The sequence below is a fragment of the Virgibacillus sp. Bac330 genome, from assembly GCF_003667845.1.
Lineage (GTDB): Bacteria > Bacillota > Bacilli > Bacillales > Amphibacillaceae > Virgibacillus > Virgibacillus chiguensis.
Genome location: NZ_CP033048.1, coordinates 4036994 through 4094664, shown reverse-complemented (window position 1 = coordinate 4094664; position 57671 = coordinate 4036994). Strand labels below are relative to the sequence as shown.

The 57671-nt window shown below is 40.4% G+C and carries 43 protein-coding genes, 10 tRNA genes, 6 rRNA genes and 1 other annotated feature (2 of these 60 running past the window's edge); of the genes, 1 reads left to right on the top strand and 58 read right to left on the bottom strand.

Annotation, left to right across the window (positions count from 1 at the left end):
• From rplK to spoIIE, 49 genes are all read right to left on the bottom strand, one after another.
• A protein-coding gene (gene rplK / locus D9780_RS19070) for a 50S ribosomal protein L11 (protein WP_019375547.1) crosses the window boundary here: on the bottom strand, positions 1 to 51 show its 5' portion. 375 nt of this gene lie to the left of the window's left edge; the window shows 51 of its 426 coding nt (coding positions 1–51); the start codon lies at positions 49 to 51; the stop codon falls past the left edge of the window.
• Positions 52 to 371: 320 nt separating this feature from the next.
• Complete coding sequence (gene nusG / locus D9780_RS19065; RefSeq protein ID WP_077706782.1) at positions 372 to 908, bottom strand: transcription termination/antitermination protein NusG; 537 nt, start codon at positions 906 to 908, stop codon at positions 372 to 374.
• A gap of 242 nt (positions 909 to 1150) precedes the next feature.
• Complete coding sequence (secE, locus tag D9780_RS19060; RefSeq protein ID WP_073012528.1) at positions 1151 to 1318, bottom strand: preprotein translocase subunit SecE; 168 nt, start codon at positions 1316 to 1318, stop codon at positions 1151 to 1153.
• A gap of 75 nt (positions 1319 to 1393) precedes the next feature.
• Positions 1394 to 1543 (bottom strand): 50S ribosomal protein L33, encoded by a 150-nt coding sequence (gene rpmG, locus D9780_RS19055; protein WP_121641185.1) that lies wholly within the window; start codon positions 1541 to 1543, stop codon positions 1394 to 1396.
• 72 nt (positions 1544 to 1615) lie between these two features.
• The gene (gene sigH, locus D9780_RS19050; protein WP_121641551.1) at positions 1616 to 2245 is read right to left on the bottom strand and encodes an RNA polymerase sporulation sigma factor SigH; all 630 of its coding nucleotides are present in this window, start codon (positions 2243 to 2245) and stop codon (positions 1616 to 1618) included.
• Between the two features lie 119 nt (positions 2246 to 2364).
• Complete coding sequence (locus D9780_RS19045; RefSeq protein WP_073012522.1) at positions 2365 to 2874, bottom strand: NYN domain-containing protein; 510 nt, start codon at positions 2872 to 2874, stop codon at positions 2365 to 2367.
• 3 nt (positions 2875 to 2877) lie between these two features.
• Positions 2878 to 3624: a 23S rRNA (guanosine(2251)-2'-O)-methyltransferase RlmB gene (gene rlmB, locus D9780_RS19040; protein WP_116279125.1), complete on the bottom strand. Its 747-nt coding sequence runs from the start codon at positions 3622 to 3624 to the stop codon at positions 2878 to 2880.
• On the bottom strand, positions 3599 to 4024 hold the full coding sequence (locus tag D9780_RS19035; protein ID WP_116279124.1) for a Mini-ribonuclease 3: 426 nt from the start codon (positions 4022 to 4024) through the stop codon (positions 3599 to 3601). The genes rlmB and D9780_RS19035 overlap by 26 nt, the downstream gene beginning before the upstream one ends.
• A 2-nt stretch (positions 4025 to 4026) precedes the next feature.
• Complete coding sequence (gene cysS, locus D9780_RS19030) at positions 4027 to 5427, bottom strand: cysteine--tRNA ligase (protein ID WP_121641184.1); 1401 nt, start codon at positions 5425 to 5427, stop codon at positions 4027 to 4029.
• Positions 5417 to 6079 (bottom strand): serine O-acetyltransferase, encoded by a 663-nt coding sequence (gene cysE / locus D9780_RS19025; RefSeq protein WP_073012511.1) that lies wholly within the window; start codon positions 6077 to 6079, stop codon positions 5417 to 5419. The genes cysS and cysE overlap by 11 nt, the downstream gene beginning before the upstream one ends.
• A 515-nt stretch (positions 6080 to 6594) precedes the next feature.
• Positions 6595 to 6812, bottom strand: a binding site (T-box leader).
• A gap of 45 nt (positions 6813 to 6857) precedes the next feature.
• Positions 6858 to 8327: a glutamate--tRNA ligase gene (gltX, locus tag D9780_RS19020; RefSeq protein ID WP_116279121.1), complete on the bottom strand. Its 1470-nt coding sequence runs from the start codon at positions 8325 to 8327 to the stop codon at positions 6858 to 6860.
• A 306-nt stretch (positions 8328 to 8633) separates the two neighbouring features.
• Positions 8634 to 9731, bottom strand: coding sequence for a PIN/TRAM domain-containing protein (locus D9780_RS19015; RefSeq protein WP_073012680.1), 1098 nt, complete (start codon positions 9729 to 9731; stop codon positions 8634 to 8636).
• A 209-nt stretch (positions 9732 to 9940) separates the two neighbouring features.
• Positions 9941 to 11314 carry a DNA repair protein RadA gene (gene radA, locus D9780_RS19010; protein WP_073012506.1) on the bottom strand — a complete coding sequence of 458 codons (1374 nt, stop codon included), beginning with the start codon at positions 11312 to 11314 and terminating at the stop codon, positions 9941 to 9943.
• Between the two features lie 700 nt (positions 11315 to 12014).
• A complete protein-coding gene (gene clpC / locus D9780_RS19005; RefSeq protein WP_073012503.1) occupies positions 12015 to 14441 on the bottom strand; it encodes an ATP-dependent protease ATP-binding subunit ClpC in 2427 nt (808 codons plus the stop codon).
• Positions 14442 to 14459: 18 nt separating this feature from the next.
• Positions 14460 to 15524 carry a protein-arginine kinase McsB gene (locus D9780_RS19000; protein ID WP_121641183.1) on the bottom strand — a complete coding sequence of 355 codons (1065 nt, stop codon included), beginning with the start codon at positions 15522 to 15524 and terminating at the stop codon, positions 14460 to 14462.
• Entirely contained in the window at positions 15521 to 16069 is a 549-nt protein-coding gene (locus D9780_RS18995; RefSeq protein WP_116279118.1) for a protein-arginine kinase activator protein McsA, read from the bottom strand. The genes D9780_RS19000 and D9780_RS18995 overlap by 4 nt, the downstream gene beginning before the upstream one ends.
• 14 nt (positions 16070 to 16083) lie before the next feature.
• Positions 16084 to 16551: a CtsR family transcriptional regulator gene (locus D9780_RS18990; RefSeq protein ID WP_073012498.1), complete on the bottom strand. Its 468-nt coding sequence runs from the start codon at positions 16549 to 16551 to the stop codon at positions 16084 to 16086.
• A 789-nt stretch (positions 16552 to 17340) separates the two neighbouring features.
• The gene (locus tag D9780_RS18985; protein WP_121641182.1) at positions 17341 to 18039 is read right to left on the bottom strand and encodes an MgtC/SapB family protein; all 699 of its coding nucleotides are present in this window, start codon (positions 18037 to 18039) and stop codon (positions 17341 to 17343) included.
• A 232-nt stretch (positions 18040 to 18271) separates the two neighbouring features.
• Positions 18272 to 18387 (bottom strand): 5S ribosomal RNA (gene rrf, locus D9780_RS18980).
• Between the two features lie 157 nt (positions 18388 to 18544).
• Positions 18545 to 21464 (bottom strand): 23S ribosomal RNA (locus tag D9780_RS18975).
• Positions 21465 to 21663: 199 nt separating this feature from the next.
• Positions 21664 to 23228, bottom strand: a 16S ribosomal RNA gene (locus D9780_RS18970).
• A 140-nt stretch (positions 23229 to 23368) separates the two neighbouring features.
• Positions 23369 to 23444 (bottom strand) — tRNA-Ala (locus D9780_RS18965).
• Between the two features lie 7 nt (positions 23445 to 23451).
• Positions 23452 to 23528: transfer RNA gene (locus tag D9780_RS18960), tRNA-Pro, on the bottom strand.
• Positions 23529 to 23533: 5 nt separating this feature from the next.
• Positions 23534 to 23610: transfer RNA gene (locus D9780_RS18955), tRNA-Arg, on the bottom strand.
• A 3-nt stretch (positions 23611 to 23613) separates the two neighbouring features.
• Positions 23614 to 23702 (bottom strand) — tRNA-Leu (locus D9780_RS18950).
• Positions 23703 to 23709: 7 nt separating this feature from the next.
• Positions 23710 to 23784, bottom strand: a tRNA-Gly gene (locus D9780_RS18945).
• Positions 23785 to 23810: 26 nt separating this feature from the next.
• Positions 23811 to 23895: transfer RNA gene (locus D9780_RS18940), tRNA-Leu, on the bottom strand.
• A gap of 17 nt (positions 23896 to 23912) precedes the next feature.
• Positions 23913 to 23988: transfer RNA gene (locus tag D9780_RS18935), tRNA-Lys, on the bottom strand.
• 39 nt (positions 23989 to 24027) lie between these two features.
• Positions 24028 to 24103: transfer RNA gene (locus tag D9780_RS18930), tRNA-Thr, on the bottom strand.
• Between the two features lie 2 nt (positions 24104 to 24105).
• Positions 24106 to 24181: transfer RNA gene (locus D9780_RS18925), tRNA-Val, on the bottom strand.
• Between the two features lie 47 nt (positions 24182 to 24228).
• A 5S ribosomal RNA gene (rrf, locus tag D9780_RS18920) occupies positions 24229 to 24344 on the bottom strand.
• A gap of 157 nt (positions 24345 to 24501) precedes the next feature.
• Positions 24502 to 27421: ribosomal RNA gene (locus D9780_RS18915) — 23S ribosomal RNA — on the bottom strand.
• Positions 27422 to 27620: 199 nt separating this feature from the next.
• Positions 27621 to 29185, bottom strand: a 16S ribosomal RNA gene (locus tag D9780_RS18910).
• The 16S, 23S and 5S rRNA genes sit together here with 9 tRNA genes alongside, the layout of an rRNA operon.
• An 856-nt stretch (positions 29186 to 30041) precedes the next feature.
• Positions 30042 to 31526: a lysine--tRNA ligase gene (gene lysS, locus D9780_RS18905; protein WP_116277730.1), complete on the bottom strand. Its 1485-nt coding sequence runs from the start codon at positions 31524 to 31526 to the stop codon at positions 30042 to 30044.
• A 245-nt stretch (positions 31527 to 31771) separates the two neighbouring features.
• Positions 31772 to 31996 carry a helix-turn-helix domain-containing protein gene (locus D9780_RS18900; protein ID WP_073011437.1) on the bottom strand — a complete coding sequence of 75 codons (225 nt, stop codon included), beginning with the start codon at positions 31994 to 31996 and terminating at the stop codon, positions 31772 to 31774.
• Positions 31966 to 32484: a 2-amino-4-hydroxy-6-hydroxymethyldihydropteridine diphosphokinase gene (folK, locus tag D9780_RS18895; RefSeq protein ID WP_073011439.1), complete on the bottom strand. Its 519-nt coding sequence runs from the start codon at positions 32482 to 32484 to the stop codon at positions 31966 to 31968. The genes D9780_RS18900 and folK overlap by 31 nt, the downstream gene beginning before the upstream one ends.
• Positions 32481 to 32846, bottom strand: coding sequence for a dihydroneopterin aldolase (gene folB, locus D9780_RS18890; RefSeq protein ID WP_121641181.1), 366 nt, complete (start codon positions 32844 to 32846; stop codon positions 32481 to 32483). The genes folK and folB overlap by 4 nt, the downstream gene beginning before the upstream one ends.
• 4 nt (positions 32847 to 32850) lie before the next feature.
• Positions 32851 to 33672 carry a dihydropteroate synthase gene (gene folP / locus D9780_RS18885; RefSeq protein WP_121641550.1) on the bottom strand — a complete coding sequence of 274 codons (822 nt, stop codon included), beginning with the start codon at positions 33670 to 33672 and terminating at the stop codon, positions 32851 to 32853.
• 527 nt (positions 33673 to 34199) lie between these two features.
• Positions 34200 to 35129 (bottom strand): cysteine synthase A, encoded by a 930-nt coding sequence (gene cysK / locus D9780_RS18880; protein WP_116277732.1) that lies wholly within the window; start codon positions 35127 to 35129, stop codon positions 34200 to 34202.
• A gap of 114 nt (positions 35130 to 35243) precedes the next feature.
• Positions 35244 to 36143: a peptidylprolyl isomerase gene (locus tag D9780_RS18875; RefSeq protein WP_116277733.1), complete on the bottom strand. Its 900-nt coding sequence runs from the start codon at positions 36141 to 36143 to the stop codon at positions 35244 to 35246.
• 143 nt (positions 36144 to 36286) lie between these two features.
• Positions 36287 to 36439 carry a hypothetical protein gene (locus D9780_RS21255; RefSeq protein ID WP_162985937.1) on the bottom strand — a complete coding sequence of 51 codons (153 nt, stop codon included), beginning with the start codon at positions 36437 to 36439 and terminating at the stop codon, positions 36287 to 36289.
• Between the two features lie 308 nt (positions 36440 to 36747).
• Positions 36748 to 37632, bottom strand: a complete 885-nt coding sequence (gene hslO / locus D9780_RS18870; RefSeq protein ID WP_073011453.1) for an Hsp33 family molecular chaperone HslO — start codon at positions 37630 to 37632, stop codon at positions 36748 to 36750.
• A gap of 217 nt (positions 37633 to 37849) precedes the next feature.
• On the bottom strand, positions 37850 to 38635 hold the full coding sequence (locus D9780_RS18865) for a type III pantothenate kinase (RefSeq protein WP_073011456.1): 786 nt from the start codon (positions 38633 to 38635) through the stop codon (positions 37850 to 37852).
• A gap of 374 nt (positions 38636 to 39009) precedes the next feature.
• A complete protein-coding gene (gene ftsH / locus D9780_RS18860; RefSeq protein ID WP_116277735.1) occupies positions 39010 to 41073 on the bottom strand; it encodes an ATP-dependent zinc metalloprotease FtsH in 2064 nt (687 codons plus the stop codon).
• Positions 41074 to 41495: 422 nt separating this feature from the next.
• Positions 41496 to 42038, bottom strand: coding sequence for a hypoxanthine phosphoribosyltransferase (gene hpt, locus D9780_RS18855; protein ID WP_073011461.1), 543 nt, complete (start codon positions 42036 to 42038; stop codon positions 41496 to 41498).
• A 14-nt stretch (positions 42039 to 42052) separates the two neighbouring features.
• Complete coding sequence (gene tilS / locus D9780_RS18850; RefSeq protein WP_121641180.1) at positions 42053 to 43447, bottom strand: tRNA lysidine(34) synthetase TilS; 1395 nt, start codon at positions 43445 to 43447, stop codon at positions 42053 to 42055.
• 65 nt (positions 43448 to 43512) lie between these two features.
• A complete protein-coding gene (locus D9780_RS18845) occupies positions 43513 to 44457 on the bottom strand; it encodes a protein kinase domain-containing protein (RefSeq protein ID WP_121641179.1) in 945 nt (314 codons plus the stop codon).
• A complete protein-coding gene (locus tag D9780_RS18840; RefSeq protein ID WP_073011467.1) occupies positions 44423 to 45160 on the bottom strand; it encodes a VWA domain-containing protein in 738 nt (245 codons plus the stop codon). Before D9780_RS18840 ends, D9780_RS18845 begins: the two co-directional genes overlap by 35 nt.
• Before the next feature lie 161 nt (positions 45161 to 45321).
• Positions 45322 to 47772, bottom strand: coding sequence for a stage II sporulation protein E (gene spoIIE, locus D9780_RS18835; protein WP_121641178.1), 2451 nt, complete (start codon positions 47770 to 47772; stop codon positions 45322 to 45324).
• A gap of 360 nt (positions 47773 to 48132) precedes the next feature.
• Between spoIIE and D9780_RS18830 the strand changes: the two genes are divergently transcribed.
• Positions 48133 to 48206, top strand: a tRNA-Met gene (locus tag D9780_RS18830).
• Positions 48207 to 48629: 423 nt separating this feature from the next.
• Here D9780_RS18830 and D9780_RS18825 read toward each other — a convergent pair.
• From D9780_RS18825 to mfd, 9 genes are all read right to left on the bottom strand, one after another.
• Positions 48630 to 49019, bottom strand: coding sequence for a S1 domain-containing RNA-binding protein (locus D9780_RS18825; RefSeq protein WP_073011472.1), 390 nt, complete (start codon positions 49017 to 49019; stop codon positions 48630 to 48632).
• A gap of 105 nt (positions 49020 to 49124) precedes the next feature.
• Positions 49125 to 49505 carry an FtsB family cell division protein gene (locus tag D9780_RS18820; RefSeq protein ID WP_121641177.1) on the bottom strand — a complete coding sequence of 127 codons (381 nt, stop codon included), beginning with the start codon at positions 49503 to 49505 and terminating at the stop codon, positions 49125 to 49127.
• A 6-nt stretch (positions 49506 to 49511) separates the two neighbouring features.
• Positions 49512 to 50111, bottom strand: coding sequence for a spore cortex biosynthesis protein YabQ (gene yabQ, locus D9780_RS18815; protein ID WP_121641176.1), 600 nt, complete (start codon positions 50109 to 50111; stop codon positions 49512 to 49514).
• Complete coding sequence (gene yabP, locus D9780_RS18810) at positions 50108 to 50407, bottom strand: sporulation protein YabP (protein WP_073011477.1); 300 nt, start codon at positions 50405 to 50407, stop codon at positions 50108 to 50110. The genes yabQ and yabP overlap by 4 nt, the downstream gene beginning before the upstream one ends.
• 61 nt (positions 50408 to 50468) lie before the next feature.
• Positions 50469 to 50729, bottom strand: coding sequence for an RNA-binding S4 domain-containing protein (locus tag D9780_RS18805; protein ID WP_073011480.1), 261 nt, complete (start codon positions 50727 to 50729; stop codon positions 50469 to 50471).
• A 4-nt stretch (positions 50730 to 50733) separates the two neighbouring features.
• Positions 50734 to 52176 (bottom strand): bifunctional methyltransferase/pyrophosphohydrolase YabN, encoded by a 1443-nt coding sequence (gene mazG / locus D9780_RS18800; protein WP_121641175.1) that lies wholly within the window; start codon positions 52174 to 52176, stop codon positions 50734 to 50736.
• A gap of 278 nt (positions 52177 to 52454) precedes the next feature.
• Positions 52455 to 54041 (bottom strand): putative polysaccharide biosynthesis protein, encoded by a 1587-nt coding sequence (locus tag D9780_RS18795; RefSeq protein ID WP_121641174.1) that lies wholly within the window; start codon positions 54039 to 54041, stop codon positions 52455 to 52457.
• Positions 54042 to 54508: 467 nt separating this feature from the next.
• Entirely contained in the window at positions 54509 to 55045 is a 537-nt protein-coding gene (gene spoVT / locus D9780_RS18790) for a stage V sporulation protein T (protein ID WP_116277743.1), read from the bottom strand.
• A 127-nt stretch (positions 55046 to 55172) separates the two neighbouring features.
• Positions 55173 to 57671, bottom strand: partial view of a transcription-repair coupling factor gene (gene mfd / locus D9780_RS18785; protein WP_121641173.1) — the 3' portion only. Its footprint extends 1026 nt past the window's final position; 2499 of the gene's 3525 nt are visible here — the last part of the coding sequence; its start codon lies beyond the right edge, outside the window; the stop codon is at positions 55173 to 55175.

The following is a 57671-nucleotide window of genomic DNA, read 5'->3' as shown; positions in this document are numbered from 1 at the left end:
TTTACCAGCTGGGATTTGTAATTTTACAAGTTTAATCACTTTTTTAGCCACGAGACACACCTCCTTAAAGTCCGTGATGTGGTAATAGGGGACACTCAATTTTGCCCCTCCCACTCCTATTGTTCTAACCGAATGGCTAGTCACAAGAATAACAAAAGAATTTTAGCATGAATATCAGAAAAATGCAAGGATATTGCAATCATTTTCTAAGGGACTTCGTGATTTTCCTCTGCTAATTTCATGATACCTCTAACGCTATATGCACTGTAGACTCCCACTTCACAGGAATGGTAAATCCCACAACAACCGCGCTATCGCTTGCTGTTCTGCTATTAGAAAAAAGCAGGGTATTATCAAAAAATCTTACGCAGCTAATCGAGCTTCTCTATTTGCGAGAAATCTAATTCTACAGGGGTTTCTCTTCCGAACATATTTACGTGAACTTTAACCTTTTGCTTATCTGTGTCTATGCTTTCAACAGTACCAGTGAAATCAGTAAACGGCCCATCGGTCACACGAACATTCTCTTTAATTTCAAAATTAAATTGTACAGGATTTTCCGCAACACCCATACGTTTTAATACTGTTTCTACTTCTTCTGGCAATAACGGCGTTGGCTTTGTTCCACCACCACTTGAACCAATAAACCCTGTTACTCCAGGAGTATTTCGAACGACATACCATGAATCATCTGTCATAATCATCTCTGTGAGCACGTATCCTGGGAAGAATTTCTTCTTCGTTACCTTTTTCTTGCCGTTTTTGATTTCTGTCTCTTCATCCTCGGGAACAATAACGCGAAATATTTTATCTTCCATCCCCATGGACTCCACACGCTTTTCTAAGTTCGTTTTCACTTTATTTTCATAACCAGAATACGTATGTACGACATACCAATTTTTTTCCATTTATTTGGACAACAGTTCTTGTCCTTCCCTCCCTTTTTTATACAATACAGAATTTCATTCCAATTTATTTCTGCACCAGACATGCAACGTTTTTAAATTCATATCACGAATAAACTATATATGTTAGGCTTTTTTGCTCCAACCTAAAAAACCCGATTGATACCGGGTTCCACAGAAACTCATTATTTATTTCCTTATCATTATAGCATAAAACCAACACAAATATTCAATCATTAGGAAAATCAAAGTAAGTTTAAAATTTGCGTGATTCCAAGGTCAATTAAAAAGAAGAATAATGCTATAAAAGCAACCGTTGTAATAACCGTTATGGTATAGCTTGTTAACTCTTTGCGATTCGGCCAGCTAACTTTCTTCATTTCTCTTGAAACGTTTTTAAAAAAACGAAACATGCTTGTACCCCCTACACCTGAAAATGACGACTTTGTTATAGTCATGCTATTATTTCGCACGTTACATCGCGAAAACTATTTTGTTTCCCGATGCAATGTATGTTTACCACAATGATTACAATACTTATTTACTTCAAGCCGTACAGGTTGTGTGGATACATTTTTATTCGTTGTATAATTTCTACTAGCACAAACTGCACACGCTAAAGTGATTTTCTTATTCATTCCCTCACCTCGAGCGGAGAGTTTCTAATACTATTTTACTCTAGCATGGTTGCAAAAATGTGTCAATCCTCCCTATGAAGTAATTTCCGCCTCTGCAATTAACTGCTCCAATTTACGCTTTACTCGTTGTAGTGCATTATCGATCGACTTAACATGACGATTAAGTGCAACTGATATTTCATGGTACGTCCTTCCATCTAAATAAAGTTGCAATACTTTCTTCTCTAATCCGCTCAACAATTCTGATAATTTCGCTTCGACGTCTCCATATTTTTCCTGGTTTACAAGCAGTTCTTGTGGATCAATATCTTTTGATCCTGCGATGACATCTAATAAAGTGCGATCTGTCTCCTCATCATAAATCGGCTTGTCCAAAGACACATACGAATTTAGCGGAATGTGTTTTTGTCTTGTCGCTGTCTTAATCGCTGTAATGATTTGCCTTGTTACACATAATTCAGCAAAAGCTTTAAATGAGGATAGCTTTTTCCCATCATAATCGCGAATAGCCTTATATAAGCCGATCATTCCTTCTTGAACAATGTCCTCTTTATCCGCGCCAATTAAAAAATACGTCCGTGCTTTTGCACGTACAAAATTACGATACTTCTGTATCAAATAATTTAAAGCGTGACTGTTCCCCTGATGAATAAGCTGCACAATACTCTCATCGTCCAGCTTATTTAAGCGTTGATCGCCCATCTCTATTTGATTGACATTCACCAAGATGCCCCCCCGACTACACACAGTCCATTTAAAGCTTATTATACAGGAAGCGCTTTAAAGTAGTCAATATTAGAGAAGTGAGAGTGTTAGCAGTTCTATATCTTCCCTCTTCTCCATTTTTCAAAAGTCTCTAACGTTTTCGCATCTAATATAATTTTTGAATTTGCTTGTTTCTTATAATGCTTTTCTATCGTTTTTTCAATGTTCTGTTGTATATTATTCGTTTCTATCCAGAGCTCTCGAGCCGATTTCCTTAAAGCTCCACTTCCAAAAATTGTTCGTTGCTCTGCAAAATCAGATGTTGCTACATATACTTGCGTACGAATATCTTTTACCTCTTTGACTAATTTTTCAATACATTCATCGGCTGTTTCTTTTTCTTTTGTATAAATAACTTCTACGTTATATGCAGTTGTTTTTGTTTCTACCCCGTGTACATAATAAGCATCAAATACAACAATAACACGAAAACCTGAATACGCTTGGTATTCAGCCATCCATTCAATTAAACGATCTCGGGCTTGCCCAATATCTTTTTCTTTTAACCGCTGAAGTTCATCCCATGCCCCAATGATGTTATATCCATCTACAATGACAACAATCATCGCTTAATCACCATAAGGATTCCTTTTCCGATACACCTCATATAATAAAAGGCTACAAGCAACGGAAGCGTTAAGAGAGGATACCTTCCCCTTCATGGGTAAGCTTACTGTCCAATCACATTTTTTCTTTACTAGACGGCTCATCCCTTTCCCTTCGTTTCCCACTACAATAGCAAGCGGCAGCGTACCTTCTAATTGCCGATAATCCTCTGATGCATCCGCTTCTGTACCAACTACCCAAATATTGCGTTCCTTTAAGGCTTCAATAGTATTAGCAATATTCGTTACGCGAACAACCGGAACATGCTCCATTGCCCCAGCTGCTGTTTTGGCTACAGTTGCAGTTAAACCTACGGAACGACGCTTTGGAATAATGACACCGTGTGCCCCTACAGCATCTGCCGTCCGTAAAATAGAACCTAAATTATGCGGGTCTTCTAATTCATCTAAAATCAAAAAGAATGCTGCTTCATTTCGTTTTTCAGCTTGGTGAAATAGGTCATCTAACGTTGCATATGTATACGATGCGACATATGCGACCACCCCTTGATGGTTTCCTCCTTTAGCTAACTGATCTAATTTATGTTTGGGAACTTTTTGGACGACAGTATGTGCCGTTTTTCCTAATTGAAAAAACTTTGCTTGTACGGAAGAATTTAACTGTTCGGATATAAACACTTTATTTATCGACCTTCCAGACTTCATCGCTTCTATAACAGGATTCTTACCAATTATCAGCTCCTGATCCATATTCGGTTCCACTCCTTTCTGTTAACTGTATCGCTTCATCAATAAGTTGTTCTAACCGCTCTTTATCATTTCCTAAATAAAGATAACCGATTAATGCTTCAAAGGCTGTACTGTAGCGATACGTTTGAACGCGTATGTTTTTGGGAATAGATCCCGACTTTGCATTTCTTCCTCTCGTCACTACTCGTACTTCTTCTGCGGTTAACTTGTCCACCTTTAGCCAGTGACGAACAACAGTTGCTTGTGCTTTTCCTGACACATAACGGATTGCTCGTTGATGTAATTGCTGTGGTTTTACTTGACCTTGTTGAAGGAGGTGCTCTCTTATATACAATTCATAGACAGCATCTCCCATATAGGCAAGGGCAAGGCTCTTCATTTGTTTTACATCTTGCTCCATGGTTATCCTCTTTTCCATCGTACTCCTTGAGGCGTATCTTCCAAAACAATATTTTTTTCTTTTAGTATATCTCTAATTTCATCAGCGCGAGCGAAATTACGAGCTTTTCTTGCGGTATTACGTTCTTCGATTAATGCCTCAATCTCTACATCTAGTAGCTGCTGGTTCACCTCTAATTCAATTCCAAGCACCTTTAAGAAAGCGTGTATGACTTGTTGGAAAGCTGCAATTACCTCGCTTGATGTCTGTTTTTGTTGCAAGTAGACATTCGCTTCTTTCGCTACTTCAAAAAGAACCGAAATTGCATTGGCAGTATGAAAGTCATCATCCATCTCCGCCTCAAAATGCTGGCTCCATTGCGCTAGCTTTTGCAACCAATCCTCTTTATGATCTACAAGATCCATGCTAGAAGATTTGCGGTGCTCTAAATTAAAATAAGCTGTTTTTATTCGCTCTAAACTGTTTTCTGCGCTTTGTAATAACTCCTCAGAAAAGTTAATCGGGTGACGATAATGAACACTAAGCATAAAGAAACGAATGACTTGTGGATCATACTGTTGGATTAAATCGCGAGCTAATAAAAAGTTGCCTAGTGATTTGGACATTTTTTCATTATCAATATTAATATAACCATTATGCATCCAATAGTTAGCAAATGTTTTTCCCGTCAGAGCTTCCGATTGTGCTATTTCGTTCTCATGGTGTGGAAAAGCAAGATCTTGCCCTCCTGCATGAATATCAATTGTCTCGCCAAGGTATTTTTTTACCATGGCAGAGCACTCAATATGCCATCCGGGACGCCCTTTTCCCCACGGCGAATCCCAAGCAATTTCTCCATCCTTTGCCTTTTTCCATAAAGCAAAGTCGAGTGGATCTGTTTTCTTCTCACCAACTTGAATTCGAGCTCCAGACCTTAGCTCATCGACAGATTGATGAGATAACTTTCCATATCCTTTAAACTCCCGAGGTTTAAAATAGACATCACCTTGTACTTCATAAGCAACACCTGTTTCAATAAGCTTCTCAATAAAGGCGATAATATCAGCCATTGTTTCTGTTACTCGAGGGTTATGCGTAGCTTCTTTTACCCCTAAAGCACCAACATCTTCTAAATAAGCGGAAATAAATCGGTTAGCTACCTCTGGCACTTCCTTACCGAGCTCATTGGCAACTTTAATTAACTTATCGTCCACATCCGTAAAATTGAGCACATAATCTACTTCAAAACCCTTGTACTCTAAATAACGTCTCACTGTATCAAAGACAATTGCAGGTCTTGCATTACCAATATGAATATAGTTATATACAGTCGGTCCGCAAACATACATGCTCACTTTGCCCGGTTCTATTGGTTTAAACACTTCTTTTTTACGTGTTAACGTATTGTATATTTTAATGGACATCGTGTTTTTTCCCTTCCTTTAATTTAACTATTTCTTCCTTTAAAGCATCAATTTCCCGCTGTAAATATTCACATCGATTTGCTACTGGATCAGGAAGTTTGTGATGATTTAAGTCTTTAGTAACCTTTTCCCCGCGGTGCTTTACAATTTTTCCCGGGATACCGACAACGGTAGCATGATCGGGCACATCCTTTAAAACAACAGACCCGCCACCTACTTTTGCGCTTTCCCCAATTGTTATGGATCCAAGCACTTTGGCTCCTGTTGCAATTAGCACATTATCTTTTATCGTCGGATGCCGCTTCCCCTTTTCTTTTCCAGTACCGCCTAACGTTACCCCTTGAAAAATCGTTACATTATCACCAATTTCACATGTTTCACCAATAACGACCCCCATTCCATGGTCAATAAATAAACGTCTACCAATTATCGCACCTGGGTGAATTTCAATTCCAGTAAAAAAACGGTTCATTTGTGAGATGACACGGGCAATAAAAAACATTTTACGCTTATATAACGCGTGGGCAATACGGTGCGACCAAACAGCATGAAGACCTGAATACGTTAAGAAAACTTCAAAATAAGAGCGTGCAGCTGGGTCCTGCTCGAATACAGCATCCATATCATCTTTCATTCGTTTCCAAATGCCCATCCTCCAGCCTCCTTCCCCATAATTAATGTAATACATAATGGATGTAAAACTTATCGATATATTTAGCTTCATTCTTAGCCGTAAAGCTTTTTCTGCAAAATCTCCTTTGTTAGACATCTACTTTCATTAACAATAGTAGCTCCTTTCGTGCTAAATAACACGGTCATTGGTTGCGGCTTACATTCACGGTGTATAGCAAAGGATTTGATAACAATGAACCAGAACAAAGGCTCGGGGCGCCCGGTTAGCAACGTAGCGACTGGAACGAATCAACGAAAGTTTTAGAAATCATGCTCCTGCAACAGGAGTATGCCGGCTCCCTCCGACAAGCCCGTCTTTAGTCGGCCTTCCTATTTAGAACGAACCGATGATGACTTAGCTTAGGACAATGGAGTGAAGTCGCCTAGTTGCTGGCGCTGGAGCCAGACGTTGCTAAATAACTTAGTAAGTTTATCCACAGCTGCTAAGCTTTATAATTTCCTATACAAACTAAAAAGCGCCTCTGGGTATGCATACTCAGAGACGCTTTCATGCGCGGTTCCACTCTGTTTGAAGGATAAATAAATTCCTTCCAACTTAAACTTATAACGGTAAGCGCCGCCGTTATGTACTACTATTCCATAACGGACTTCAGAGGAGCACTTCAAAAGCAATCCTAAAAATCACTTCCAGCCAAGGTGATTCTCTCTGTGTTAGTTTATTGCTTTTTACTTTCCCTCGTCATCGTTCCTTATTTATGTAATATTACTATATTACATTTTACGTAAGTTGTGAATCATTACGCTTTAAGTTTCTTTAATACAGCGTCTAAATGGCTAATGACGGTATCTTTTCCGAGTAGTTCAATTGCCATCGGTAATTCTGGACCATGAGTTTGTCCCGTAGTAGCTACACGGATCGGCATAAATAGTTTCTTACCTCGATGCCCCGTTTCTTTTTGTGTTGCTTTAATCTGAGCTTTAATTGAATCGGCTGTAAAATCATCCAAATGAAGAAGCTTATCTGTGAAGACTTGTAATACCTCTGGAACTTGCTCTCCTTCAAGAACTTCCCAAGCAGCGTCATCAAAGCTGAGCTCTTTAGAGAAAAACATCTCCGTTAATTCTACAATTTCTGCACCATAACGCAATTGCTCTTTGTATAATGCAATGACCTTCTCAACCCAAACTCTTGTCTCTTCGTCCATATCGGTCGGCAGCTTTTCAGCCTTTACTAAATGTGGTAGCGCCAAGTCAATCACTTCTGAAAGATCTGCAGATTTTATATACGCATTATTCATCCATTTCAATTTATGACGGTCAAAGATCGCCGCAGACGTAGATAATCGATTTGGATCAAAGATATCAATTAAAGTTGGCTTATCAAAAATTTCCTCTTCCCCAACCGGAGACCAACCTAGTAACGTAATAAAATTAAACAAAGCTTCTGGCAAATAGCCTAAGTCATGGTACTGTTCAATAAATTGAATAATATGCTGGTCACGCTTGCTTAATTTTTTCCGTTCTTCATTAAGAATCAGTGTCATATGGCCAAATTTTGGCGGCTGCCAACCAAATGCATCATATATCATCAATTGTTTTGGAGTATTGGAAATATGTTCTTCTCCCCGCAATACGTGTGTAATTTCCATTAGATGGTCATCAATAGCTACAGCAAAGTTGTACGTGGGAATACCGTTTTTCTTTACAATAACCCAATCACCAAAATCACTAGATTCAAAAGTAATATCGCCTCTTACAATATCATTAAATGTATATGTTTTATTTTCAGGAACTCGCATACGGATACTTGGTAAACGACCTTCCTGTTCAAAGGCTGCGATTTGTGCTTCCGTTAAATCACGATGGGCTCCGGAATATTTTGGAACTTGGCCGTTAGCGCGCTGTTGCTCTCTTTCCGCTTCAAGCTCCTCCTCTGTCATATAGCACTTGTATGCTAAGCCTCTTTCTAACAGCTCGTCCACATATTTTTGATAAATATCAAGACGTTCCATCTGACGGTAAGGACCGTAATCCCCACCTACATCAGCGCCTTCATCCCATTCAACCCCTAACCAATTTAAAAACTTTAGCTGACTTTCTTCGCCGCCTTCTACGTTTCGTTTATCATCTGTGTCTTCAATGCGAATAATCATCTTTCCATTAAAATGTTTCGCATATAAGTAATTAAATAATGCTGTACGTGCGTTTCCGATATGCAAATGACCTGTTGGACTTGGTGCATAACGTACTCGAACCTGATTCGTCATGGTCCTTCCCCTTTCTACAATTAAACATGAATTAGATAAATTTAGCTTACCGCCAACTCTTTAGGCGGAAAAACGCTGTTGTTTTTCTTATACTATAAACCTTAAGACTTTATACTTTCCTAAGGTAAAAGAAAATGAATCATACTCCTATGTTTTAGAAACTTAAAATGTGATACAGGATATTTCCTGTATGACTAAGGCTTGCTTTTAAAATTCTATATTAAATTATACGGTTCTTGCTCGTATAACAAAAGTGATAACAATGATTGTTATCACTTTTGTTCATCCTTTATATGTTATACCTTTTTATAGAGCTTTTTCAAGTAATTTTGGTTTTGCAAATATCATTCGTCCAGCAGACGTTTGCAAGACACTCGTAATTAACACTTCGATTGTTTTGCCAATATAGTCTCTACCTTCTTCCACAACAATCATGGTTCCATCATCAAGGTAAGCGACCCCTTGATTATGTTCTTTCCCATCTTTTATAACATGTACGGTTAATTCTTCCCCAGGCAAGACAACAGGCTTCACAGCATTCGCCAAATCATTAATGTTTAATACAGACACACTTTGCAAGTCACAAACTTTATTCAAGTTAAAGTCATTGGTTACAACGATCCCGTCAATTACTTTAGCCAATTTGATTAATTTGCTATCCACCTCATGAATATCTTCGAAGTCGCCTTCATAGATTTCCACTTTTACAGGCAAATCTTTCTGAATCCGATTTAACACGTCTAAACCTCTACGTCCACGGTTTCTCTTTAATACATCAGAGGAATCAGCAATATGTTGCAGCTCGCCAAGTACGAATTGCGGAATAACAACCGTTCCTTCCAAGAAGTTCGTCTGACAAATGTCAGCGATCCGTCCATCAATAATGACACTTGTATCCAATATCTTTGCTTTAGGTTGTATGGTTGTATTTGTTACATCACTTTCTGGGATTTTTCGCTTTTCTTTTTCCTTACGATTCATATTAAATAAATTGACAATATCTTCACGACGGCGAAAACCGACTTGAAAACCTAGATACCCTAATATAATCGTTATAAATAATGGAAGAACTTGTGAAACTAATACATTAAGATCTCCCAAAGGTATGGTGATTAAATACGCGATAATTAAACCAGCCATCAAACCTAACGTCCCTGAAAATAAATCACCAGCAGGTAGACGAATAAGTGCTTCCTCTATCCATTTTAAAAACCCTACAATATAATCGACAAGCCAATATGATATGAGAAAGAAAATAATAGCACCGATCGCCATTCCTATATAGGGAGAGAACATCCAATTAGCATCGGCAATATTTAATAAAGCTAAAAACAAAGGAACATAAAGATAACCTATAGTTCCTCCTAAAATAATGAAAAACAAATGCACAATCTTTTTCATCAGCAATGCCACCTCCTAACTTATATTATTGCCTAAGATGAAAAAAAATAATCCTTGAATAATATTTATAATGAAATAATTTCCATATGATAGTTTATAAACTTCCAAGTATTGAACAAACCTTTAAACGTTGGAGTAAATAAGCATTTTCAAACGCCCTTATCCTACAAACCTTTCATTTATACTTCTTACTAATGAAATAAAAACAAAACTTATCTACTTACCCCGATTTGTAATGCTTCTTGTACCGTGTTTACACCGATAATTTCGATGTTATTTGGCGTTGTCCAACCTCCTAAATTATTTTTAGGACAGATAACGCGTTTAAATCCTAGTTTGGCAGCTTCTTGAACACGTTGTTCAATGCGAGATACCCGTCTTATCTCTCCCGTCAGTCCAACTTCCCCAATAAAAATATCTTCCGGCTTTGTTGGTTGATCACGGAAGCTAGAAGCAATACTAACAGCAATTGCTAAGTCAATGGCAGGTTCATCAAGTCTAACACCACCAGCAACTTTAATATATGCATCTTGGTTTTGCAGCATTAAACCGACACGCTTTTCTAACACTGCCATCAGTAGTGGAACACGGTTCTGATCTACTCCTGTCGCCATTCTACGAGGGTTACCAAACGCTGTAGGAGAGATTAATGCCTGTATCTCTACCAATACTGGTCTTGTTCCCTCCATAGAAGCTACGACGGTAGACCCCGAAGCTCCTTGTGAACGTTCTTCCAAAAATATTTCTGAAGGATTTAAAACTTCGCGTAGCCCTGCCTCCTTCATCTCAAAGATGCCCATTTCATTCGTACTACCAAACCGATTTTTCACACCTCTTAAAATGCGGTACGTATGATGACGCTCCCCTTCAAAATATAGCACAGCGTCCACCATATGCTCTAGGAGTCTTGGGCCAGCAATCGTCCCCTCTTTCGTCACGTGTCCCACAATAAAGATGGGTATTCCATTCGTTTTAGCGATTTTCATTAATTCAGATGTACATTCTCTTACTTGAGAAACACTGCCCGGTGCACTCGTAATCTCTTCACGATAGACCGTTTGAATAGAATCAATAACGACAAATGATGGTTTTATTGCTTCAATTTGATTTGCTATATCAAGTAAATTTGTTTCTGCTAACACATATAACTCGTCGGAAGTTACACCTAAACGATCAGCACGCAACTTCGTCTGTCTCGTTGATTCTTCTCCGGAAATATATAAAACAGACAAACTTTTATCTGCCAATTGAGATGATATTTGCAATAATAGGGTAGACTTTCCAATACCTGGATCCCCACCAACTAGAACGAGAGAGCCTGGTACAATGCCGCCGCCGAGCACACGGTTAAACTCTTTCATATCTGTTGTCACTCTCGGTTCTTGTTGTGATTTAATTGCTGTAATTTTTTCAGGCTTTCCTACTGACCTATTACCTGTTTGAAAGGACTGCTTTTGTCTCCCACCAGTAATTTCAATCTCTTCTACAAACGTATTCCAATTGTTACAACCGGGACACTTCCCAAGCCATTTTGCTACTTCATACCCACATTCCTGACAAACAAATTTCGTTTTACGCTTCGCCAACCTACCACTACCCCTTCACTTATCTATTATATACGATTTTAACAATGATAAAGTTACAGGTTCCTATCAATTTGAATAGGAATTCCATAGTCGTGCCACAAATCTTACCTATTACATACTGCTTAAAGCTAAAAATAGTTTCACTTTTTTCGAAAAGCGCTTCTTGTTGCTTCGCTTTACGTAAAAGCTAGTGTTTTGGTTATTCGAAAAACTTGGTTATCGCCAAGTTTTTAAATAAAATGCATTCGTTTTTCTTATACGATAAACCTTAAAATTTTATGCTCTCTATTGCTTATTTTTATCAGTTTAACATATTTTGGCGTTAAAAGAATGATTCTCATCATCTATATTATTGCAACATAGCAGGACGTTTTCCCTAAACCTATCTATTTTTTTATTAATTTACTTATTGGCAAGTCTTTACGCATAAGCCGTCGTTTTTCTTATACGGTAAAACTTTACAATCTTAAACTTTCCTACAGTACAAATTAGGTCATATTTGTTTCTTATACTTCTTTTCTTTTTCATAAATACATTTCTTAAAGCTCCATCAATTTGGTTCTAAATAAACAATCCTTTCGTGAAGTTACCTCCTCACGAAAGGATTGTTTGTCAGAAAAACTTGGCTATAACAAGTCTTCTTTTTGGCCATGACCATGGCTGCCGATTTCCGTTACTACTTATCATCTTATAGATAAGACTAAGGAAGTATAATAAATTCTCCCTTATTGTTTAAACCAATTTTTACTTTTTGGCCTTTTTCAATTGTTCCTTTTAAAAGCTCTTCAGACAATAAATCCTCTACATTCTTTTGAATCGAACGACGAAGGGGTCTTGCTCCATATTCAGGATCGAAACCTTCATTGGCAATCTTTTCAATTGCCTTATCTGTTAGTGAGAACTCGATATCTTGATCTTTTAAACGTTTTTGCAGTTGTTGAATCATTAGCGTTACAATCTGCTTCATATGTTTTTTCTCTAAGGAATGGAAAACGATTGTTTCATCGATTCGGTTTAAAAATTCTGGTCGAAATGCTTTTTTTAGCTCTTCCGTTACTTTTGATTTCATATTTTTATAATCATGATCTTCTTCCCCTAAATTAAAGCCAACATATTTATTTCGCTTTAATTCGCTCGCACCAACATTCGATGTCATAATTAATACCGTATTACGAAAATCTACCACGCGACCTTTGGAGTCGGTTAAACGACCATCTTCAAGAACTTGTAATAAGATATTAAACACTTCCGGGTGAGCCTTTTCTACTTCATCCAAAAGCACAACGGAATACGGCTTTCTGCGGACTTTTTCAGTTAGTTGACCGCCTTCTTCATATCCGACATAGCCAGGAGGTGAGCCGACTAAACGAGAAGTAGCATGCTTTTCCATATACTCCGACATATCAATTCGAATCATGGCATCTTCATCCGCAAACATAGCTTCCGCTAAGGCACGAGCTAATTCCGTTTTCCCGACCCCTGTTGGTCCTAAAAATATAAACGAACCAATTGGGCGTTTCGGATCTTTCAACCCTGCTCGAGCTCTACGGATTGCTTTAGAAACGGCATTTACAGCTTCTTCTTGGCCGATTACTCGATTGTGAAGGGTCTCCTCCATGTTAAGCAAACGATCGCTCTCATCCTTCGTTAGCTTTGCTACAGGGACACCTGTCCAGATAGATACAACACTTGCAATGTCTTCTACTGTAACCTCCGTATCGGTTTGTCCTTGCTTTTCTTTCCATTTTGTCTTCGTCTCCGCTACTTCTTCACGTAACCGTTGCTCGGAATCACGAAGCGATGCGGCTTTTTCAAACTCTTGACTTTGTACAGCTGCATCCTTTTCCTTACGAACCTCTTCTAACTTATGTTCTAATTTCTTCAGGTTTGGTGGTACAGTATAGGATTTTAAACGCACCTTCGATCCTGCTTCATCAATTAAATCAATCGCCTTATCTGGTAAAAACCGGTCAGTTATATAGCGATCCGATAGATTAGCAGCTGCTTCAATTGCTTCATCTGTTATCGTAACACGATGATGTGCTTCGTAACGATCACGTAAGCCTTTTAAAATTTGGATCGTTTCTTCCAACGTTGGTTCATCAACTTGAATAGGCTGGAATCTTCGCTCAAGCGCTGCATCTTTTTCAATATATTTACGATACTCATCTAATGTTGTAGCACCAATACACTGTAACTCACCACGGGCAAGTGATGGCTTCAAAATATTTGACGCATCAATTGCACCTTCTGCCCCACCGGCGCCAATTAAAGTGTGCAATTCATCAATAAATAAGATAATGTTACCAGCTTGACGAATTTCTTCCATTACCTTTTTCAGACGATCTTCAAACTCACCACGATATTTTGTTCCTGCCACAACCGTTCCCATATCTAGCGTCATCACGCGTTTATCTCGTAATGTTTCTGGTACTTCATTTTGAATAATTTGTTGTGCAAGCCCTTCTGCAACCGCTGTTTTTCCTACACCCGGCTCACCAATTAAAACAGGGTTGTTCTTCGTACGGCGACTTAACACTTGAATAACCCGTTCGATTTCCTTACTACGTCCAATAACGGGGTCAATATTCCCTTCTTTTGCACTCACCGTTAGATCACGTGCTAAGGAATCGAGTGTTGGGGTATTCGCATTGGATTGTTGCGCACGTCCCTGACGATTTGTTTGCGATTCATTACTACCTAAAAGCTGTAAAACTTGCTGTCGAGCCTTGTTTAGGCTAACCCCTAAATTATTTAAAACCCTAGCAGCAACGCCCTCTCCCTCGCGGATAAGCCCTAATAGTATGTGCTCTGTACCAACATACGAATGTCCAAGCTTACGTGCTTCATCTTGGCAAAGTTCTACCACTTTTTTTGCACGTGGTGTATAGTGAATTGTCTGCATTGGCTGTTTCCCTACGCCAATCAGCTTTTCCACTTCTTCTTGAATTTTTGATATTTCTAACCCAAGTGATTGTAATGCTTTTGCAGCAATACCTTCTCCTTCACGGACAAGCCCTAGTAAAATATGTTCTGTCCCGATATTATTATGCCCTAACCTTACAGCCTCCTCTTGGGAGAGTGCGAGAACTTTTTGTGCTCTTTCGGTAAAACGTCCAGACATCATATATTCTTTTCCTCCTATCTATTCCTCTAATTGCAACCGTTGACGAATAAGAGAAGCTCGCAATTGGTCACGTTCGCTAGCTGCTAATGTTTTTTTGGCATAGTGCTGTAAAAATCCTGGTTGAGTCAAAATCATTAGTTCATTTAAAATATTTCTTGATACATTTTTCAATAAACCTACGTCAATACCTAACCTTACATTGGATAAACACGTTGCAGCCTCTTTTGATTCTAAAATTCTTGCATATGCCAATACACCATAAGAACGAAAAATTCGATCTTCCAACTGGTCTTTCGATTGCTCTATTATCCGCTGTCTCGCATAACGTTCCTGTTCAATTAATTGCTTTACAACACTTTGCAAATCAGCAACGATATCCTCTTCTGATTTTCCAAGCGTAATCTGGTTAGATATTTGAAAAATGTTTCCTTGCGCTTCACTACCTTCGCCATAAATACCTCGTACAACGAGACCTAACTGGTTAATTGCTGGTATCATGCGATTGATTTGTTTTGTTAAAACTAACGCGGGCAAATGCATCATAACAGAAGCACGCATTCCAGTTCCTACATTCGTCGGGCAACTCGTCAAGTAACCTCGTTTTTCATCAAAAGCGTAATTGATTTTTTCTTCTAGCCAATCATCAAATTCGAATGCTTGTTGCAGAGCCTCCGTTATTTGAAAGCCTGGGAAATAAAGTTGCAAGCGAATATGATCTTCTTCATTGATCATAAGAGATACTTGCTCATTTTCTGAAATAAGCACAGCTGCAGCTTCAGATTGCTTTGCTAACAACGGACTAATTAAATGTTTTTCGACTAATACTCGTTTTTCAATAGCGGATAGATCACGAATGGATACAAATGCTAAATCTTTATACACTCCATAAGTTTGCCCTTCATACTTTTCTTGAAAAAAACTCCTTATTTCCTCTAAATCTTTTGGATCAGCAGCTATTGGATAAGGTATATTAGCAAAATTTCGAGCAAGGCGAATGCGGCTACTTAAAACAATATCGCTATCTGGACCGTCTTTCCGCATCCACGGGCTAATCGCTTCATTCATAAACTGCCGCAAAGTCATGATTGATCACCTGCCTCTGCCTGACCGTCTTCTTGATTTAAAGCTTTAATTTGATCTCTAACTTTTGCTGCTTCTTCAAATTCTTCATTCTCAATTAATTTTTTCAAATGCAGTTTTAAATCTTCTAGCTGTTTTTTCTTATGCAAATCTCCACCTTGTCGTTTAGGAATTTTCCCATTATGCTTTACATTCCCCGCATGAACTCTTCGAAATATTGAATCTAAACGATCGTTAAAAGTTTCATAACATATAGCACAACCGAATTTTCCTACTTGCTTAAATTGTGAAAAAGTCATTTCGCATTTTGGGCATTGTAAGTCTTTTGTCTGATGATAACTTTCCGTATGTGGATTTGACAAGTTCGAGGTGTCAAAATTAAATAACCCAGAAAGTAAATGATGTAACGAATATCCATCTTCTGAATAGTTCATATACCCTTTTTCCTTTGCACATACATTACAAACATGAACCTCCATTTTTTGCCCTTGAATCACTTGTGTGAAATGAAGGGTTGCAGGACGTTTGTGACATTCTTGGCATTGCATGTTCACACTCCCCTTTATTTATTTAGATACTTAAGCGTTGTAAGCATGGATGTTAATACGCGTGCACGAATTTCATCTCGTAAAGGCAATTGGAATGGAAGCGTCGTTCTTTCAATAGCGCTTAACATAATCTTAGCCTCGCGTTCCGTAATTAACTCTTCTTCAAGTAATCTTTCTAATATACCGACTGCTTTTTGCTGAGATACAGATGGATTAATCATTTCAATAATTTCATCAATTAACTTGGACTCTTCTTGGTGAATAACCCGCATAATTCGAATAAAACCACCGCCACCACGCTTACTTTCCACAATATAACCTTTTTCAGCAGTAAAGCGCGTATTAATTACATAATTAATTTGTGAGGGGACACATTGAAATTGGTCAGCTATCTCACTTCGTTTAATTTCGATTACATTCTTCCCTTTTGATTGAAGGATTTGCTTCAAATAACTCTCAATTATATCTGATATATTACTCATATGCCCACCCCCTTTTGTATAGAGTAACGATTTTGACTTTGACTATCTTTGACTATACTTTTATTATACGGGAATTTAAAGAAGATGCAAATACAATACTATGTTTATTGTAGACAAAAATAACTCATAAAAAACATAATAAAAGAAACCTTCTATGAATGGAGCTTCACGTCAAAAGTCTTGTTAGTACGAGAAACAGTATTATCCTTAGAAAAACTTGGCTTGTCGCCAAGTCTTATGGCGAATAGCGTATTTTTTCTTATAATATAAACCTTTAAACTTTCCTATAGTAGAACAAAGACGCAAGCGCCCGTTTGGCAACGTAGCGACGGGAATGATTTAACTAAAGTTTTAGGAATCATGCTCCTGCAACAGGAGTATGCCGGCGCCCTCCGGCAAGGCCATCTTTAGTCGTCCTTCCTATTTAGAATAAACCGATAATGACTTAGCGTAGGGCAATGAAGTGAAGTCGCCTAGTTGCTGTTCACTGGATCCTTACGGGGCTATTTCGTTGAATCCGTACGCCAAAGCAACAAATTTTATACTTTCTTAACTTTCAAAAAGATACGAACGTATTTCATTCGTACGCGTATTACCCATTTTCAGATCTTGTTATTGACAATTCCCCTGTTTTTCTCTATCCTAACCTTTTTTAAACAACAATTTGACTTAATCTTCCGCTGATAGTTCAACAAATTGATTATCGTCACTACTTGCTATAGTGTAAAAAAGATGAGTATTCCACTATATGGAGTTCTCATCTAAATACATTTTTATAAGATATGCTTTTTATTTTAATTCAGTAACATTTTTAACCTGGTTAATACGAGAAATATCATCAAATAAAGTTAAACGTTTTGCATCCGCTATTCCTTCCGTATTAATAAAAATATTACGGTAATTATTATCTGATTTTGATATTTCTACTTTTTTAATAGAAACGTAATGGTTGTCAAACACTGCAACCACTTCATTTACAGGCAAGTCTGGGAGCGTAACTATTTGAATAACATGGGAAACTTTTCCTTTTTTAAATAGACGTTCAAAATTATTAAGGAATATAAGGCTCAGTAATATTATTACCGTTGTTACTACTGCTGCCCCATACATACCAACACCTACTACCAGCCCTAAACCTGCAACTGTCCAAATAGATGCAGCTGTCGTTAAACCTCTTATCGTGCCACCATAAACAATGATGGTACCAGCACCTAAAAACCCAATTCCGCTTATCACATACGAAGGTATTCTTGCGGGATCAAAACGGATATTCTCGTAATGCTCTAGAAAAAATTCAAATCCAAATAAAGAAAGTAACATCATTAGACAAGAGCCAACACCTACTAAAATATGGGTGCGAAATCCAGCTGAATGATTTTTCAACTCCCTTTCAAACCCGATTAATCCAGAAAGGCATAATGCAATAAGTAAACGAGTTAAAATAACATAAAAATGATCTCCCAATAGTTCATTGATTAGTTCTTTCATACTAAGTCCCCCCAATTGTTATAAACATGGCATTTTATTTTATCTATATGTGAACAAGTAGAGGTTTATTTTTAGTGAAGTTCAAATTAAATATAATGTAATGTACTTCTGAAAGTAGATTTTTGATTTTTTCATTTCGCAAAGTGCGTGGCCTTTTTAATCTTTACGAGCACTTATCAGTATAAAATAAAAAAACTGACCATCTTTATGATGAATCAGCTTTTTACTAATCGCCTGGCGGCGTCCTACTCTTGCAGGGACAAAGTCCCAACTACCATCGGCGCTGGAGAGCTTAACTACTGTGTTCGGCATGGGAACAGGTGTGACCTCTCCGCCATTACTACCAGGCAAAGTTGCTATCTGTTATGTTGTGCTTCAAAGAGGCACAAATCTTATTATAATCGTTTTTGTGAAAAAATCAAGATCTTTGTTGAAAAAAGTCATTTTTTCCTTGTTACCTTGAAAACTAAATAAGAGATCATTCAACGTACATCTACCAAAAAGGTTAGTTAAGTCCTCGATCTATTAGTATTCGTCAGCTCCACGTGTCACCACGCTTCCACCTCGAACCTATCAACCTCATCATCTCTGAGGGATCTTACTCACTTATAGTGATGGGAAGTCTCATCTTGAGGGGGGCTTCATGCTTAGATGCTTTCAGCACTTATCCCTGCCACACGTAGCTACCCAGCTATGCTCCTGGCGGAACAACTGGTACACCAGCGGTGTGTCCATCCCGGTCCTCTCGTACTAAGGACAGCTCCTCTCAAACCTCCTGCGCCCACGACGGATAGGGACCGAACTGTCTCACGACGTTCTGAACCCAGCTCGCGTACCGCTTTAATGGGCGAACAGCCCAACCCTTGGGACCGACTACAGCCCCAGGATGCGATGAGCCGACATCGAGGTGCCAAACCTCCCCGTCGATGTGAACTCTTGGGGGAGATAAGCCTGTTATCCCCGGGGTAGCTTTTATCCGTTGAGCGATGGCCCTTCCATGCGGAACCACCGGATCACTAAGCCCGACTTTCGTCCCTGCTCGACTTGTAGGTCTCGCAGTCAAGCTCCCTTCTGCCTTTACACTCTGCGAATGATTTCCAACCATTCTGAGGGAACCTTTGGGCGCCTCCGTTACCTTTTGGGAGGCGACCGCCCCAGTCAAACTGCCCGCCTGACACTGTCTCCGGACCGGATTACGGCCCTGGGTTAGAAGGTTCGTACAGCCAGGGTGGTATCCCACGGTTGCCTCCACGTAAGCTAGCGCTCACGCTTCGATGGCTCCCACCTATCCTGTACAAGCTGTACCAACATTCAATATCAGGCTACAGTAAAGCTCCACGGGGTCTTTCCGTCCTGTCGCGGGTAATGCGCATCTTCACGCATAGTATAATTTCACCGGGTCTCTCGTTGAGACAGTGCCCAAGTCGTTGCACCTTTCGTGCGGGTCGGAACTTACCCGACAAGGAATTTCGCTACCTTAGGACCGTTATAGTTACGGCCGCCGTTTACTGGGGCTTCGGTTCTACGCTTCGCACCGAAGTGCTAACGCTTCCCCTTAACCTTCCAGCACCGGGCAGGTGTCAGCCCCTATACTTCGCCTTTCGGCTTCGCAGAGACCTGTGTTTTTGCTAAACAGTCGCTTGGGCCTATTCACTGCGGCTCCTCCTTAAAGGAGCACCCCTTCTCCCGAAGTTACGGGGTCATTTTGCCGAGTTCCTTAACGAGAGTTCTCCCGCTCACCTTAGGATTCTCTCCTCGCCTACCTGTGTCGGTTTGCGGTACGGGCACCTATGAACTCACTAGAGGCTTTTCTTGGCAGTGTGAAATCCGGAACTTCGGTACTCTATTTCCCTCCCCATCACAGCTTGAAATTGTCGAACGGATTTGCCTATCCGACTTTCTCACTGCTTGGGCGCACACGTCCATCGGTGCGCATTCCTTATCCTACTGCGTCCCCCCATCGTTCAAACGTTCATGAGGTGGTACAGGAATATCTACCTGTTGTCCATCGCCTACGCCTTTCGGCCTCGGCTTAGGTCCCGACTAACCCTGAGAGGACGAGCCTTCCTCAGGAAACCTTAGGCATTCGGTGAAAGAGATTCTCACTCTTTTTTCGCTACTCATACCGGCATTCTCACTTCTAAGCGCTCCACCAGTCCTCACGATCTGACTTCACAGCACTTAGAACGCTCTCCTACCATTGTTCGTAAGAACAATCCGCAGCTTCGGTGATACGTTTAGCCCCGGTACATTTTCGGCGCAGAGTCACTCGACCAGTGAGCTATTACGCACTCTTTAAATGGTGGCTGCTTCTAAGCCAACATCCTGGTTGTCTGGGCAACTCCACATCCTTTTCCACTTAACGTATACTTTGGGACCTTAGCTGGCGGTCTGGGCTGTTTCCCTTTCGACTATGAACCTTATCACCCATAGTCTGACTCCCAAGGATAAGTAGCTGGCATTCGGAGTTTGACTGAATTCGGTAACCCGATGAGGGCCCCTAGTTCAATCAGTGCTCTACCTCCAGTACTCTTTCCTTGAGGCTAGCCCTAAAGCTATTTCGGAGAGAACCAGCTATCTCCGTGTTCGATTGGCATTTCACCCCTACCCACACCTCATCCCCGCATTTTTCAACATACGTGGGTTCGGGCCTCCAGTCAGTGTTACCTGACCTTCACCCTGGACATGGGTAGATCACACGGTTTCGGGTCTACGACCGCATACTATATTCGCCCTATTCAGACTCGCTTTCGCTACGGCTCCGTGTTTTCCACTTAACCTTGCATACGATCGTAACTCGCCGGTCCATTCTACAAAAGGTACGCCGTCACCCATTAACGGGCTTCGACTACTTGTAGGCACACGGTTTCAGGTTCTATTTCACTCCCCTTCCGGGGTGCTTTTCACCTTTCCCTCACGGTACTGGTTCACTATCGGTCACTAGGGAGTATTTAGCCTTGGGAGATGGTCCTCCCGGATTCCGACGGAATTCCTCGTGTTCCGCCGTACTCAGGATCCACTCCGGAGGAGATTCTTTTTCGATTACAGGGCTGTTACCTTCTTTGGCCGACCTTTCCAGATCGCTTCATCTAAAGAATCTCTTGATAACTCCAATGGAGTGTCCTACAACCCCAGAAGGCAAGCCTTCTGGTTTGGGCTAATTCCGTTTCGCTCGCCGCTACTTGGGAAATCGCGTTTGCTTTCTCTTCCTCCGGGTACTGAGATGTTTCAGTTCCCCGGGTATGCCTCTTCTACCCTATGAATTCAGATAGAAGTACTGCTCCATTACGAGCAGCGGGTTCCCCCATTCGGAAATTCCTGGATCGATGTCTACTTACGACTCCCCAGGACATATCGGTGTTAGTCCCGTCCTTCTTCGGCTCCTAGTGCCAAGGCATCCACCGTGCGCCCTTATTCACTTAACTAATCTTACAATTTTATCTATGAATAAGCATATTGCTTTTCAGCTTTTGGTTTGATGTCGTTGTTACTCTTATTTAGTTTTCAAGGTACAATCTATAAAAGGATGTCAAATCTTATTATGAAGATACTTGCATCCTATCAAGAGATTTACTCTCTCAAAACTGAACCAAACAACCAAGTATGTTTCCGTATAATCCTTAGAAAGGAGGTGATCCAGCCGCACCTTCCGATACGGCTACCTTGTTACGACTTCACCCCAATCATTGGTCCCACCTTCGGCGGCTGGCTCCAAAAGGTTACCTCACCGACTTCGGGTGTTACCAACTCTCGTGGTGTGACGGGCGGTGTGTACAAGACCCGGGAACGTATTCACCGCGGCATGCTGATCCGCGATTACTAGCGATTCCGGCTTCATGCAGGCGAGTTGCAGCCTGCAATCCGAACTGAGAATGGTTTTATGGGATTTGCTTGGCCTCGCGGCTTCGCTGCCCTTTGTTCCATCCATTGTAGCACGTGTGTAGCCCAGGTCATAAGGGGCATGATGATTTGACGTCATCCCCACCTTCCTCCGGTTTGTCACCGGCAGTCACCTTAGAGTGCCCAACTAAATGCTGGCAACTAAGATCAAGGGTTGCGCTCGTTGCGGGACTTAACCCAACATCTCACGACACGAGCTGACGACAACCATGCACCACCTGTCACTCTGTCCCCGAAGGGAATGCCCTATCTCTAGGGGTGTCAGAGGATGTCAAGACCTGGTAAGGTTCTTCGCGTTGCTTCGAATTAAACCACATGCTCCACCGCTTGTGCGGGTCCCCGTCAATTCTTTTGAGTTTCAGCCTTGCGGCCGTACTCCCCAGGCGGAGTGCTTAATGCGTTAACTTCAGCACTAAGGGGCGGAAACCCCCTAACACCTAGCACTCATCGTTTACGGCGTGGACTACCAGGGTATCTAATCCTGTTCGCTACCCACGCTTTCGCACCTCAGCGTCAGTTACAGACCAGAGAGTCGCCTTCGCCACTGGTGTTCCTCCACATCTCTACGCATTTCACCGCTACACGTGGAATTCCACTCTCCTCTTCTGTACTCAAGTCCTCCAGTTTCCAATGGCCCTCCACGGTTAAGCCGTGGGCTTTCACATCAGACTTAAAGGACCGCCTGCGCGCGCTTTACGCCCAATAATTCCGGACAACGCTTGCCCCCTACGTATTACCGCGGCTGCTGGCACGTAGTTAGCCGGGGCTTTCTGGTTAGGTACCGTCAAGGTGCCAACCTATTCGAATGGCACTTGTTCTTCCCTAACAACAGAGTTTTACGATCCGAAAACCTTCATCACTCACGCGGCGTTGCTCCGTCAGACTTTCGTCCATTGCGGAAGATTCCCTACTGCTGCCTCCCGTAGGAGTCTGGGCCGTGTCTCAGTCCCAGTGTGGCCGATCACCCTCTCAGGTCGGCTACGCATCGTTGCCTTGGTGAGCCTTTACCTCACCAACTAGCTAATGCGCCGCGGGCCCATCTGTAAGTGACAGCATATGCCGCCTTTTAACATTGCGTCATGCGACGCTTTGTTTCATCCGGTATTAGCCCCGGTTTCCCGGAGTTATCCCAGTCTTACAGGTAGGTTGCCCACGTGTTACTCACCCGTCCGCCGCTCGTTCCACAAGCGTCACTCCCGAAGGAGATCTGCTTGCTTCCCGCGCTCGACTTGCATGTATTAGGCACGCCGCCAGCGTTCGTCCTGAGCCAAGATCAAACTCTCCATAAAAGTTTGTGATGATGAACACCGTTCTTCATCATTCTTAGCTGCTGAGATTTCTCTCAGTTTATTTCTTAAGAAAAAACAGGGTTTGTTTTTTCCTTGACATACTGGTTGTTTTGTTCAGTTTTCAAAGAGCAAATATATTATGGTGGAGCCTAGCGGGATCGAACCGCTGACCTCCTGCGTGCAAGGCAGGCGCTCTCCCAGCTGAGCTAAGGCCCCGAGAAAATGGTCGGGAAGACAGGATTTGAACCTGCGACCCCATGGTCCCAAACCATGTGCTCTACCAAGCTGAGCTACTTCCCGTAATATGGCGCGCCCGAGAGGAGTCGAACCCCTAACCTCTTGATCCGTAGTCAAACGCTCTATCCAATTGAGCTACGGGCGCTTATGGTGCCGAGGGCCGGACTCGAACCGGCACGGTAGAAACCTACCGCAGGATTTTAAGTCCTGTGCGTCTGCCAATTCCGCCACCCCGGCTTGGCTTTGGAGCGGAAGACGGGATTCGAACCCGCGACCCCCACCTTGGCAAGGTGGTGTTCTACCACTGAACTACTTCCGCATAAATACCAAACTTTGAACTTTTTGTGGTGCGGGTGGAGGGAGTCGAACCCCCACGTCCGAAGACACTAGATCCTAAGTCTAGCGCGTCTGCCAATTCCGCCACACCCGCAATATTTAAATGTGTAATGGTGAGCCATGGAGGATTCGAACCTCCGACCCTCTGATTAAAAGTCAGATGCTCTACCGACTGAGCTAATGGCTCGTATAATTTAATAATTTAAAATATCATCTCTAGTCTAGATGGTGCCGGCCAGAGGACTTGAACCCCCAACCTACTGATTACAAGTCAGTTGCTCTACCAATTGAGCTAGGCCGGCAATGGTGGAGGATGCAGGGCTCGAACCTGCGACCCCTTGCTTGTAAGGCAAGTGCTCTCCCAGCTGAGCTAATCCTCCAAATACTATAATACTGGTCGGTATATACTGAATTAAAAATGTATATCGCCTGGCGGCGTCCTACTCTTGCAGGGACAAAGTCCCAACTACCATCGGCGCTGGAGAGCTTAACTACTGTGTTCGGCATGGGAACAGGTGTGACCTCTCCGCCATTACTACCAGGCAAAGTTGCTATCTGTTATGTTGTGCTTCAAAGAGGCACAAATCTTATTATAATCGTTTTTGTGAAAAAATCAAGATCTTTGTTGAAAAAAGTCATTTTTTCCTTGTTACCTTGAAAACTAAATAAGAGATCATTCAACGTACATCTACCAAAAAGGTTAGTTAAGTCCTCGATCTATTAGTATTCGTCAGCTCCACGTGTCACCACGCTTCCACCTCGAACCTATCAACCTCATCATCTCTGAGGGATCTTACTCACTTATAGTGATGGGAAGTCTCATCTTGAGGGGGGCTTCATGCTTAGATGCTTTCAGCACTTATCCCTGCCACACGTAGCTACCCAGCTATGCTCCTGGCGGAACAACTGGTACACCAGCGGTGTGTCCATCCCGGTCCTCTCGTACTAAGGACAGCTCCTCTCAAACCTCCTGCGCCCACGACGGATAGGGACCGAACTGTCTCACGACGTTCTGAACCCAGCTCGCGTACCGCTTTAATGGGCGAACAGCCCAACCCTTGGGACCGACTACAGCCCCAGGATGCGATGAGCCGACATCGAGGTGCCAAACCTCCCCGTCGATGTGAACTCTTGGGGGAGATAAGCCTGTTATCCCCGGGGTAGCTTTTATCCGTTGAGCGATGGCCCTTCCATGCGGAACCACCGGATCACTAAGCCCGACTTTCGTCCCTGCTCGACTTGTAGGTCTCGCAGTCAAGCTCCCTTCTGCCTTTACACTCTGCGAATGATTTCCAACCATTCTGAGGGAACCTTTGGGCGCCTCCGTTACCTTTTGGGAGGCGACCGCCCCAGTCAAACTGCCCGCCTGACACTGTCTCCGGACCGGATTACGGCCCTGGGTTAGAAGGTTCGTACAGCCAGGGTGGTATCCCACGGTTGCCTCCACGTAAGCTAGCGCTCACGCTTCGATGGCTCCCACCTATCCTGTACAAGCTGTACCAACATTCAATATCAGGCTACAGTAAAGCTCCACGGGGTCTTTCCGTCCTGTCGCGGGTAATGCGCATCTTCACGCATAGTATAATTTCACCGGGTCTCTCGTTGAGACAGTGCCCAAGTCGTTGCACCTTTCGTGCGGGTCGGAACTTACCCGACAAGGAATTTCGCTACCTTAGGACCGTTATAGTTACGGCCGCCGTTTACTGGGGCTTCGGTTCTACGCTTCGCACCGAAGTGCTAACGCTTCCCCTTAACCTTCCAGCACCGGGCAGGTGTCAGCCCCTATACTTCGCCTTTCGGCTTCGCAGAGACCTGTGTTTTTGCTAAACAGTCGCTTGGGCCTATTCACTGCGGCTCCTCCTTAAAGGAGCACCCCTTCTCCCGAAGTTACGGGGTCATTTTGCCGAGTTCCTTAACGAGAGTTCTCCCGCTCACCTTAGGATTCTCTCCTCGCCTACCTGTGTCGGTTTGCGGTACGGGCACCTATGAACTCACTAGAGGCTTTTCTTGGCAGTGTGAAATCCGGAACTTCGGTACTCTATTTCCCTCCCCATCACAGCTTGAAATTGTCGAACGGATTTGCCTATCCGACTTTCTCACTGCTTGGGCGCACACGTCCATCGGTGCGCATTCCTTATCCTACTGCGTCCCCCCATCGTTCAAACGTTCATGAGGTGGTACAGGAATATCTACCTGTTGTCCATCGCCTACGCCTTTCGGCCTCGGCTTAGGTCCCGACTAACCCTGAGAGGACGAGCCTTCCTCAGGAAACCTTAGGCATTCGGTGAAAGAGATTCTCACTCTTTTTTCGCTACTCATACCGGCATTCTCACTTCTAAGCGCTCCACCAGTCCTCACGATCTGACTTCACAGCACTTAGAACGCTCTCCTACCATTGTTCGTAAGAACAATCCGCAGCTTCGGTGATACGTTTAGCCCCGGTACATTTTCGGCGCAGAGTCACTCGACCAGTGAGCTATTACGCACTCTTTAAATGGTGGCTGCTTCTAAGCCAACATCCTGGTTGTCTGGGCAACTCCACATCCTTTTCCACTTAACGTATACTTTGGGACCTTAGCTGGCGGTCTGGGCTGTTTCCCTTTCGACTATGAACCTTATCACCCATAGTCTGACTCCCAAGGATAAGTAGCTGGCATTCGGAGTTTGACTGAATTCGGTAACCCGATGAGGGCCCCTAGTTCAATCAGTGCTCTACCTCCAGTACTCTTTCCTTGAGGCTAGCCCTAAAGCTATTTCGGAGAGAACCAGCTATCTCCGTGTTCGATTGGCATTTCACCCCTACCCACACCTCATCCCCGCATTTTTCAACATACGTGGGTTCGGGCCTCCAGTCAGTGTTACCTGACCTTCACCCTGGACATGGGTAGATCACACGGTTTCGGGTCTACGACCGCATACTATATTCGCCCTATTCAGACTCGCTTTCGCTACGGCTCCGTGTTTTCCACTTAACCTTGCATACGATCGTAACTCGCCGGTCCATTCTACAAAAGGTACGCCGTCACCCATTAACGGGCTTCGACTACTTGTAGGCACACGGTTTCAGGTTCTATTTCACTCCCCTTCCGGGGTGCTTTTCACCTTTCCCTCACGGTACTGGTTCACTATCGGTCACTAGGGAGTATTTAGCCTTGGGAGATGGTCCTCCCGGATTCCGACGGAATTCCTCGTGTTCCGCCGTACTCAGGATCCACTCCGGAGGAGATTCTTTTTCGATTACAGGGCTGTTACCTTCTTTGGCCGACCTTTCCAGATCGCTTCATCTAAAGAATCTCTTGATAACTCCAATGGAGTGTCCTACAACCCCAGAAGGCAAGCCTTCTGGTTTGGGCTAATTCCGTTTCGCTCGCCGCTACTTGGGAAATCGCGTTTGCTTTCTCTTCCTCCGGGTACTGAGATGTTTCAGTTCCCCGGGTATGCCTCTTCTACCCTATGAATTCAGATAGAAGTACTGCTCCATTACGAGCAGCGGGTTCCCCCATTCGGAAATTCCTGGATCGATGTCTACTTACGACTCCCCAGGACATATCGGTGTTAGTCCCGTCCTTCTTCGGCTCCTAGTGCCAAGGCATCCACCGTGCGCCCTTATTCACTTAACTAATCTTACAATTTTATCTATGAATAAGCATATTGCTTTTCAGCTTTTGGTTTGATGTCGTTGTTACTCTTATTTAGTTTTCAAGGTACAATCTATAAAAGGATGTCAAATCTTATTATGAATATACTTGCATCCTATCAAGAGATTTACTCTCTCAAAACTGAACCAAACAACCAAGTATGTTTCCGTATAATCCTTAGAAAGGAGGTGATCCAGCCGCACCTTCCGATACGGCTACCTTGTTACGACTTCACCCCAATCATTGGTCCCACCTTCGGCGGCTGGCTCCAAAAGGTTACCTCACCGACTTCGGGTGTTACCAACTCTCGTGGTGTGACGGGCGGTGTGTACAAGACCCGGGAACGTATTCACCGCGGCATGCTGATCCGCGATTACTAGCGATTCCGGCTTCATGCAGGCGAGTTGCAGCCTGCAATCCGAACTGAGAATGGTTTTATGGGATTTGCTTGGCCTCGCGGCTTCGCTGCCCTTTGTTCCATCCATTGTAGCACGTGTGTAGCCCAGGTCATAAGGGGCATGATGATTTGACGTCATCCCCACCTTCCTCCGGTTTGTCACCGGCAGTCACCTTAGAGTGCCCAACTAAATGCTGGCAACTAAGATCAAGGGTTGCGCTCGTTGCGGGACTTAACCCAACATCTCACGACACGAGCTGACGACAACCATGCACCACCTGTCACTCTGTCCCCGAAGGGAATGCCCTATCTCTAGGGGTGTCAGAGGATGTCAAGACCTGGTAAGGTTCTTCGCGTTGCTTCGAATTAAACCACATGCTCCACCGCTTGTGCGGGTCCCCGTCAATTCTTTTGAGTTTCAGCCTTGCGGCCGTACTCCCCAGGCGGAGTGCTTAATGCGTTAACTTCAGCACTAAGGGGCGGAAACCCCCTAACACCTAGCACTCATCGTTTACGGCGTGGACTACCAGGGTATCTAATCCTGTTCGCTACCCACGCTTTCGCACCTCAGCGTCAGTTACAGACCAGAGAGTCGCCTTCGCCACTGGTGTTCCTCCACATCTCTACGCATTTCACCGCTACACGTGGAATTCCACTCTCCTCTTCTGTACTCAAGTCCTCCAGTTTCCAATGGCCCTCCACGGTTAAGCCGTGGGCTTTCACATCAGACTTAAAGGACCGCCTGCGCGCGCTTTACGCCCAATAATTCCGGACAACGCTTGCCCCCTACGTATTACCGCGGCTGCTGGCACGTAGTTAGCCGGGGCTTTCTGGTTAGGTACCGTCAAGGTGCCAACCTATTCGAATGGCACTTGTTCTTCCCTAACAACAGAGTTTTACGATCCGAAAACCTTCATCACTCACGCGGCGTTGCTCCGTCAGACTTTCGTCCATTGCGGAAGATTCCCTACTGCTGCCTCCCGTAGGAGTCTGGGCCGTGTCTCAGTCCCAGTGTGGCCGATCACCCTCTCAGGTCGGCTACGCATCGTTGCCTTGGTGAGCCTTTACCTCACCAACTAGCTAATGCGCCGCGGGCCCATCTGTAAGTGACAGCATATGCCGCCTTTTAACATTGCGTCATGCGACGCTTTGTTTCATCCGGTATTAGCCCCGGTTTCCCGGAGTTATCCCAGTCTTACAGGTAGGTTGCCCACGTGTTACTCACCCGTCCGCCGCTCGTTCCACAAGCGTCACTCCCGAAGGAGATCTGCTTGCTTCCCGCGCTCGACTTGCATGTATTAGGCACGCCGCCAGCGTTCGTCCTGAGCCAAGATCAAACTCTCCATAAAAGTTTGTGATGATGAACACCGTTCTTCATCATTCTTAGCTGCTGAGATTTCTCTCAGTTTATTTCTTAAGAAAAAACAGGGTTTGTTTTTTCCTTGACATACTGGTTGTTTTGTTCAGTTTTCAAAGAGCAAATATGACTTGGTTGATTTTTGTGAGTCAACCACTTTATTATACCATATTGATTCGCGTTTGTCAACAACTTTTTTTGTTTAATTGTCGGCGTTTCAAATTGGCGACTTTATTAATATAACACTTATTTAAAACAAAGTCAATATGTTTTTTTATCTTTTGTTGCTGTTCTTTATATCTAGTTTGTTGATTTGTTTAAGCAACGTTAATTAATTTACCATGTTTAAAAACGAAAATCAAGCTTTTTTTTAAAAAAGTACTTCGGAAAGTTTATTTCTATTGTTTACACTATTCTTTTATTTTATTCTAAGCAGAATTGAGAGGTATAAACTCCTTCACATAAAGCACAGAGCCGCTGTTTCTAAAAAGCAATACCCTTAAAGAACTTTAATACGAACAAAGTGAATTAGAATTCTGTATTTATATACTTTTTTCAACTAAGAGAGTAGGTTTAGCGGGTAGCGGCAAGACTCCCACTTCAGATTCTCAGAAAAAGGCGAGCCAGCCAGTCATATGTATTAGAAACGGCACTATATCTCTTTTTTATAAGTAACGTTTAAATCATATCCTTCAACTACTAAGCAATCCGGCGTTTGATAACAGATCTACCTTGAATAGCAGATACACTTAATAAGATGCATGCACGTTTACAGAATCTCTCAAACAAAAAACACAAGGAGAGTGATAATAATTCTGATCTCCTTGTGTTTTTTACAGCACATACTTCTATTCTTTATTTTTCATCTGTGGAAATAATAATACATCCCGGATTGAAGCTGAATTTGTTAACAGCATGACGAGACGATCCACACCTATACCTAGTCCACCAGTTGGCGGAAGCCCATATTCTAGTGCTTCTAAGAAATCTGTATCCATATAATGAGCTTCATCATTTCCAGCTGCCCTTTCTTTCACTTGCGCTTCAAATCGTTCACGCTGATCAATTGGGTCATTTAACTCACTAAATGCATTCGCATGTTCTCTTCCAACAATAAACAATTCAAATCGATCCGTAAATCGTTCATCTTGTTTGTTTTTCTTAGCTAAAGGTGAAACTTCTACAGGATGACCGTAGATAAACGTTGGCTGAATTAAATCTTCTTCCACTGTTTGTTCAAAAAACTCATTAACAATGTGACCATATGTCATGGTTTCAGTAATTTCTACGCCATACTCCTTCGCTAAAGCTCGGGCTTCATCATCGCTCATCTGTGGCCAGAAATCAATGCCCGTTTTTTCTTTAATCGCATCGACCATATGTTTTCTCGTCCATTTTGGAGCCAAGTTCACTTCATGTTCTCCATAAGTTACTGTTGTCGTACCTAAAACTTCCTTAGAGATATGCGCAACAAGTCGCTCTGTTAAATCCATAATGTCATGATAATCAGCATAAGCCTCATACAATTCTATCATCGTAAATTCTGGATTATGTCTTGTGGAAATTCCTTCATTACGAAACACACGACCAATTTCGTAAACCTTTTCCAAGCCACCAACGATTAATCTTTTTAAATGCAATTCTATAGCAATACGCATATAGAGTTCTACATCTAACGCATTATGATGGGTAATAAAAGGTCTTGCTGTAGCGCCCCCTGGTATGCCATGTAACATAGGCGTTTCCACCTCTAAAAACCCTTGGCCATCTAAGTAACGGCGCATTGCTTGAATAATCTTACTGCGCAATACAAATGTCTCTTTACTATCCATGTTCGTAATTAAATCCAGATAACGTTGACGGTATCGCTGCTCAATATCTTTCAAACCATGATATTTCTCTGGTAAAGGCCGTAAAGATTTAGTAAGTAGTTGGAAATCCGTCACTTTAACAGACAACTCTCCTACCTTCGTTTTAAACATAAACCCAGTTACACCGACAATGTCACCAATATCACTCGTTTTAAAAACCTCATATGCAGCTTCTCCGACAGAATCTTTACGAACATAAAGCTGTATTTGTCCACTAATATCTTGAATATGAGCAAAGCCTGCTTTTCCTTTCCCTCGCTTCGTCATCATTCTTCCTGCGATCGTCACTTGCTCTTCCTTACTTTCCAATTCTTCCTTAGAATAGCGATCATATAAATCCTTTAATTCACTTGCAACATGAGAACGGGGGAATCGCTCTCCGAAAGGGTTTATTCCCTGTTCTTTGAATTGTTCCATTTTTTCTTTACGTACTCGCATATGCTCATTTATTTCTTCAGACACCCTAAATTCACTCCAGTCTTTTTCTATAGGTAAAAGTATAAACGATATTTATATAAACTTCATGTGTTGCATTATTTCTGTTAAAATCACAAAGCAAATGTCTTGATTGGCAACAAATTATCTATTTAACTCACTTTCCTAAACAAACGTCTAAAATGATATAGATGCAAGTACAACTCGATCAGAAAACATAGCATCACCCTGTCGGAGAGATCATTGACCCCTCAATTTCTTCCTTCCTAGCTTTATCTACCTGTATTATCCTGATCATAAAGCATAAGTTCTTCTTTAGGAATATCAAGTGTATGCACCACTATGTCTAAAAGATCATCAGAAATCGGCTTAACGCCTCGCTCTATACTACCAATAACAGACAGTGGAACACAAAGCTTTTTGGCAAATTCCACCTGGGTATACCCTTTTAATTTACGAAAAGCTTTTATTCGTCTACCGAATCTTTTTTGGTCCATTTTACTACATCCTTTAAGTCATTTCCTGGCAGTTCCTTTACAACCATGCTTACTTCTTTATCTCCATTAGGTAATGGCAAAACAGCGTGTGGTGCAATTTCGTTTAAAGGCACAAGCACAAATGCACGTTCATGCATGCGAGGATGTGGGATTGTTAAACGCTCCATTTCTATATTTTCTTGATTATATAATAAAATGTCAAGGTCTATTGTACGAGGACCAAAGCGAATGATTCGTTTCCTGCCTAATTCGTTTTCTATTTGTTGACAGTATGCTAATAGTTCCAATGGTAAGCAACTGGTCTCCACTTCTATGACCATATTTAAAAAATCACTTTGTTCCGTATAGCCTACAGGTGCTGTCTGATAGATAGATGATGTTTTTGTAACATGAATTTGTGCATGTTCCTGTAATAGGCGTAAGCCTTCTTTTAAAAATCTTTCTCTTGGTTCGATATTGGTTCCTAATGCTATATATACGTGATTCATTTTACCTTCTCCCTATATATCTCTACCGCTACGGAATGGTATTGACCTGGAATCGGTGGGTCAGGCTTAATAAGCTTTATGTTACATGCTTCAAGCATATCAAACGACGTTAATAACTTTTCTGCAATACTTTCAGCCACCGCTTCGATTAGTTGTTTCGCTTCCCCTTCCACAATTTCCTTAATATATTCATAGGCTTGCCCGTAGTGAATGGAATCATTCATATCGTCACTGTTTCCTGACTTGCTTAAATCTAGATAGAGCGTAGCGTCCACTTGAAAACGTTGCCCTAATTTATTTTCTTCTGGCAACAATCCATGAAAACCATAAAATTGCAGTTGTTGTAAAAGTATTTTGTCCAAATCCTCACCCTCTTTTTACATGAAGCATTGCATCCATCATTTTAGCAAGCTGTCCATTTGTTTTTACATCATGTACCCGAATGATTTGAGCACCTTTCATAATTCCCATGCAAGTTGTTGCTCCTGTACCAATATCACGATTTTGTGGAGGTTCATCTAAGATATGCCCTATGAATCGTTTCCTAGATGTTCCTAAAAGTAGTGGATATCCTAGCTCGGAGAAACGCTCTAATTGATTCATGACAAGTAAATTATGTTCTGCCGTCTTCGCAAAACCAATACCAGGATCGATAATAATTTGTTCATGTAGAACGCCTGCATCTAGCGCAATATTTATGCTTTCTTTCAAATCTGTGAGCATATCAGGTATTAAATCTTGATAATTCATGTTTGTTCGATTATGCATTAAAATAATCGGCACGTTGTACATTTTAGCTACTTTTGCAATGTCTGGGTCTCGTTTAGCACCCCACACATCGTTAATCATATCAGCACCTGCATCTAATGCCGCCTTGGCAGTTTTCGCTTTATATGTATCAATCGAAATTGGTATGCTGACATGCTTCTTTACTTCACAAATAATAGGAACCACACGTGCAATTTCTTCTTCCTGAGATACCGGCTCATGATTAGGTCGTGTAGATTCGCCCCCAATATCAAGTATATGCGCACCATCTTTCTCCAGCTTTACGGCTTGTTCAATAGCACTTTTAACCGTATTATAATTTCCGCCATCTGAAAAGGAATCCGGTGTGACGTTTAATATACCCATAATGAGTGTGCGATCCGTTAAATCATACGATTGTTTTTTCGTTATTAATCGCATCATTCTTCAGTCCTTCTTTCTACCTTTTCTCTTATCGTATCATACAACGTTTTGGCAAGCGACCTGTTTATATTACGTAAGCAAGATGTTCGTATTTTCGTTATGTTTGAACATATTCTTATGTAAACACATGTTAGTTATTTACAAGAACAAAGGCTCGGGGAACCTGTTTAGCAAACGTAGCGACTGGAACGAATCAGCGAAAGTTTTAGGGATCATGCTCCTGCAACAGGGGTATGCCGGTGCCCTCCGGCAAGCCCGTCTTTAGTCGGCCTTCCTATTTAGGACGAACCAATGATGACTTAGCTTAGGGCAATGGAGTGAAGTCGCCTAGTTGCTGGTCGCTGGAGCCGGACGGTGTCATTCGGTTGGTTACGCCATAGCATCAAATTTTATACTCTCTTATCTTTTAAAAAACCTCGCCTTATCGCCATGGTATTACATTCTATTCTGACCCTTCATTGCAAACGAAAAAACCAGTACCTAGCATTGGTACCGGTTTTTTCTTAGGCAGAGATCGCTACTACTTAATCTTCATCTCCAAATTGATAAAGAGGTGTTGATAAATACCTCTCCCCATTATCTGGAAAAATAGCCAATACTTTTTTTCCTTTTCCTAGCTTTTTGGCTACTTTTTTTGCTGCGGCTATAGCTGCACCTGCAGAAACGCCTCCAAGAATACCGTTATTCGTGGCAACTTCGCGGGCAACTTCATATGCTTCATCATTTTCAATTTGGTAAATATCATCATATATTTCCGTATTTAAAATACTTGGCACAAACCCAGCACCTATTCCTTGTATCTTATGGGGGCCAGGCTTTTCTCCAGACAGTACTGCTGAAGACGCTGGTTCAACAGCAAATACTTGCAGATGATCGAAATGGTCCTTTAAAACTTTTCCTGCTCCAGTAATAGTTCCCCCCGTGCCAATACCAGCAATAAAAGCATCTAATCCATCACTCATTTGGGCAATAATCTCTTTCCCCGTTGTTTTTTCATGAATATCTGGATTTGCAAGATTATTGAATTGTTGTGGCATAAAATAGCCATGTGCTTTTTGTAATTCTTCTGCTTTATGAATGGCGCCCTTCATTCCTTCTGCTCCTGGAGTTAGCACAAGCTCTGCTCCATAAGCTCGTAAAAGATTACGACGTTCTAAACTCATCGTATCAGGCATAACTAAGATTGCTTTATAATCTTTTGCAGCCGCAACCATCGCTAAACCTATACCCGTGTTACCACTCGTTGGTTCTATAATCGTATCTCCTGGCTTTAACTTGCCCTCTCGTTCCGCAGCTTCCACCATGGCTAAAGCAATTCGATCTTTTACGGAGCTACCTGGATTCATAAATTCCAACTTCACATAAATATCTGCACTATCTTCATCTACAATACCTTTTAATTTCACAATCGGAGTCTCACCAATTAATTCTGCTACACTTTGAGCAACTTTCATTTTTTAGCCTCCTAATCCCTAGTTAATCGATAAGTTTAATACTAATTTACGCTGTTCTTTAAAAAATGTCAACGAATCAAATTAAATTTATAGATATTTGGACTTATACTATCTCTATTCAGAATAAATCCATTCAATATCCTGACTTTCCCACAGCGGATCAGCTTCTAAGGCCTGGTTCTTCTCTTGTAAAGCTAATTCACTCGTTATATACGGTTTCATTTCTTCATACGTAAAGGTTATGGAGGGCAGTTTTCGATGAAGGTAGATGAGGGCAACCTCTTCTCCTACCTTAAAAGGTTCACTATAAGAGAACTCCTTCAAATCATTGACAATCGCCTCATAACTATCTGGAAAGTATTGACTTTCTGTAGATAAATACCCTAAATACCCTCCGACCCCGCGCGTTTCTTCATCGACAGAATACTCTTGGGCTAGTAAATTAAAAGACGCCCCCTGTTCTAATTCATTGTATATCTTTTCAGCAGTTTCCATATCTTTTGCAATGATATGGGACAGTTGCATCGAAGCTATAAAATTATATTGCTCGCCATATGTTTCATAATGCTCTTTCAAGGTTTCATCCGATACCGAAACATCTTCGGTTAATAACCTCTCCAGCTGATAGCGATGTCGAATATCCTTCTCCCACTTCGCTTCCAAATCTTCATATTCTGTTTCGGTTAAAACACCTTGCATAGCAAGCAACAGAGATATCTCTCTTTCAATCACTTTATCACTTATGGAAATGTTTTTTTCGTTTGCTAATTGGCTTACAACTTCCCGATCAATCATCGCTTTTAAATGTTCTTCACCATATGTATCACGCAAAGCCTTTCGCCACTCCTCAATACTTATTTCTTCTCCATTAACGGTAGCTGCAGCTTCATTATTTTTATACTTCTTGCCATTACCTGTTTCGATATCAACTTCTTCTTGGTTCCACACGAACAAAGTGGCAATATTTGTTACTAACAATAGGACAATTAAACCTAACATTAACTTCTTTGACATGTATTTTCCCCCTATTATAAACTGAACATTCAATTAAATAGGACTTGCTTCACCAAACAATTGCTTAAAAACGATAGCGTACAACCTATAGAATATAAACGGAGGCTATTTGTACATAATGTATTTTCATGTTGAAGGGAAAGTTATAGCTCTTTATCATTGGAATAACGTGGACCATGACTAGTGAGGGTTTTTGGCTTTTGCATCGTTTTTAGCAAGAATTCGTCCATGCGCAGCTGAAAAGTTGTGTCTTTCTCTAATACTGCCAAAATGTGATAGTTACGTACATCTTCCATTAACTGTGGTTCTTCTCCTACGTACTATTATCTCCCACTTAGACATATCTAGCATAGAATCCTAATTCTAAAAAGTTGGATTTAGAAGTACTTCATATGTAAGCTAAGATGAATCTACCCAATGACTATGGGAGGGGATTATTCCTCCCACATTCATTTTAGTCACGAAGCAGACAAAGTAAGCGAAGGTGCTTATCGTAGGGTGATTTCGTGAAGTTGCTCAGTTGGTGGGCGATGAAGCCGGTCTATTCGGTGTTTCCTTATTCCCAAGCACCTCATTTTATACTTTCTTATTTTATTAGAAAAACTTAATTTTCACTCAAGCTTTGCTTTAAAAGACGCAAATCTTCTTCTGCAAACTGATACGTCTTATTGCAAAAATGGCAGCTTGCTTCAGCTCCATGATCTTCTTCTATCATACTTTGGATTTCCGCTTCCCCAAGACCTTGAATAGCTCGCTCAACACGTTCTTTAGAACATCTACAGTGAAATTCCATCGGTAATGATTCATGTATTTTAATTTCCTGACCTCTAAATAAACGTTGCAAAATTTGCTCTGGTGTATTTCCTTCGCGGATAAGGGAAGAAATCGGTGGAAAAGATTGAATTTGCTCTTCTAGCTGTTGAATAACTTCATCACTAGCCCCAGGCATAAGCTGTACAATAAATCCTCCAGCTGCTAAAATGCTATGATCAGGATTAACTAAAACACCAGCCCCAACGGCTGAAGGAATTTGCTCGGAATTTGCAAAATAATAGGTGAAATCCTCGCTTATTTCCCCGGAAATAATTGGAACTTCTCCTGTAAAATAATCTTTTAAGCCTAAATCTTTTATAACACTAATGCTCCCTTCTTTCCCAACTGCTCTAGCAACATCTAATTTCCCTTTTTCATTTAGTTCAAAATCCACATGCGGATTCATTACATAGCCACGAACATGTCCTTTTGCATCTGCATCAGCAATGATTGCTCCTAAAGGACCCGTTCCCATCACCTTTGTAGTAATAGAGTCCTCTCCTTTTAACATAGCACCCATCATACCAGTAATTGTAAGTGTTCTTCCTAGAGCAGCCGAGGCAGTTGCCCATGTATCATGCCGTTGACGCGCCTCTTCCACTGTATTTGTAGAAAGCGCTGCATAAGCACGCACCATTCCATTATAAGCCGTTGCTTTTATAATAAAGTCTTTCACAAGCCTTTTCTCCCTTCTTGTGTAAATAATAAATCAGTAGGGGGTCATTTATACCCCAGTTGCCATGCTGTTATTTCCATTTCCCTATATTTCAAGTGGTAGTCTTACAGCAATCTATATTCAGGATACATTAGTAAATTAACCATCTTAGTGAACAGCGAAAATGTATAAACAATCTCATCCAGTTAAGACTTTATAGACAGCTATCGTAGACGATTTAGAAATTATTATTAGAATCTTTATTCCTATCATAAATTATTCGCAAACCTTTTAAAGTTAAATATGGATCAACCTGATGAATGACTTCTGATTCATTAGCTATCAAAGCTGCTAAACCGCCAGTTGCAATAACTGTTGTACTCGTATTCATTTCTCTTTCCATACGGCGAACAATTCCATCTACTTGTCCTACATATCCATAAACAACGCCAGATTGCATAGCTTCAACAGTAGATGTTCCAATAACATGAGCCGGTGCTTGTATTTCAATTTTGGGTAATTTGGATGCTCTATTGTACAAGGCTTCCATTGCCACATTTAAGCCAGGAGTAATGACACCGCCATAATATTCTTTTTGCTCATTTATATAGCAATAAGTAGTTGCTGTACCAAAATCAATAATGATAAGTGGTGCTCCATATTCTTCTATAGCGCCTACTGCATTAACAATTCGATCAGCACCAATTTCTTTCGGATTAGGATACTGCATTTTTAAGTAATTATGTACAGGTTCCTTCCCAATAATCATCGGTTCTATTTGAAAATAGTCCTTGCACATCTTTTCTAACGCGTACATAATTGGAGGTACGACAGAAGAGATAATGACTCCGGATATATCGGAATTAGAAATGCCTTTGTAAGCAAACAGGGATTGCATTAACATGCCGTATTCATCCTCTGTTTTATGTCGATCCGTTTTAATTCTCCATTGGTGCTTTAAATTCTCTCCTTCAAAAACCCCTAATACAGTATTTGTATTCCCAACATCTAGTACAAGTAACATATGGTTCCAAACCTTTCTTTGTTCAAACTCTTCCTAGTTCCTTAGTTCCCTATAGGAAAGTATAAAAATTTTATCGTTTGTAGTATAAGAAAAATGATAGCTTCGCCAAAAAGACTTATTGACAAACCAACTTTTTCTAACTGATTTTTAATATACCACATTTGTTTTGCTATGAATATGTAGAGGTTCTATAACTTAAATATATTTAAAAATGCTCCAGTGTCCATTTAAAATGCTAGCGTTTATTAATTAATTAGCATGTTTGTTTAGATAGTATCACACATGCCAGCTTGAATCCTTCAAATTTCATACTCCCTTATAGCATAAAACAACTCCCCACTTTAACCAAAGTTATAGCAGGGAGTTGTTCTGGTTTACTTTTCATCATCTTCTGATGATGGTTTATTGTCCGTTGTTATTTCATCCAAAGATGAAGGTTTTTGCTCTTTTGATGTTGTATCATCATTAGGATGAGTAGGTGGCTTATTATCCGTTGTGATATCTTCTTTTTTCTCTTGTTGTTTATTTAGCGCTTTTTTCTTTGCCTGTTCATACGTCTCTGGCGCTTCATCTTTTGATTTGATATTCACTTTCATATCATCTTCTTCCGGTTCAGGAAGGACGCCTTTTTCAAATAATGATTTTATTTGTTTTGCATCTAGTGTTTCCACTTCAAGTAAAGTTTTAGCAATTAATTCAAGCTTATCTTTATGCTCGGTAAGAATTGCTTTCGCACGATCATAACAGTAATTAATAAAGTTTTGCATTTCTTGATCAATTTCGTGCGCTATTGCATCACTATACTGTTGATCATTGCTAAGATCGCGACCTAAAAATACTTGACCACCGCCAGAAGTAAACTGTAAAGGTCCAATCCGATCACTCATACCGTACTCGGTAATCATCTTACGAGCAATAGCTGTTGCTCGCTGAAAATCGTTGTGAGCTCCAGTACTTACTTCTCCGAAGATAACTTCTTCCGCTACACGACCACCTAAAAGACCTGTTATTTTGTCAAAAAGCTCTGGTTTCGTCATAAAGTAACGGTCTTCCTTAGGTAACATGACGGCATAACCGCCCGCTTGGCCACGTGGTACAATGGTAACCTTATGAACGATATCCGCATCATCTAAAACCATTCCGATAACGGTATGCCCACTTTCATGATACGCTACAATGTCTCGCTCTTTTTCAGAGATCACTCTGCTTTTCTTAGCAGGTCCCGCAATAACGCGGTCTATTGCTTCATCCACATCAAGCATTTCAATTTTATTACTGTCTCGTCTTGCTGCTACTAATGCTGCTTCGTTTAGTAAGTTCTCCAAATCAGCACCTGAAAAACCAGGCGTACGCATAGCAATTGTTTTTAAATCAACATCCTCGGCTAGCGGCTTGTTTCTAGCATGTACTTCTAATACCTCTTTACGTCCCTTCACATCTGGACGGTCTACCATAATTTGTCGGTCAAAACGGCCTGGTCGTAATAAAGCAGGGTCTAAAATGTCAGCACGGTTCGTTGCTGCCATAATGATAATCCCTTCGTTAGCACCAAAACCATCCATCTCTACAAGCAATTGGTTTAATGTTTGTTCACGCTCATCATGACCACCGCCAAGGCCCGCTCCACGCTGTCTACCAACTGCGTCGATTTCGTCTATAAAAATGATACAAGGAGCATTCTTTTTTGCGTTTTCAAACAAATCACGTACACGCGAAGCTCCAACACCAACAAACATCTCCACAAAGTCTGAACCACTTATAGAGAAGAATGGTGTACCAGCTTCTCCTGCTACGGCACGTGCTAATAATGTTTTACCAGTTCCTGGGGGTCCCACTAAAAGTACACCTTTCGGAATTCTAGCACCAACAGCAGAGAATTTTCTTGGATCTTTTAGAAAGTCCACTACCTCTACTAGTTCTTGTTTCTCTTCATCAGCACCCGCTACATCTTTAAAGCGAACTTTCTTTTTATCTTCACTATACATTTTTGCCTTACTCTTCCCAAAGTTCATGACGCGACCGCCGCCGCCCCCACCTTGGGCTTGACTAAGTATAAAGAAAAAGAGAAGTCCAATGATTAAAAACGGAATCATTGTAGTTAAAAGCGTTACCCACATACTCGGTTGCTCTTCTTCTTCTACAAAAAGGTCACTTTGTTCATTTGCTTGTTCCGTAATGGAAGAAATAATATCTGTATTATCTGGAACTTGCGCAACAAACGGCTTTTCTTCGTCTTCTAATACACCTTCGTAACGAATAATACCGTTAGCTGGTTGCATGGTCATTTCTTTAATTTCACCATTATTTAAAGCATCCATAAATTGCTTAACATTATATTCTTTTGCTTCTTCATTTTGCCCACTGAACAGTGAAATAACCGAAATAATCACAAGGACAATCACTATCCAGAAAACTGCATTCCGAAATATCCGGCTCATTGCTTACCTCCTCCCAAGCGGGGAAAAACTATATTACATCGTACCATACAAAAAAGTTGGAATACAACTAATTTACCTTAAAAATAGGATAAACGGAAACTTCATTTTATTGGAGTTTTACCGTCACGTTGTACTGGTTGCTTATACTGTAAAGATATTTAGAAGAACACGGTTTGTCACCAAGCCCTTATAAAGAGAAAATTTGTAGTTTCTTATACGATAAACTTCTTTCATACGTTTAACTTAGAAAAGAAAAACATTTGTCTACAAGTTTTTCAAAAACTTAACAGCTAACTAACTACAAACCATCATGGTTGCCTATTCGTAAATTCATTCAAGCATTTGGTATTGTTGTACACTACGTAAGCTTGTCTATATCTTCCTATACTACACTATACTACAACTACTTTGGTGGTAAAGTTTTATTCCCCACCATATACTTCCGGCTTTAACACACCAATATAAGGTAAGTTTCTATATTTCTCTTGGTAGTCTAACCCATAGCCTACAACAAATTCATTAGGCACTTCAAAACCAATCATATCCGCTTTGATGTCCGCAGTTCTTCCCGTCGGCTTATCTAATAATGTAACAATTTTAACAGAATTAGCCTTGCGATATTTAAATAAATCTACTAAATAACGTAAAGTTAAACCGCTATCGATAATGTCCTCAATAATTAGCAAATCCCGTCCTTCCACCTTTGTATCAAGGTCTTTAACAATCTTTACTTCTCCAGAAGAACGCATTTCTTTGCCATAGCTAGAAACATCCATAAAATCCATCTCTAAATACGTCTCTGTATAGCGTAAAATATCGGACATAAAAGGCATAGCACCTTTTAATACACCGATAGCTAACGGAAACTTGCCATCATACTCCCTCGTTAATTGTTCCCCTAATTCTTTACACTTATTTGCAATTTCCTCCTGTGATATTAACACTTCTTTAATATCATTATGCATATACCCTGCTCCTCCTACCTGTTGCCATCTTGAAAATATAATTGTATTTGTGAGGTATTCATCTGAGGTTTCGCAACGGCTGCTTTTCGCAAACCGACTAACCATAGAATCTCCCCGTCATTATCTGTCACTAACGGCCAAGTTGCTCGTTGATGACGAGGCACTTTTGCATCAATGAAAATATCCTTTATTTTCTTCCTTCCGTTTAACCCCGCGACATGCATTATATCGCCTTGTTTTCGGGTTCTTATATGTAATGGAAGTGCTACCTGATTAACGGGAATGGTAAGGCTATACTTCGTTTGTTCCGTTACCGCTTCACCATATTCAGCATACATCACGGAGCCATCAGGTAAAATTGTTTGCCCTGGGATAATTATTAACTTATGATATGATGATGAGCTAGAAAGGTCATCACAAAAGTAACACCTTATTTGATCGTAGGACTTCTCTACTTTTAGTCCAGCGGGGAAATCGATCTGTGCATTGCCCGTTTGGTGGAAAATCAATGCCAAAAATTGCTCTTCATGTACATAAGACAAACTGTCAGGAACATCCACATACAGATAGTTTAATATTAGATGATAGGCACGCCTTTGTAAAGCAAATGCATACGTTTTAAAAGCATGAATTTCAAATGATAATTGTCGCCTTGCTGAATCAAAACATACAACAGCATCGACCATTTTTTTTGCTTCTTGCAAAACATAAGCGCCATCAATAGCTAATGTTTCACTTAAATGTTGCACAGTTGTATGTAAGTTACTATTTTTTTGTTTTAACATTGGTACAATATGATGCCTGACATAATTACGTGTGTATACCGTTTCTTCGTTAGAAGGATCTAGGCGCGGTACAATCTGATGTGCTTGACAATAGTCCCATATATCATCTTTTGTTACACAAAGAAGCGGTCGCACAATCCAACCATTAGAAAAGGAACGTTTAACAGGTATCCCTTTAAAGCTTTGAACATCAGCCGAACGAACAAGGCGCATCACCATCGTTTCAATTTGATCATCACCGTGGTGGCCTAATGCTAAATAATCTGCCTTAAACTTCTCCATTTGCTCCTTGAATACAGTATAGCGTAACGTTCTTGCGGCTATTTGTGTACCTTGTTTATTTTCTTGTTTCCAAGCAGGAACATTGACAGACGAAGAAACACATTCAATTTGCCATTGTTCACAGATATGTTTGACATAAGATACATCTGCTAATGATTCTTCCCCACGAAGCTGATGATCAACGGTCACGGCAACAACGCGGAAGCCCCAACTTTCCTTCATCGTGTTTAGACAATGCAATAACGCCATAGAGTCTGGCCCTCCAGAGACACCGACTAAAATCGTTGCTCCTTTCGTGAATAACTGATGTCGCTTCATAAACTGTCGTACTTTTTCTTCCATTTGTCCATCTCCAACAAACGCGAATTCTTTTTTTAACTTATAATGTAATCCTATCACAATACTTGTCACTGAAAAAGCAAAGAAACTGCATAATAAATGATTGCCAGTGCGGATATGCCTCCTATATCGATATATAGGGAGGACAAATTTGTTTGCTGCCCATCTTGTTGATGAGCACCTATATTTTTTCGTTCTGTAGTATAAATTATTTTTAATAAGTCATTTTTCATCTGCTTACTCGTAAGATAGTTTCCGACAAGCGCTTTCTTTAAAACCATACGATATGGCGCTAGCTCTTTTACACTATCAATTTTGCGAAACAACTGTTTTTGTGGAGAAGATTCTTTTGCAAATTGATTTGGATAATATACATGTAAAAAAACCATTGTAAACGCAAATAAGTCATAGCTTGCCTCCGCTTTCCTAGTCCCTAAGCCCCAATAACCACGATCATAAAATTCCGTGTACTCCTTAATGGATCTCCCTATTTGCGTTGTTCCACCAACATCAACCCAGCGAACTTTTGGAGGAGAGGAGACAACAAGCAAGTTATCTGCTTTTAAATCCCCAAACACCCAACCGTTTTGATGCAATTCTTGTAAAGCATCTAAAAGTTGTAGCATAAAAACACCAACCCATGCTTGTCCTCTTCGTTGAACGTAACTAATTAACGGCTCTCCGTGCAAATATTCCATCACATAAAAAGAATAGCATATTCCTTGTGGTGACACCCAATCATCTACATCTAATAAAGAAGGCCCAAGCCGATTTCCTTGGACCTTTGCCAATGACTTAAGTACATTTACTTCTACCGTCATAGATGAACGTTTATCACTAATTTTTAATGCAGCCTGCTTCCCATTACAAACACAAAGATATACAACGCCAATGGCCCCAGCTCCAAGCTTTCTTTGAATAAGATATGTTTTTCCATGCCATTTGCCGCGCAGCTTTATCCCTGGACGAACATCAATATCAAGCTTCTTCCATTCCTGGCTGTTCATCTTCATACTTAAAGCCCCTCCGTAAGCTCTTCTTACCAAATTGATACATCGCTTCTCGAATAGCAGGCCCAGTCGGAGTAACCCCGCCACTTGTTAATTTAGGAAAGATAGAAGAAATGCTATCTAATGCTGGAGACCATTCTAATATCCTATCCATTTGTTTTCGTTTTCCAGGGAAGCGGTAAATGGCGAACCGATTTCGCCCTATTCGTGCATTTAAACTGATGGATAAATCCATTAATGCTTCTTTTACAGTAGGAAGCTTATCATACATACTTGCACTTGTATCTACTAAAACAAGCACCTCTAAATCACATGTTTCACCCATATCCTCTACTACTTCCATAATTTCTCCACGTTTTTCTGGTTCAAGATCTTCCATGGATTGACCCTTACCTAATATTTGCTCCAATTCTTTATTAACAAATCCCTGCATTGTTTGCGTCATGGCTTGCTTGGTAACGGATTGAACAGTTTGCGACAGAGATTGCTTGTAAACAAGCTGACTAACCCCGCCACCAGACAAAGCTATATCTTCTACTTCTTGCAAACTTTCATCTTGTTCTGCATGTCCATCATCTAATATGCCAATTACATTAACAGTAATCCCTTGTTGTTGCGCGATTGAAGCTACTGCAACAGGATCCTCCCCTTTGTTGGAACAACCATCTGTAATAAGTAATATTTGTTTTAAAGTACCTTTTTTCAATCCAACTACCTCCCAACTTTTCAGTACCATCATCGCCATCTTTCCGCTTCTCTATACATAAATGGCTAGCGGTTATGATAGATGGAAGGCAATGTTAGGAAGCAGCAGCAAGCCGTAAGCGCATTTTCTTTCCTCCTCCCCAGATTTGTACCGTAAAGGCACTAGGAAGATACAGAATAAAGAGGTGCTCCAGCCCACCTAGGTGTATTCTTCTTTACCTTAGCAACAACGACCGTCATATCATCCTCAATTTCTCCACCTCTTGTACGAATCACCTCTTCTAAAATCAAGTCAGCTATTTCCTGTGGATCATTTGTGCGCATATCACGAATTTTACGCTTTAGCCAAACATCCGTATTTTCAATATGTTTAGGACCTTCAAAAATACCGTCACTCATCATAATTAACAAATCATTAGGAAGCAACTGCTCACTAACAATATCAACATCGAATTCTTGGATAATTCCCATCGGTAAATTGCTTGCTTCAATTTTTAATAATTCATTTCCTCGCTTCACGAAGCTTGGTGAAGAACCAATTTTTAAAAATTGTACATACGCATTGTGCAAATCTATGACGGCTAAATCCAGCGTTGCAAACATTTCTTCCGTCGAACGTAAAGATAAAATTGAATTAATGGATTTAATGGCTACTTTCTCAGGTATACCTGTCTGCAATATTTGTTGCAAAAGCCTTAACGTTTCCACACTTTCTTCCTGCGCACGAGCACCATTTCCCATGCCATCACTAATTGCCATCGCATACTTTCCAGCGCCTAATTCTATCGTAGTGTAACTATCCCCAGATATAAGTCCGCCACCTTTTGCCGCATTAGCAGCACCTGTTTCTACTACAAACTCACGCGCTGTTCCAAACGCCAAGTAACTATAACCATTTGGAAATGGCGCAATTTCTTCTTGCTTCACAACGATTACTTCCGATAGAATATCCGATAAAACAGGTGCTATTAGTTTGGCACCTTCCCCTCGATATTCGTAAAATGTTAATGTCATTTCAATGTCCACATTGCCTTTTTCCAAACTGTAAATCTCTAGTTTTTCTAATTCCATTCCTAATTGCTTTAATGCATGTATAATTTGCATTTCCTGTTGCTCATGGTGCTCGCGTTCTTTTAGAATTTCTTTCGCAAAATCTTCCATCACCTCCGATACCCCTTGCAATTGATCAGCGACTAACTTCTTGCTTTCTAATACTTGTTGTTTTAACTTTTGGTTTGCTTCAAAATACGATACTTCTTCCTTCATAGCATCCAATACTTTTTGTGGCTTTACGCAAAAATTTTCAAATTCCCTCATGGTTGTTTTTGGCGGTTTCCCTCCTTCTTGTAACCCTTCCTTTAGCAATTCCATTAAGCTGTACGTTTTATCAAACTCCTTTTGCCAACACCTTTCTTTCATAAAACAATTTTGACATGATTTTTCCGTAACTTGACTTAGAAAATAGTCCGTTTCTCTCCGTATCTCCTGCTCATCTTCTAAATGCGAATCAGCACTTGCAAAACTATTCGATAACGCTTGAAAAACGCTAGAAAACTGCTCCACCCGTTGAGCTGTTACGTTGCGAACTTTTTGTAAATATTGTTCCTGTTCATTTGTATACTCCTCTGTCCCTGGAATAAGCCGAGACAGCTTTTTAAACCAGCCTGCTGGTGTAAGTAAAAAGAGGGCAACTGCCATCGACGTCTCTATAATGGAAGGGACGAGCGCTGTCATATTCCCATAAATACCAATTAAGAACGTTCCAACAAATAACCCAATGGCTACACCAGGTTTTTTACCCTCTTTTAATAATCCTCCTAAAAGTCCTGAGAATGCTAATAAACTCATTTGATATAAATTCGCAACATTGGCAAGCGACAAAATCAATCCTGTTACCACTCCAACCGTCGATCCTACAGCTGCTCCACCAACAAAAGCAAGAATAAGTACAAAATAACGAGCGAGTACCTGCTCCACAGCTGCTCCATAAAGCGTCCAACCAATCGTTCCTGTAAGAATGGAAGCCAGGAGAATAATCATACAAACAATTTCTTCGTTTTTTAACGCTGGATTATACCTTTTTGGTGATAATAACGGCATACTCTGCATAAATATTAAAACGAGAACCGTCCCTAACACCCCTTCTACTAACACAAGCATCCATTCATATGCTGCCAACTGCTGTTCTATTGAATATTGAAAAATTCGTGTGCTTACTGAAGCAAGAAATACAAAAAACGGTATGAGTAACCGTTGATTTTTTGCTTGTTTAAATAGTCCTGCTAAAAATAGAAAAACAAATAACCCTAAAGCGGTAAAAATACCATGGTCTACAGAATAGCTCAAAGCACCTATTAGGACCGCTATCATAGCTTTAGCCGCTTTTTCCTTATAGACAAGCCACATCGTCGCTAAGAAAGCTACCGCAAATGGCGAAACAGCTGATAAAATGACTGCCCGGCCTAATAAAAATCCAATCATGTAAAATAACCAGCCTCTATCCACTAAAACCATTTTCAACTTTGCGTAAAGGAGACTTCTCAGCTTGTCCCACTGACTTGCATGTTGAGCTATTAGTGCTTTGGGCTGTAACCTTGACATTGACTCCATCATAACCACCACTCCCTCTCTGTAAATCATATTTAACCACAATATGCGAACTGTTTTTGTCAAAACTTCAGAGCTTGTAAAAAAATCGTTCGACTACTTTTTACGGTTTAAACAGGATTCAACACGAACAAACGTTGGGAAGATTGCAACCGTTTCGTTTGCTTTTATTCATGAGTAATGGAGGAGGCATCCTTTTTCGTAAGACAAGAGCAAGTATTCACAGCATCTCCCTTCTTGTAACAATTTGAAAAATATGTGCGAAAATATAGGAGATAAGATGGTTACACAAAGAAAGGATAAAAAACAAAAAAGGAGTTGACAGAGAGGCGAACCTGCTGTATTATATTTCATGTTGACTTATTTGGCGGTGTAGCTCAGCTGGCGAGAGCGTACGGTTCATACCCGTGAGGTCGGGGGTTCGATCCCCTCTACCGCCATTAAAATAATAATGATGTAACAAATACCAAAACGAGAACAAAGGCTCGGGGCGCCCGGTTAGCAACGTAGCGAGTGAAACGAAGCAACTAAAGTTTTATGAATCATGGTGAGACGTGTTGCACGAACCAATGATGACTTATCGCAAGGCGGTTCGTGAAGTCGCCTCGTTGCTGGTCGCTTACGCCGAATGTGGCTAAATAACTTAGTACGTTTATCCACAGCTACAACATTTTATAATTTCCTAGACGATAAAAAAACAGAGATTAACTTCATGTTAATCTCTGTTTTTTGTATAGCAAAAGCGCCTTTTTCGACAACTAATAACAGGTAACAAAAGGCGCCGTGTATTCCACTTTTCACTTAAGGTACGCATTCAGAATAAGTTTTATTTATAGAGCATTATCTTTTTTAGACAGCAACTGCTATCCCCTTTTAGCACCTCGACCCCCGCGTTTGGATTCCGTGTGCTTCTTCAAAGAGGCAAGGCGATCTTCAGAGTCTTTTAAAAAACGATTCATTTTTGACTCAAAAGATTCAACCCGTTCACGGTTATCTCGTTGACGTTTTGGTTTTGGCTTATCTACCGCTTTTTTAATCGATAGACCAATTTTTCCGTCTTTCTCTACGTTAATGACTTTCACCTTTACTTCATCGCCAACAGAAAGATGTTCATTAATGTCTTTCACATAGTTGTCGGCAACCTCACTAATATGAACAAGTCCGGTTGTTCCTTTTTCGATTTCTACAAAGGCTCCAAAATTAGTGATACCAGTTACCTTACCCTGCAGCTTGCTGCCTACTTCAATTGACATAAAAAAAATGCTCCTCCTTAGAATTTTTAGGAAACTAATAATAGTAACCACCGATGATGTATCATCAGCTTACTATTATATTATAGCCAAGCTGACGAAAGTGTGTCAATAAGATGGTTCTTTATCAGGAACTTTAAAAATTAATTCGCCCTCTTTAGATAGGAAATAGTTAGTTCTCGCTATTTCTAGTACATAATCCTCATTTTTTAAACGCTCTGTTTCTTGTTTCAGATTTTTTTGTTCTTTTTTCAAATCCGCCAATTCTGCTTGTAGATTTTCATATTCGTCTGTCTTTTCCGCATGAAGAGAGCGCTGCTGGATATGATATGTAGTCATACCGCCAAGAATAACGAGAGTAATAACTCCAAATAACACCAAACGTCGAATTAAACGTCGCTTTTTTCGATTCTGCCTTTCTACGTAGGCATCGTATTGTTGCATGTAATTCGAATCCAGTTTTCTTACGCTTTGTTTACCTGTAGTCAATACCTATTACCTCCTCTTCCAGCGAATGTTCTCCCAAACCTTACTTAAGTTATTCTTTATTGTACTATAAAATCCTGCTATTTGTAATAGAATTCCTTGAACTTTTTTAGGTAGCAACTGGTAGAATCCTCGTAGCAACCATTGGATTGGCGTTACAATCACCGTTAAAACGAAAAGTAGCAGAGAGAGAAGCAGTTTTAAAACCCATATAAATATTGTATAAATAACCATTACAATTCCTTTTATCGGCGAAATAATGAAGACTTGTATAAGTCGTGAAAAAAAGCGATAGATAGCGAGCGCAATTCGTATGAAATGCTCTAGTAACTTTTTATAATAATAGGAGAGTATCGCTTGATACATCGAAAAGCCTAGTAGACATGCTAGTACAATATATAACCTTATCTCTCCACCATTAACCAAAAATAAAATATAAAAAAGTAATAATGTTTGTGAAGTCCAAAACCCTACTTCCATTACATAAATCATGATCTTCCTATTTCTCCAATAAGGAGAGAACCTACGAAATGTGTCTAGCATGAAGCCCGTAGACAAACCGCCTGCAATCATAGATAGCATTGTTACAAGCTGCGTACTTAAACTCATTTAAATAACTTGCTAAAGAAGCCTTTAGCCTTCTCCTGCTGTTCATCAATATAAGAAAGCTCGTAAATTTTCCCTTTGATAACAACAGAACCGTCATTCACATCTAAATTTTTCAGTTGTAAATTTTGCCCACGTATAATTAAATAACCCATTACTGTTTCCAGTAAAAATTCTTCATTATCAAAGCTATCTACTTCTTTTACACCTGTAATTTCCAAATTTTTACGATTATTCATTTTTACCGTATGATCTGTAGTAACACGTGGTATATGCTCTTTATTCTCATAATAGTTCATCGCAAAAAACACCCTCCTTATCCATAGTAGTTTATGATAGGAGGGACAAGTATAGAACTTTTTAATTCGTTATTTTTTCTTCTTTTATAATAGTATACATGGATTGGGCTTCCTCTTTTTTCACTGTTTCTCGTAAATTATCGATACGCAGTGTAACTACCTTTTGCCCAAAGCGAATAACAAGCTCATCGCCTACCGTTAATGTCGTAGCCGCTTTAGATTGATTACCATTTACCGTAATCCTACCTTGATCAGCTACTTCCTTGGCTAACGTACGACGCTTAATTAAACGAGATACTTTTAAAAATTTGTCTAGACGCATTGTTCTACTCCTTTTCTTTCGCCTCTTCCCATAATCCATTCATCTCTTCTAAAGTTACTTCTTGAATGGAACGCAGACGCTTTTTCAATGCTTGTTCCATATAGGAAAAACGCAAAATAAATTTTTCATTCGTATGATGTAAGGCTACTTCTGGGTTTATTTTATAATACCTTGCTATATTCGCTAGGACAAATAAAATATCGCCAAACTCCTTTTCTTGTTCATGTGCTCTCCCTTTTTGTATAGCTACCTTAAATTCTTCTAGTTCCTCTTGTAATTTATCATAGACACCTTGTAAAGAGTGCCAATCAAACCCTACTTTTGCTGCTCTTTTTTGTAATTGATACGCCCGTGCAAGTGATGGTAAATGCTTTGCAATACCATCTAATGCAGACACTCTTGTCTCTCCTTTTTCAGCCTTTTTTAATTGCTCCCAATTCTTTACGACTTCATCTGCATTGGAAACAGATTCATTTTGAAAGACATGTGGATGACGATGAATCATTTTTTCCGTGAGGTTTTGAATGACATCATCTATCGTAAAATAACCTTCATCTTCCCCAATTTGACTGTGTAGCATAACTTGTAGCAGTACGTCTCCTAATTCTTCAATAATCCCTTCATCATCTTGTTGGTCAATCGCGTCAATAAGTTCATACACTTCTTCAATAGCATATTCTCGCAGGCTCTCATGTGTCTGCTTCTGATCCCACGGGCATCCACCAGGCCCTCTTAACGTATGAATCACTTGGCGTAAACTTGTAAACGTATGATGTAATAAATGTTCCGGTGCGGGTGGGACATAGACACTTGTTAAATTACTAACATCAACCGTGCGATCTAATTCTTCTAAAGGAACTTCTACTATTTTTTCCCGAACGCTTCCTACTGCATCAATAATGGTAATTGGATAGTCTGCAGGTAAGTCCTCTAACAATGTCAATTTTACTTCAGAAGCGATCATTTGGTCATACACTTGCGAAAACACGAGATGATTGTGGTAGTTTACATCTTGACGCTTGAAAGATGTTGCATCAAGAAATTGAAATCCGTCAATAGGGTCTATTTTTAATGCGGTAAATAGATCATCTAAATAACTGCTTCCGCCAATGATTTCTACCTCACATTCGGAATCCAGCAAAATTTGTACGGTCTTTTCCGCAAGCATAGGATGTCCAGGCACAGCATAGATAACCTGTTCTATTTTCGCTTTTTCTAAAATAATTGCAGCAATACGATTGTATACATGAGTAAACTGTTCTTCTTCCTCATAAATTGTATCAAAAGAATGGAAGCTCACACCTTCTGCCTGCAATGCTTGAACAACAGGATGATCCAGCGTGCGGACGTGTACGGACTTGTTTAAATCACAAAGCTTTTTATAAATACCTAAAGGTAACTGATCCAAGTCTCCTGCACCAAGACCAATAATTTCGATTTTGTTCATAGCTAGCTCCTCCTGAGTTATAAAGTGAATTTTTATTGAATGAGAGTTGTTTCCCCTGAAACTAGTTCGTAGCCTTAGCTTAGAAAAAACTTGGGCTTGCCGCCATCCTTTTATGGACGTCGTTTTGCTTAGACGAGTAAATCCTGAAATTTTGTGTTGCAAATTTATTTAAATGTAGTTACCTCATGTAAACTTGTCCAGCTCGTCTTTTCTAATTTTAAAGCAGAAATTTGATAAAACCTCTATGGTAATTGGTAAGCTTCATCATTTCGCTACCTTTATCGATAACGCTGCTTGCGAATGAACCGTAAAGAAAGTCGCGATGGGAGCATTTGCAATTGTTGTTCCGTAAAAGCTTTCAGTCTTATTAAGCAATACCCATATACAGTAGCGCCTGTAATAGATAGAAAACCGACAAATAGAAACGATGCCACTCTTGTGGGCAGAAGCCAAGGATGCACTACCCATTTTACTATCCATAAATAACTAACCATAACGAAAGTAGCAAGTAGCAACGCCTTCCATTGTACGTTTCTGAAAAGTTGTAATAATGGTAATTTTCGCCGTAATTCTGTTAAAGCAATTACACTAAACACGAGTAAAGCGAGCACTGTAGCAAAGGAACTGCCAAATATGCCCATTGATGGGACAAACCATTGATTGCCAATCCATTTCATGAAACATGCTAGTAATATAAGTAAAGCAACACGTTTTATATATCCTAATCCTTGTAAAATAGCTGCAGCCGTAATTGCAAGTGAGCTCAATAAAACCGCAACCATTAACAGACGTAGCGCAGCATTGCCTTGTTGATCTTGAAACAGAGCTTGATTTACTTCAGGAAAAATAGCTATTAGCCCGACCGTCGCACCTGTTGCTAAATAAATGCTAAATAGCATCGCCCCACGAATATAAGGGTAAAAGATTTGCGGCTGTTCCGTTAATTTTCTCTTCGAAACAGATGGCATTAGAGCCAATGCAAACGATGATCCAAGGACCGTACCAATCTGAATAAGCGGTTGCCCTCGATCAAACACACCTTTAGCCTCCATTGCCATGAGCTGAGAATAACCACCATTTAAAAGACTCGGAAATAACGTAAATGTATCAGCAAACTGTAATAAAAGTAACACCATATGGTTTAACGTAGCAACAATACCAATAGTAATAATCGTATGTACATAATGACGCATGGAATAAGGTCGCTTTTCTATATGAAATGGCTTATCACGCCAAAAAAAACCAGCTAAAACAATAGTCGCAACAATTAATCCGATTATGGAGGCAAAAACAGCAGCCCTTCCTATTGTATAAATAGGCTTTCCACTTTCGGCAATGACGATTGCTGAAGTAATGATAATCGTTACTCGAAACAGCTGTTCAGCTAGTTGAGAAAAAGCAGTAGGTTTCATCACGAAATTCCCTTGAAAAGTACCACGTAACAATGCCGTTACTGGTATAAATAAAAATGTTAACGCACCTAAATAATATATCTCTGTAAGACGTTCATCACCAATCCACCCTGTAATATATGGTGCATTCATATAAATAAATAGCGCTAAACTTCCGTTAAGCATACAGAGTATCAGGAAAATGGGGAAATAAAAGCTTGTTAAAGACAATTTTTGAGTATGGGATTGTTCTTCCGCTGCTAGCTTTGCTATCGCCGATGGAAATCCGTATAAAGCTAACATTAATCCAATTCCTAGGACAGGGTAGATCTGTTGATAGACATAGATGCCCATGTCTCCAGTTACATTTTGCAAAGGGATACGATAGCCGGCACTTAATAGCTTACTAATTACGCCAACCATTGTTAACAATAACGCCCCTTTTACAAGCTTATTAGTTTCATTTCTATTCATGTAAAACTTCCTTTTACAACATGGTTCTTAAAGGATCCTTCATAATAATTGCCCGAGCGCGAATATGTTTTTTTGATACCACAATATATGGTTCATTATAGCATAGTTCTTACATAGCAAGAGGGTGATATTTTTTGCCATATAAAAAACGCCAAAATCTTTATAGTGAAAGCTGTAGTTTTCTTATACGATAGATCTTAAAGCTTTATAATTTCCTGTAATATAAGAAAAAGCCGAACGAATTCGAAATTCTATGGAGAGAATATCAAATATAGTTCGGACTTTCGTTTATCGTCTTATAGCGGTTGTTCAAAAAGTTCAGTAATAATGACACACCCAATTTCTTCGTTGGTCCGTTTTCCAGTCCCTTGAAAAAGGAAGGTTTTATGCAAAGATGTTGCGATCTCGGCCAAATTAAGCTCTTTTTACTTCTGTTTTGAACAGACACACTTATGAAGTAGATTACATTATTCCATTTGCTTGGCTAGAAAGCTTGCCGCTGTCTCTGCTGATTTTTGTTGAACAGCTGAAAAGCTTTCACCTTCTTTAGCAAAAATCACTACGGATCCAATTGCATCGCCATTTGCAATAATTGGGCTAATACAATAGGATATCAAGTCTTCTTCATGCCCATCAACAATTTCTAATGATTTTGCTTCTTTTTCCATGACTTGTTGTCTACCTTCAATGATACTAGTTAGAGGGGATCCGATGTTTTTGTTTAAGTACTCTTTTTTTGATTCTCCTGCTACTGCAATAACCTCATCTCGATCGGATATGATAACAGGGGTATGCAAAGAATCAAACAACGCTTCTGCATATTCTTTAGCAAATTGACCTAGCTCACTAATTGGAGAATATTTTTTTAAAATTACTTCTCCTTCACGGTCCACGTATATTTCTAGCGGATCGCCCTCTCTAATGCGTAACGTTCTCCTTATTTCTTTAGGTATAACAACTCTCCCAAGATCATCAATACGTCGCACAATTCCTGTTGCTTTCATACTTTGTTGCCTCACTTTCTTATGGTGATTGACTCTGCTTTTCACACAAATATTCGTGTGAAAATCATCTTCTGTGGTTTTAGTATGAGGCAAAACAGGATAACTATACATACAATACTAATTTTTACTAACTCCGATTGGCATATTTTAAATTATCGATAAACGTTTCCACATTTTTATAGCATTGCTGCTTCGTCGTATTGGTATATTTAAATACAATTTTTAATTTACTGCTTTCGGTTCCCAGTTGGATATCTCGTCCATATGCATTTGCCATTTCGAATACTTTTGCGCCATCAATTTGTTGACTACGCTCTTCATCAACGAGCACTTCAATTTTTTTGTTTTTCTCACTCTCACTTATAGAACGGACTCGCTCCCGCTTTGCTAGCATTTTCAACGTAGATACGGTAAATAAATTAGTTACCTCTTCTGGATAGTCACCAAATCGATCAATTAATTCGTCATGTAAATCTTGTTTATCTTCGGTCGTCTCCATGGATTGGAATTGTTTATAAATGTCTACTTTTTGCTTTTCATCTGGGATATATTCATCTGGAATATACGCATCGATTACTAGTGTCAATTCTGGATCAAATGGCTTTACATCACTTATATCTTTGCCTTCTTTGCGAGCATCAATCGCCTCTTTGAGCATTTGTGAATACATGTCAAAACCGACTGAATCGATAAATCCATGCTGTTGTGCACCAAGCAGATTACCCGCTCCTCGAATGGATAAATCACGCATAGCGATTTTAAATCCAGAACCTAATTCTGTAAATTCTTTAATTGCTTGTAGACGTTTTTCAGCAACTTCGGTAAGCACTTTATCTTTTCGATACGTAAAGTACGCATAAGCAACGCGATTGGAACGCCCTACACGGCCACGCAATTGATACAATTGACTTAGTCCCATACGGTCCGCATTGTTTACAATTAAGGTATTTACATTTGGAATATCAACGCCCGTTTCAATAATCGTCGTACTTACAAGGACATCAAATTCTCCTTCTAAAAAGGAAAAAATAACATTCTCCAACTCCGATTCATTCATTTGACCATGCGCAACCGCTATCCTAGCATCAATATGAGAACTTAGCTCTCTGGCTATCTCTTCAATATTTTCTACACGGTTATGTAGAAAAAACACTTGGCCTCCTCGAGCCATTTCACGCTCTATAGCCTCTCGAACAAATATTGGGTTATACTCCATCACATAGGTTTGAATTGGAAAACGATTTTCTGGTGGCGTTTCAATTACAGAAAGATCCCGCACACCAAGCATAGACATATGCAATGTTCGTGGAATAGGTGTTGCCGTTAACGTGAGTACATCTACATTCGATTTTAGCTGCTTAATTTTTTCCTTATGCTTTACTCCAAAGCGTTGCTCTTCGTCAACAATTAATAAACCTAAATCATGGTACTGAACATCTTTAGATAAAATACGATGTGTACCAATAACGATATCAACAGTTCCTTTTCTTAATCCATCTAGCGTTTCCTTTTGCTGCTTCCTCGTTCGAAATCTACTTAATAAACCGATGGTAATTGGATAATCTTGGAACCTTTCTCGTATTGTTTCAAAATGTTGCTGTGCTAGAATCGTCGTCGGAACTAATAACGCAACTTGTTTTCCATCGGCAATTGCCTTAAACGCTGCGCGAATAGCTACCTCTGTTTTTCCGTAGCCAACATCCCCACAAAGAAGACGATCCATTGGACGTTCTCTTTCCATATCTTGTTTAATTTCTTGAATACAACGTAATTGATCCTCTGTTTCTTGATAAGGAAACAATGCTTCAAATTCGCGTTGCATTTCTGTATCTTCAGAAAATGCGTACCCTTTTCTTGCTTCCCTTTCAGCATAGAGCTTAATGAGATCATCTGCAATATCCTCTACAGATGATTGCACTTTCCGTTTTACTTTTTTCCATTCACTTCCACCTAGCTTATAGAGCTTCGGTTCTTTTCCTTCTGACCCTACAAATTTCTGCACTTGGTCAATTTGGTCAATAGGTACAAATAGCTTATCATCGCCGGAATATTTAATTAGCAAATAATCCTTATGCAGATCATTCACTTTTAAAGTTTCTATACCGAGGTATTTTCCGACCCCATGATTTGTATGTACAACATAATCGCCTACTTTTAATTCTTGATAATCCTTAATTCGTTCGGCATTCGAGATTTTTTGTTGCTTTCTCGATCGTTTTGTACGTTTTTTAAATAGTTCTTGCTCAGTCACTAACACAAGCCTGTGCATCGGCAACTCTATGCCACTTGAAATATTCCCTACCGCAATCGTTGGTTTATCAACAGGAAGCTGTATATCTTCTGTAATGCCAAAATCGATATCATAATCCATAAATATAGAGTGAATTCTTTCCGCTCGCTCTTTATCTGGAGCTAAAACAATAACAGAATAGTCCCCCTTTTCCCAGCGGAGTAATTCATTTTTAAATAAGTGCATTTGACCATGGAATTCTTGCATCGGCCTTGAAGATAAATTAACAATATTTTGTGGTTGTGTATTAGGAATATGGCGTAAAAATACAGACATATAGATACGCGGCTGTTTCATACGCTCCCATATAGCATGCCAATCAAATGAAAAAGAACT

Bases quoted from the DNA above. Each gene is read 5' to 3' on its own strand.
- nusG (WP_077706782.1), bottom strand. From the start codon at position 908: ATGGAAAAAAATTGGTATGTCGTACATACGTATTCTGGTTATGAAAAT.
- secE (WP_073012528.1), bottom strand. From the start codon at position 1,318: ATGTTTCGTTTTTTTAAAAACGTTTCAAGAGAAATGAAGAAAGTTAGC.
- rpmG (WP_121641185.1), bottom strand. From the start codon at position 1,543: ATGAATAAGAAAATCACTTTAGCGTGTGCAGTTTGTGCTAGTAGAAAT.
- sigH (WP_121641551.1), bottom strand. From the start codon at position 2,245: ATGGGCGATCAACGCTTAAATAAGCTGGACGATGAGAGTATTGTGCAG.
- D9780_RS19045 (WP_073012522.1), bottom strand. From the start codon at position 2,874: ATGATTGTTGTCATTGTAGATGGATATAACATCATTGGGGCATGGGAT.
- rlmB (WP_116279125.1), bottom strand. From the start codon at position 3,624: ATGGATCAGGAGCTGATAATTGGTAAGAATCCTGTTATAGAAGCGATG.
- D9780_RS19035 (WP_116279124.1), bottom strand. From the start codon at position 4,024: ATGGAGCAAGATGTAAAACAAATGAAGAGCCTTGCCCTTGCCTATATG.
- cysS (WP_121641184.1), bottom strand. From the start codon at position 5,427: ATGTCCATTAAAATATACAATACGTTAACACGTAAAAAAGAAGTGTTT.
- cysE (WP_073012511.1), bottom strand. From the start codon at position 6,079: ATGGGCATTTGGAAACGAATGAAAGATGATATGGATGCTGTATTCGAG.
- gltX (WP_116279121.1), bottom strand. From the start codon at position 8,327: ATGACGAATCAGGTTCGAGTACGTTATGCACCAAGTCCAACAGGTCAT.
- clpC (WP_073012503.1), bottom strand. From the start codon at position 14,441: ATGATGTCTGGACGTTTTACCGAAAGAGCACAAAAAGTTCTCGCACTC.
- D9780_RS19000 (WP_121641183.1), bottom strand. From the start codon at position 15,524: ATGACTTTGCGGCAGTTTATGAATGAAGCGATTAGCCCGTGGATGCGG.
- D9780_RS18995 (WP_116279118.1), bottom strand. From the start codon at position 16,069: ATGCAATGCCAAGAATGTCACAAACGTCCTGCAACCCTTCATTTCACA.
- D9780_RS18990 (WP_073012498.1), bottom strand. From the start codon at position 16,551: ATGAGTAATATATCAGATATAATTGAGAGTTATTTGAAGCAAATCCTT.
- D9780_RS18985 (WP_121641182.1), bottom strand. From the start codon at position 18,039: ATGAAAGAACTAATCAATGAACTATTGGGAGATCATTTTTATGTTATT.
- D9780_RS18900 (WP_073011437.1), bottom strand. From the start codon at position 31,996: ATGGACCAAAAAAGATTCGGTAGACGAATAAAAGCTTTTCGTAAATTA.
- folK (WP_073011439.1), bottom strand. From the start codon at position 32,484: ATGAATCACGTATATATAGCATTAGGAACCAATATCGAACCAAGAGAA.
- folP (WP_121641550.1), bottom strand. From the start codon at position 33,672: ATGCGATTAATAACGAAAAAACAATCGTATGATTTAACGGATCGCACA.
- cysK (WP_116277732.1), bottom strand. From the start codon at position 35,129: ATGAAAGTTGCTCAAAGTGTAGCAGAATTAATTGGTGAGACTCCGATT.
- D9780_RS18875 (WP_116277733.1), bottom strand. From the start codon at position 36,143: ATGTCAAAGAAGTTAATGTTAGGTTTAATTGTCCTATTGTTAGTAACA.
- D9780_RS21255 (WP_162985937.1), bottom strand. From the start codon at position 36,439: ATGGAAGATGTACGTAACTATCACATTTTGGCAGTATTAGAGAAAGAC.
- D9780_RS18865 (WP_073011456.1), bottom strand. From the start codon at position 38,635: ATGTTACTTGTACTAGATGTTGGGAATACAAATACTGTATTAGGGGTT.
- ftsH (WP_116277735.1), bottom strand. From the start codon at position 41,073: ATGAGCCGGATATTTCGGAATGCAGTTTTCTGGATAGTGATTGTCCTT.
- hpt (WP_073011461.1), bottom strand. From the start codon at position 42,038: ATGCATAATGATATTAAAGAAGTGTTAATATCACAGGAGGAAATTGCA.
- tilS (WP_121641180.1), bottom strand. From the start codon at position 43,447: ATGGAAGAAAAAGTACGACAGTTTATGAAGCGACATCAGTTATTCACG.
- D9780_RS18845 (WP_121641179.1), bottom strand. From the start codon at position 44,457: ATGAAGATGAACAGCCAGGAATGGAAGAAGCTTGATATTGATGTTCGT.
- spoIIE (WP_121641178.1), bottom strand. From the start codon at position 47,772: ATGATGGAGTCAATGTCAAGGTTACAGCCCAAAGCACTAATAGCTCAA.
- D9780_RS18825 (WP_073011472.1), bottom strand. From the start codon at position 49,019: ATGTCAATTGAAGTAGGCAGCAAGCTGCAGGGTAAGGTAACTGGTATC.
- yabQ (WP_121641176.1), bottom strand. From the start codon at position 50,111: ATGAGTTTAAGTACGCAGCTTGTAACAATGCTATCTATGATTGCAGGC.
- yabP (WP_073011477.1), bottom strand. From the start codon at position 50,407: ATGAACTATTATGAGAATAAAGAGCATATACCACGTGTTACTACAGAT.
- D9780_RS18805 (WP_073011480.1), bottom strand. From the start codon at position 50,729: ATGCGTCTAGACAAATTTTTAAAAGTATCTCGTTTAATTAAGCGTCGT.
- mazG (WP_121641175.1), bottom strand. From the start codon at position 52,176: ATGAACAAAATCGAAATTATTGGTCTTGGTGCAGGAGACTTGGATCAG.
- D9780_RS18795 (WP_121641174.1), bottom strand. From the start codon at position 54,041: ATGAATAGAAATGAAACTAATAAGCTTGTAAAAGGGGCGTTATTGTTA.
- spoVT (WP_116277743.1), bottom strand. From the start codon at position 55,045: ATGAAAGCAACAGGAATTGTGCGACGTATTGATGATCTTGGGAGAGTT.